The organism is Nocardioides sp. (genome assembly GCF_047606145.1).
GTDB lineage: Bacteria > Actinomycetota > Actinomycetes > Propionibacteriales > Nocardioidaceae > Nocardioides.
In genome coordinates, this window is record NZ_JASGET010000137.1 from 1 (window position 1) to 55,328 (window position 55,328).

Consider the following 55,328-nt stretch of genomic DNA (forward strand, 5'->3'; position numbering starts at 1 on the left):
CACCGGCCGGGCCGGCGAGTTCGGCCAGGGTCCCGGTGAGGCCGCCGGCCCGACCGCACCGCCGCCTGCCGGTGGCTGGGGAGCTCCGGCCGCCCCCGGAGGTCCGGGCGCGCCCTTCGCAGCCCCGGCCTGGCAGAACGGTCCGGCGCCGAAGCAGGGCGGATTCAAGCCGTGGATGGCCATCGTCGGTGGCGTGGTGGTGCTCGCCATCATCGCCGTGGTGGTCGTGGTGCTGGTGACCGGAGGAGGCGGCGACAACCCGCACAACGCGTCGTCCGCGCCCTCCGACGCCTCGGTCTCCGACTTCTGCGACTCGGTGGACTGGATCGAGTCGATGTCGGGCACGCCGTCCGACAGCGACCTGAAGGGCTGGCAGGACGACATGCGGAAGGTGGGCACCCCGTCGGACATGTCGTCGGATGCGCGCAAGGGCTGGGAGGAGTTCGTGAACCTGGACAGTGTCGACGCGGCGAACGATCTGGACAGCAGCGACAGCGCCCTGACCGCGTTCACCGACTACGTCGCCAAGAACTGCTATGGACTCGGCTGAGCGGCACGGCAGGAGTGGGGGGACGAGATGAGCCAGACACCCGCGGGGTGGTACGAGGACCCGAACGGCGTGACCCGCTGGTGGGACGGGGTGCAGTGGACCGAGCACACCCAGCCGCCGGTCGCCCCGCCCCAGCAACCGCAGCAACCACCACAACCAGAGCAGCAACCGCTGGCCGGTTCGCCCTGGGGAGAGTCCCAGCAACCCGGCCAGTGGGTCCAGGGCGACCCGAACCAGTGGGGTCAGCAGGGTCAACAAGGTCAACAGGGCCAGGGTCAACAGGGCCAGTGGCAGCAGGGCCAGTGGGGTCCGCAGGGGCAGTGGGGCCAGGCCGGACAGCAGTGGCAGCAGGGCGCGCCGTACGGCGGCCCGCCGCCGCGGAAGACCAACCCGCTGCTGATCTTCGGGATCGGCGGCGCCGTGCTCGCGGTGATCGCCGCCGCGGTGGTGATCGTGCTGTTGACCCAGGGCGACGACAAGGACGACTCCGCGGCGGACTCGCACACCACCTCGAGCACCAGCGAGCCGACCGACTCCGACCCGAGTGCCCTGGCCAGCGATCTCCCCTCCGACACCGCCAGTGATCTGCCCAGCGATCTACCCAGCGACCTGACCAGCGCGGTGCCCACCGGCTCGACCGACCTGCCGACCGACGTACCCACCGATACCTACCCGGGCAAGCAGGAGGCGCTCGATGCGCCCAAGGATGCCTCGGTCAAGGACTTCTGCGACACCGCGAGCCAGATCCTGAGCCTGCCGACCAACGACGACACCGCCTATGTCCGCTGGCTGTGGAAGCGGGTCCGGCTGGGCACTCCCGCGAACATGTCGGCCGCCGCCCGGCGTGGCTGGGAGGAGGATCTCTCCTATGAGATCCCGTACAAGAAGAAGGACGGGACGGCGTACTTCAACTACCGGGTGAACAACTGCTACTGAGCCCTCCGGGCCGGGCTCCGTCCCCGCACGTACCTACAGTACGTACGCCGGCTCGCCGGTCTCGCTCACCATCGGCCGGCCGTCGGCCGCCCAGTCCAGCATCCCGCCGGCCAGGTTGATCACGTCGTAGCCCTGCTGCGCCAGATAGAGCACCGCCTGCGCGCTGCGGCCGCCGGCCTTGCACACCACCAGGGTCTGCTCGGCCGGGACCTCGCCCAGCCGGGCGGGCAACTGCTGGAGCGGGATGTGGAGGGCGCCCTCGATGTGCCCGGCCGACCACTCCTCGTCCTCCCGGACGTCGATCACCGGGATCGGCGGCGGCTGCGGGACGGTGCCCAGGTCGATGGTCGGAATGCTCATGCCGTCATCCTCGCACCCACCGGGTAGCACCCGGATCCATCGAGCCGGGGCGGAGGCCGTCGGGCGGACCGGCCGCGACGGGAGGTGAGGAGGTCGTGCGGCTCCTCGGGCTACTTGAGCAGCCGGGACATCCGCCGATCGGCGAGCGGCTTGCCCTCGGTCTGGCAGGTGGGGCAGTACTGCAGGCTCGAGTCGGCGAAGCTCACCTCGCGAATGGTGTCGCCGCAGACCGGGCAGGGCTTGCCGGCGCGGCCGTGCACGGCGAGGTTCGACTTCTTCTCGCTCTTGAGGTCGGCGGCGGCCAGCCCGCGCGAGCGTTCCACTGCGGCGCCGAGGGTCCGGCGCAGCGCGTCGTAGAGTCGGGCCGACTCCTCGGCTGTCATCTCGGCGGGCTTGAACGGCGACATCCTCGCCGCGTGCAGGATCTCGTCGGAGTAGGCGTTGCCGATGCCCGCGATGGTGCCCTGGTGGCGCAGCACCCCCTTGATCTGCTTGCGGCCCTGCTCGGCCAGGATCGCCCGGAGGGCGTCCACGGTGAAGTCGTCGGTGAGCGGGTCGGGGCCCAGCGAGGCGATGCCCGGCACGTCGTACGGGTCGCCGACCAGGTAGAGCGCGAGGCTCTTCTTGGTGCCGGCCTCGGTGATGTCCAGGCCGGTGCCGTCGTCGAGCACGATCCGGGCCGCCAGGGTGGACTTGGGGCTGGGCCGCGGCGGGACCGTCGGCACCTCCTCGCGCCAGCGCACCCAGCCGGCTCGGGCCAGGTGGAGCACCAGGTGCAGTCCGCTGGCCTCGATGTCGAGGAACTTGCCGTGCCGGCTCACCGCATCGACCAGGGTGCCGGCGACGGCCTCGAGCGGTGGTGCGTAGGTCTTCAGCGCACTGAACTGCGCCAGCTGCACGGTGGTGAGGGCCCGGCCGTCCAGGCGGCCGCGCAGGTCCTGCGCGAGCGCCTCGACCTCGGGAAGCTCCGGCATGGAGCGAGTCTAGTGCCGGCGCGACACCCGGCCGCCGTTCCTCGGAGTGGGCCAAAAATTGTCCAAGAGATTGCTGTGCAGATTGTTGACGAAACTGTAACGTGCATCACACCGCATCGGGCGGTGGCGCCGGGTGCGGATACCCCACCGCAGAGGAGATCCCATGGCATGGCTCTCGGCGCGGCGCTCGCGCCCACGCTCGACCACAGCAATCACGCATCGCTCCCGCGGGGCCGGCCTCGCCGGCGCCCTGATCGCACTCGTCATGCTCGCCCTGGCGCCCGCCGTGCTCGGCTCGACCGCCGAGGCCAGCTCCGGCGGCACGGGTCGTGCGCCGGTGTCGTACACCGCCGACGGTCTGGCCAACCTGCCGGCGTTGACGCCGGTGATGAGCTGTGCCGACGTCACCTCGATGGACCTCGACGGCGTCACCGACGCCGCGGTCACGATCACGTCGGCCACCGTCGACACCACCACCGCCGCGAGCCCGTTCTGCTCGGTCACCGGGACCATCGCGCCGGCGAACACCATCGTGATGCGACTGCCGCTGGAGGGCTGGACCCAGCGCTACCTGCAGACCGGATGTGGCGGTGAGTGCGGCAGCTCGAACATCAACTACGCGGCCGCGGACGGCTGCGTCCCGGTCACCGACGGCACCATCGCCAGCGCCACCACCGACATGGGACACCAGGGCGGCAACGACGGATCGTGGGCGGCGAACAACCCGCAGGCGCAGATCGACTTCGCCTACCGCGGCGTGCACGTCACCTCCCAGGTCGCCAAGGCGGTGATCGCGAAGTTCTACGGCCACCCGGCGAGGTACTCCTACTTCGACGGCTGCTCCGACGGCGGCCGGGAGGGGCTGATGGAGGCGCAGCGCTATCCGAACGACTTCGACGGCATCCTGGCAGGCGCGCCGGCGAACAACATGGACGTGCAGAACACCTACCACCACGCCTGGAACGTGCTGACCAACCTGGACAGCGACGGCAACTACATCCTGCTGGCCGACAAGCTCCCGCTGATCCACAGTGCCGTGCTGGCGAAGTGCGACGGCCTGGACGGCGTCACCGACGGCATTCTCGACGACCCACGGGCATGCGATTTCAACCCGTACTCGATCGTCTGCAAGGCGGGCCAGGACAGCTCGACGTGCCTGACCAAGGCCGAGGCCGGCGTCGTACGGCGGCTGCACGACGGTGCCACCGACGGCCACGGCCACCGGCTCGAGGTGCCGATCTCGCACGAGTGGGGCTCGGAGCTGGACTGGACGCTCTTCATCCCGACCGCGCAGGGGCAGACGGTCGGCTCGCAGAACTTCGTGGAGTCCTTCGCCCGGTATCTGGGCTACACCAACAAGGTCATGCCCGACTGGACCCTGAGCGACCTCAAGTTCGACGTGAGGTCGTTCTGGAAGACGGTCGAGTCGTCCAGCTACCTGGCCGCGATGGACCCCGACCTGAGCCGGTTCCAGCGCAGCGGCGGCAAGCTGATCCTGTGGCACGGCTGGGGTGACCAGCACATCTCGCCGCAGTCGACGCTCGCCTACTACTCGGCCGTGCAGAAGACGATGGGCAAGCGGGCCACCGCGGAATTCTCCCGGCTCTACCTGTTCCCCGGGGTGGCGCACTGCGGTGGCGGTGAGGGCCCGAACTCGTTCGACGCCCTGACCCCGACCATGGCCTGGGTGGAGAGCGGCCGTAGGCCGACCTCGATCGTGGCCAGGAAGCTGGACAGCGCCGGCAACGTGACTCGCACCCGGCCGGTCTATCCCTACCCGGCGGTGGCGCGCTACAACGGGCACGGCAGCACCGACGACGCGTCGAACTTCCACTCCTACACGCCCGCCAGGGAGCGGGGCACCGACTACCACTGGGTCGGCGAACGGCTCTACTCCAGCGACTACCAGACCTGGTGTCGTGCGGTCGGCACCCAGCTGGCCTGTACGCCGGCCCGCACCTGGTTGACGGCCAAGGCAAAGGGAGCGCACCGGGCCTGACCCCGAGCCCTTTGTCGGTGTACCCGCCGTTCACCCAGATCGGTGAACGGCGGGTACGGCGCCTTGCCAGGACTCGCTAGCGAGATCTAAGGATCCAGCTAGATCTCCCGATACGGTCCGATCATGGACCCGATCCGCAATCCCTATGCCCCCGGCGCCGGGCAGCGGCCGCCCGAGCTGGCCGGCCGCGACGACCAGCTGCGTGCGTTCGACGTGGTGGTCGAGCGGGTGGCCCGGGGACGACCGGAGCGGTCGCTGGTGCTCACCGGACTGCGCGGGGTCGGCAAGACGGTCCTGCTCAACGCGCTGCGCTCGACGGCGGTGCGCAAGGGCTGGGGGACCGGCAAGCTCGAGGCGCGCCCGGAGCAGTCGCTGCGCCGGCCGCTGTCCTCGGCGCTGCACCAGGCGGTCCGCGAGCTCGGGCACCCGGAGTCCGACCAGGTCGGCCATGTGCTGGGTGTCGTCCGCAGCTTCGCCCAGCGGGAGGCCGGGTCCTCCGCGAAGCTGCGCGACCAGTGGTCCCCGGGCATCGACGTGCCCGCCGTACGCGGCCGGGCCGACTCCGGCGACGTCGAGATCGACCTGGTGGAACTGCTCACCGAGGTCGGCGGGCTCGCCGCCGACGTGGGCAAGGGGGTGGGCGTCTTCATCGACGAGATGCAGGATCTCGGGCCGGACGACGTCTCGGCGCTGTGCGCGGCGTGCCACGAGATCAGCCAGTCGGGACTGCCGCTGATCGTGGTCGGCGCGGGGCTGCCGCACCTGCCGGCGGTGCTCTCGGCGAGCAAGTCCTACTCCGAGCGGCTCTTCTCCTATCAGCGCATCGACCGGCTCGGCCGGGAGGCCGCCGATCGGGCGCTGGTGGCGCCGGCGGCCGAGGAGGAGGCCGGGTTCGCGGAGGAGGCACTGGCGGCGCTGTATGCCGCGACCGGCGGCTATCCCTACTTCATCCAGGCCTACGGCAAGACGGCCTGGGACCTGGCGCCGCGTACGCCGATCACCGCGGCCGACGTCGAGGTGGCCGCCCCCGAGGCCGAGCGGGAGCTGGCGGTCGGCTTCTTCGGCTCTCGCTACGAGCGCGCCACGCCGGCCGAGCGGGACTACCTGCGCGCCATGGCCGACGCCGCCGGTGAGGCCGATGGCGCCGCGGATCCGGTCGCCTCGGTGGCCACCGCCGACGTCGCCGCCGTACTCGGCAAGAGGCCGCAGTCCCTCTCGCCGGCGCGCGACGCGCTGCTGAAGAAGGGCCTCATCTACTCCGGCGAGCGAGGCCGGATCGCGTTCACCGTGCCGCACTTCGGGCGGTATCTGCGCCAGCAGGGCTGAGCGCTTCGCTGTCAGGGGCCCGCGAGATGCTCCCCTTCGCCCTCGGCGGACATGAGCGCGTGGTCGGCGACGAGAACGCCCCGAGCGTCGTCAGGCGGCCAGGACCGCGCCGCCCTTGACCTTGATCGCGACCTCGGCCAGGGCGCTCGGTGCGGGGCCCTGCTCGACGTCGCCGGTCTCGGCGCTGTACTCCGAGCCGTGGTGGTCGCAGGTGATCACGTCGTCGCTGACCGAGGTGACCAGGAAGCCCTGGTGGGTGCAGACCGCGCTGAAGGCCTTGAAGGTGCCCTCGGTCGGTTGGGTGACCACGATCTTCTCGTCGGTCAGGATCACGCCGCCGCCCACCGGCACGTCGCTGGTCTTGACCAGCTCGGTGGCCGACGACGAGCCCGATGAGCCCGATGAGCTTGACGAGCCCGACGAGGAGGAGGCCGACGACCCGCTGCTGGAGCCGTCGGACCCGCTGGTCGCGGTGGTGCCGGAGGAGTCCGAGGAGCTGCTCCCGCACCCCGCCAGCGCGACCGCGGCGCCGAGCGCCCCCAGGCCGGTGAAGACGATGCGCCGCGAGGCCCGGACGGTCGAGAGATCTGGCTGGTCACGATCGGTGGTCATCGGGCACTCCTGCCGCAGGCGGTGGGTTGAAGGCTCAACTATCGTACGGCGGCCATCCCATGACACCGCTGAGAAGCCGCTGTGATTGCGCGGCCCGCCGGGCCGGTTCGGGCGATTCGTCGTTGGTCGAGTGGCCAGCGGCGAGTCGGCGCTTCCTGAACGGTTCGCCGACCTGAGCCCGAGGCTCAGCCCCGAATCCAGCCGAGCTCAACTGCCGACGCCGTCCCAGACCGCCTTGGCGCCGGCGTCGCCGGTCCGGTAGGCGAGGTAGAGGGTCGCCAGCGCGGTCAGCACCAGCAGCACCCGCAGCGTGACGTCGACCGCGACGCCGTGGCCGGTCCGGGTGACTCCCGCTCGCAGCCGGCTGGCGAACGGCAGTGCCCACCAGGAGACCACCCAGACCGCCGACATCACCCAGCAGGCGATCTCGAGCCGGTCGGCCCAGGTCTCGTGAACGGCGATCGCTGCGTTGTCCACGTTGAGTGCGTGCTTCAGGTCGGTACCGCTGCGGGCCGCCAGCCAGACCAGTGGCCCGGCCAGGATGCCGAGCAGCAGCGGGATCCGCAGCACGTCGCGCCACTTCTCCCGCCACGCATAGACGAGCCCGACCAGTGCGGAGGCGGGCACCAGCACCACCACCGCGTGGACGATGAGTGGATGCAGCGGCAGCCCGTTGATGGTCACGGGGTCGATGATTCCCGGGTGCTCGTTCGGATTTCAAGGGACCGGGCCGGGATCCCGACGAGCAGCGCTCCGGCTCACCCTTGCCATGATCGAACAATTGTTCGATCATGGCAAGGGTGAGCGCCACTCTCCTGCACGCCGACCTGGACTCCTTCTTCGCCTCCGTGGAGCAGCGGGACGCCCCGGCGCTGCTGGGCCGACCGGTGCTGGTGGGTGGCGGGGTGGTGCTGGCCGCCAGCTACGAGGCGAAGGCCCATGGCGTGAGGGCCGGGATGGGCGGCCGCATCGCGCGGCGACTGTGTCCGGACGCGGTGGTCGTGCCGCCGCGTTTCGAGGCGTACGCCGAGGCGAGCCACGGCGTGTTCGAGATCTTCCGGGACACCACCCCGCTGGTCGAGCCGGTGTCGATCGACGAGGCGTTCCTCGATGTCGGTGGCCTGCGCCGGCTGGTCGGTGAGCCGCGACTCATCGCCGTCCGGCTGCGGGACCGGGTCCGGGCCGAGGTGGGTCTGCCGATCTCGGTGGGCATCGCCCGCACCAAGTACCTGGCCAAGGTCGCCTCCGCGGTCTCCAAGCCCGACGGCCTGCTGGTGGTCGAGCCGGACCGCGAGCGTGAGTTCCTCAATCCGCTGCCGGTCGAGCGGCTCTGGGGCGTCGGGGAGAAGACGGCCGTCCGGCTGCACGCCGACGGCATCCGCACGATCGGCCAGCTGGCGGCGCGGGAGCGCGAGGAGCTGACCGGGACCCTCGGCCGGGCCAACGGACAGCAGCTGTGGGCGCTGGCCAACCTGCTCGACCCGCGTCCGGTGGTGGTCGGCCGCCGACGCAGCTCGATCGGCAGCCAGCGTGCGCTCGGCACTCGCCGGCGCAGTTTCACCGAGCTGGAGGAGATGCTGGCGGGCCTGGTCGACCGGGTCGCCCGGCGGCTGCGCGCCGGGGAGCGGATCGGCCGGACGTTCACCCTGCGGCTGCGGTTCGCCGACTTCGATCGGGCCACCCGGTCGGCGACGATCCCGCACGCGACCTCGGCGACCGCGACCTGGCTGGAGACCGGTCGTCGGCTGCTGCGGCAGGCACGGCCGCTGATCGAGGAGCGCGGCTGCACGCTGCTCGGCGTGACGATCGCCGGCCTGGTCAGCCCGGACAGCGAGCAGCTCGAGCTGCCGCTCTTCGAGCCGGCCACCGTGGTCGGCGAGCTCCGCGGGTCCGCCCTGGACCAGGCGCTCGACGGCGTACGAGGAAAGTACGGCGCCGCGGCGCTCACCCGCGCCGCCCTGGTCGGGAGGGGCAGCGGGATCGAGATGCCCACCCTGCCGGACCTGCGGTGACCGGGCCGGTCAGGTCCGCGGATCGACCAGGATCTTGGCGTGCCGCTCGGGCCGGGCCAGGTCGTCGAAGGCCTGCGCCACGCCGTCGAGTCCCACCGTGCCGGTGTGCAGCGGCCGGGGGTCGACCCGGCCGCCGGCGATCATCGCCAGGGTGGTGGCGAACTCGGCCGGGTCGTAGCCGAAGCAGAATCGCAGATCGAGCTCTTTGTGGATCGCGGTGGCCGGCCGGAAGGTGTCGGGCTGCATGCAGACGCCGACGACCACCACGGTGCTGTGCAGCGGCGCCGCGGCACAGATCTCCTCGATCATGCCGGGGATGCCGACGCACTCGAAGACGGCTGGCCCCTGCGGGGTGGCGCCGAGCCGGTCGGCGAGGTCCATCAGCTGGCGCCACGGCAGCAGCGGGACCCGCCGTACCCTGGCCATCGCGTCGAGGCCGAAGCCGAGGTAGGCGGGCAGGCTGCGCACCGCGGTGGCGATCTGGTACGCCGACCAGGGCGAGGCCTGTGCCGGGTCGACGACGGTGTCGGCGCCACAGCGCCGTGCCAGGTCACGGCGGGCCGGCGAGAGGTCGGAGGCGACCACCGTGCGCACCCCGGCCGCCTTGAGCATGGCGATCACCGCCAGCCCGATCGGACCGCAGCCGACCACCACCGCGGGCCGGCCACGGCTGGCGCGGCCGTACCCCGCGCGACGTACCGCGTGCCAGGCCACCGCGAGCGGCTCGGTGAAGGCGGCGAGCTCCGCGTCCACCCCGTCGGGCACGGCGAACGTGAACGCCTCCTGGATCACCGTCCGCTCGGCGAAGCCGCCGGGCGCGGCGGTGTCGAAGCCGACCAGATGGACACCGTCGGGGTGCCTGACCACCGGCAGCGCCACCACCAGCTGGCCGAGCTCCCACTCGCGCCGGGTGTCGGCTCCGTAGCCCGCCACCCGGCCGACGATCTCGTGACCGAGCACGATCCGCTGCTCGGGGCGCATGGCGCCGTTGTACCCGAGCGCGGCCACCACGTCGGAGAGCTCGTCGGCGTGCCGGCGCACGTGCAGGTCGGAGCCGCAGATCCCGGAGCGGACCACCTCGACCAGGAGCTGGCCGGGGCCCGGGGCCGGCTCGTCCACCTCGCTGACCCGCAGGTCGCCGTCGTGGCAGACGACCGCTCTCATCGGCCGGCTCCGACCGGCAGCGCCTCGATGAAGTCCCGGATCAGGTCGGCGATCACCTCGGGCCGGTCGGCGATCACCCAGTGGCCGCCGCGGACCTCGTCGATCCGCAGGTCGTCGGTGTACGGCGCCGGCGCCTGGGTGGCCAGCGGCACCGAGACGTAGGGATCGCGGCTGGGCGCGATCACCTGGACAGGGACGCTCACCCGGCTCGGCTCGGGCCGGCGGAGCCGGCCGATGAGATTGGCCCGGTAGAGCTCCAGTCCGTTGATCTTGTCCCGCTCCTGCCGGTTCGGCTCGGCGCGCGAGCCGAGTGCGATCAGCCGGTCCAGTACGCCGCTGCGCCAGGCGAGCTCGGGCAGCCTCGGTGCCTGGAAGGCGACGACGTAGGCGGACTCGGCGAGCTGGCGGAGCCGGGTGGCCGCGCCGCCGATCCCGTGGCCGCGCAGGCCGCGCAGCCAGACGCCGGCGTGGTCGAGGCTGGGCCCGGAGATCGAGGTGAACGAGGCGATCCTGCGTGGCTCGATGTTGCCGCTGACCGCTCCCCAGGCCTGCACCGACCCCCAGTCGTGGCCGACCAGGTGTACCGGTCGATCCGGGCTGACGGCGTCCATCACCGCCGCGAGGTCGCGGTTGAGCTGGTCGATCCGGTAGCCCTCGCGGCCGGCCGGGGCGCCGGAGTCGCCGCAGCCGCGCACGTCGTAGCGGACCACCCGGAAGTCGTCGACCAGTCGCTCGACGACGCCGTCCCAGACCCGGCGGTTGTCCGGATAGCCGTGCACCAGGACCACCACCGGCGCCTCGGGCGGGCCGTCGCTCTCCACCGCGATCTCGACACCGTCGCTGACAAGCCTGCTGACCTGGCCCATGGCTCCTCCTCGTGCGATCGCCGGACCCCGCCGACTCTACTGAGAAGTAACCTACGCCCGGTCCGGTCGCCCGCCGCCGGCGCTGGGAGGATGGCCCGGTGGCTCTGACTCTGATCACCGGCGGGACCCGCGGCATCGGCGCGGCGATCGCGATCCGGCTCGCCGCCGAGGGGCACGACCTCGTCCTCGGCTACGCCCGCGACGAGGAGGCCGCCGCACACACCGCCGACCGGGTACGGCGCACGGGGGTCGAGGTGCGCACGGTGCGCGCCGATCTGGGCGAGCCGGGCGGCGTCGAGGAGCTCTTCGCCGCGGCCGCCGAGGTCGGCCGGCTGACCGGCGTGGTCAACAACGCCGGCGCCACCTACGAGTACGCGCCGCTGGTCGAGACGCCGGCCGCGTCGGTGCGGCGCACCATCGACGTCAATCTGACCGCGCCGATCCTCACCGCCCGGGCAGCGGTCGAGGTGATGAGCACGGCTCGCGGCGGTGACGGCGGGGTGATCGTCAACATCTCCTCCGGGGCCGCCACCCTCGGCTCGCCGGGGGAGTACGTGCACTACGCGGCGGCGAAGGCCGGCATCGACGCCGTCACCAAGGGCCTGGGCCTGGAGGTGGCGAGCGAGGGCATCCGGGTCGTCGCGGTCGCGCCCGGACTCATCGAGACGACCATGCACGCGAGCACCGGGGATCCGGGCCGGGTCGCCCGGATGGCGCCGCAGATCCCGCTCGGCCGGGCCGGCTCCGCGGACGAGATCGCCGAGGCGGTCGCCTGGCTGATGAGCCCGCGGGCGTCGTACGTCACCGCGACGACGCTGCGGGTGACCGGCGGCCGTTGAGTGCGCCGCCCGGGTCAGGGGCGCGGAGAAGGTCGGTAGCCCGGAGCACGGGGTACGCCGGAGGCCGATTGGGCCAACAGCGGCAGCACCCGCGGCGCCACGACGGTGGAGAGCACCACGACGCTGGTCGAGCGCACCACCAGCGGCGTCTGGTCGAGCTGCAGCAGCGCCTGCTGCAGGCCGCGGTGTGAGGGTGCGGCGACCCGGCACAGCACGTCGCCGTCGCCGGTGGTCGCGTACGCCTCGACGACGTATGGGATCGCCTCCAGGGCGGGCCGCAGCTCCTCGAGCGCGCCCTGGGCGATCTGCAGGCTGACGAACGCGGAGACCGACTGACCGGCCGCGTCCAGATCGACGTCCGGGCCGTAGCCGGTGATGACGCCGGCCTCCTCGAGCCGGCGGATCCGGGCCTGCACCGTCGCCCGCGCCACCTCGAGCCGGCGGGCGAGCTCGAGCTGACCGGCTCGGGGCGAGTCGGTGAGCGCGGACAACAGCGCCACGTCGAGAGAGTCGAGCATCATCATGTTCCTAGTCAATCAGACTAGGGGAAGCGCGAAGACGGTAGCCGAACGAGCCAGAATGACCACCATCGGATGCGCAGCTTGCCTAGCGAGCCCGAACCGGCTTCGATCGCCTCACCGTCCACCACCTGCGGAGGCCGATCATGACCACTCACACCGGAATCGTCGAAGAGCAGCTGACCGACACCGAACGCCTCGCCGAGCTGGGCTTCGAGGAGCTCCGCCAGCTCGTCGGCCTGGTCTCCTACGATGCCGAGGCCGACCCGTTCCCGGTGACCGGCTGGGACGCGGTCGTCTGGGCGGTCGGCAACGCCACCCAGGCGGCGCTCTTCTACCAGCACGTCTTCGGCATGCGGCTGGTCGCCTACGCCGGTCCGGAGACCGGCGAGCGCGACCACCACTCCTACGTCCTGGAGTCCGGCGCCGTCCGGTTCGTGCTCAACGGCGGCGTGGCCGCGGACAGCCCGGTCGCCGTGCACCACGCCCGGCACGGCGACGGCATCACCGACATCGCGCTGGAGGTCCCCGACGTGGACCGCTGCATCGAGCACGCCCGCGCCCAGGGTGCTACCGTCGTCGTCGAGCCGCACGACCTGGCCGACGAGCACGGCACCGTCCGGGTCGCCTCGATCGCGGCGTACGGCGAGACCGTGCACTCGCTCGTCGACCGGAGCCGGTACGACGGCCCGTACCTGCCCGGCTACGTGGCTCGCGAGTCGTCGTACGTGCGACCCGCCGGGGCGCCGAAGCGGCTCTTCCAGGCGCTCGACCACGTGGTCGGCAACGTCGAGCTGGGCGCGATGGACGAGTGGGTGGAGTTCTATCACCGGGTGATGGGCTTCACCAACATGGCCGAGTTCATCGGCGACGACATCGCCACCGATTACTCGGCGCTGATGAGCAAGGTGGTGGCCAGCGGCAACCATCGGGTGAAGTTCCCGCTCAACGAGCCGGCGATCGGCAAGAGGAAGAGCCAGATTGACGAGTACCTGGAGTTCTACGGCGGCCCCGGCGCACAACACCTCGCGCTGGCGACCGGTGACATCCTGGCGTGCGTGGACGCGCTGGTCGCCAACGGCGTGGAGTTCCTGGCGACCCCCGACTCCTACTACGAGGACCCGCAGCTGCGTGCCCGGATCGGCACCGTGCGGGTGCCGATCGAGGAGCTGCAGCGGCGCGGGATCCTGGTCGACCGCGACGAGGACGGCTACCTCCTGCAGATCTTCACCAAGCCGATCGGCGACCGGCCGACGGTCTTCTTCGAGCTGATCGAACGGCACGGCTCGCTCGGCTTCGGCAAGGGCAACTTCAAGGCGCTCTTCGAGGCCATCGAGCGGGAGCAGGAGCGGCGCGGCAACTTCTGAGCCGGACCGGCATTGGCGATGATGCCCGGGTGGAGGAGAAGCCGGACGGCCCGGACGTGGTCTGGATGCCGGCGTTCGCGATGGCGGTCGTGCTGGCGCTGTTCACCTACTTCGTGCCGCTTGCCGGGGCGGTGATCGGTGCGCTGGCGCTGGTCGGGGTGATCGTGCGCGCGCCGCGCCGAGGCTGGACGCCGCTGACCTGGGTCTGCCTCGGCACCGCCATCGGGGCCGCGGTGATCTGGGCGCTGATCGCGCTGCACTCCCGGTGAGACCTGTCCCGGGGCCGCGGATCCTCCTGGACTCTCCCGGACTCTGCTGGTGTCGCTGTGTCGCCGATGGTCCGCGCGCACAGGTCGCGCACAATGGCAACCATGAGGCCCCAGGTCGTCGCGCACCGCGGCGCCAGCTACGACAATGCCGAGCACACCCTGGGGGCCTACGTGGCGGCCCTCGACGCGGGCGCGGAGGCGCTGGAATGCGACGTCCGGCTCACCGCCGACGGGCACCTGGTGTGCGTGCACGATCGTGACCTGCGCCGGATCGGGGCGAAGGGTCTGATCTCGGCGATGGAGCTCGCCGACCTGGCCGAGCTCGACTTCGCGTCCTGGAAGACCGGCTGGTGGGACGGCGAGGAGGCGCCGGACAAGGACGACCGCGATCCGCGGATGGACCGGGTGCTGACCCTGCAGACGCTGCTGGAGACCGCCCGCGACTACGACCGCCGGGTGGAGCTGGCGATCGAGACCAAGCATCCGACCAGGTACGGCGCGCTGGTGGAGAAGCGGCTGGTGGAGATGCTGCACCGCTTCGGCTGGGAGCGGGCCGGTGCGCCGGTGCGGGTGATGAGCTTCTCCTTCACCGCCATCCAGCGGCTGGAGCGGCTGGCGCCGGAGGTCCAGCAGGTCCAGATCTTCGACAAGGCGATGAACTGGCCCATCATCAGGCGCGCCATCGGGCCGGACTGGATCGTGGCCGCGGGGATCGAGATGCTGCGCGAGCACCCGAGGCTGGGTCCTCGCATCCGGAAGGCCGGCCACGAGCTGCACGTGTGGACCATCAACGAGGCGGACGACCTCGACCTCTGCCTCTCGCTCGGAGTGGCGGCCGTGATCACCGATCGCCCCGGCTACATCAAGGGGCTGCTCGACGACCGGACGGCCGGCTGAGGGGCCGAGCGGCCGGCTGCGGAGCCGGCCGTGGCGTGACATAGGCTCGGCCGGTGGCCAAGAAGTCCCGTAGACCCCGCACCACCGCCGTCGCCGCGGACGGCATCAACCCCCGCCAGCCGTGTCCGTGTGGCTCCGGCAAGCGTTACAAGGCCTGCCACGGTGCCGCCGGCGGCGTGTTCGTCGCCCGCCCCTTCGAGGGTCTGCCGAGCGAGTGCGACCTGGTCGCCCTGCGTGAGCTGGTGCCCTCGGCGACCGCGCCGCTGCGGATCAAGGGACACGAGGACGTGCCGGTCCAGCTGGGCAGCCTGCTGCCCGTCGCCGCTCCGGCGATGGCGCGCGACTCCGGCCAGGTGTGGGTCGGGATGCAGGTGCAGCACCACTACGGCGACATCTCCCGCGAGATGGCCGCCGTGCTGGTGGAGGCCTTGGCGAAGGCTGAGGCGGGGGAGTCCGGGATCGTCGGGCTCACCTCGGCGCCGGCACCCGGGCCCCGGCTGCAGGACCTGATCACCGACGACCGCCTCGACATCACCGTGCACGACGGCTTCGACTGGTGGGTCGCCGACGTCGAGGATCGAGGGGACCTCGGCCATGCGCTCGAGCACGCCAACGAGGCCGCGTTGCCGACCGCCCGGCTGACCGGCGTCGAGGCGGCGTACTGGACCTCGACCGGGCCCAAGGAGCACCTGCGCTGGGTGATGCCGCAGGCCGAGGACGAGCTGCTGCTGGCGCTGGCGCGGCTGCACGTCTCCGGTGCCGACGTGATCGTGCCCGACGCCCGGTTCGTCGGGATGTTCCGTGCGCACGGGCTGCTCGCCCCGGTCTGGGACGTCCCGGTCGGTACCGGCGTGGAGGCGCTCGAGGAGCCGGCGGCGGCGTTCAAGGACGCCCTGGACGAGGCGCTGGCCGACGACGGCGAGCCGTCCGCCGAGGTCCGCTCCGCCCGGGCCGGACTGGCGAACCGTCAGGTCACCATCCGCTGATCGCCCGCCGCCGAGCCGGGAGCGGGCATCGTCGGGCTCAGCCGACCGGTCGCACCCGGTACGGCTGCAGCCGGGAGTAGCCCTTCACCGACGTACGCCGAAGACGGTCGATGCGCAGGTCCTCGCTCTCGGCGAGGGCGTCGGCCGCACCCTGGTCGATCAGGACGGTGCCCGGCTTGGCCAGCGAGGTCAGCCGGGAGGCGATGTTGACGCTTGCGCCGAAGACGTCGCCGAGTCGCGAGACCACCTCGCCGTACCCGACCCCGGCCCGGACCTCGGGGAAGTCGGGCTCGCCGTCGGCGTCCTCGCCACGTCCGACCAGGTCCAGCGCGATGTCGACGGCGGCCCGGACGTCGTCGACCGCGTAGAGCACCGCGTCACCGAGGTTCTTGATCACCCGGCCACCGTGGTCGACGACCACGCCGGCACACACGCTCTCGAAAGCCTCCACCCAACCGACCAGCTCCGTCTCGGTCAGCGACTTGCTCCGCGAGGTGTAGCCGACGATGTCGACGAAGCCGATGCCGAGCGGCACCGCGGTGGCGCCGCCGACCGCGAGCACGCGGCCGGCCGCGCTGGCCAGGTGCCGGCGCCACACGTAGGACTGCAGCGACTCCACCCGCGGCAGCACCTGGTCGGCCAGCGAGACCAGTGCCATCACGTCGTCGTCCCCGTGCTCGCGGGCGACGTCGGCCAACAGCGAGGTCTGCCACTCGGCGAGCCGGGCGAACGAACGGCCCCAGGTGCGCACCAGCGCCGCCTGCCGGTCCGGACTGAGGACGCCGAGCCGCTGGAGCTCACCCGCCAGGCGCAGCGCCTCGACGTCGGAGGTGGTGAAGGCGACCTCGTCGGGCTCGGCGTGCGGGAAGCCGAGCAGCCGCCACAGCTCGACGGCCACCGCGGCCGGCACCGCCGCCGCCTCCGCCACCTGCTCGCGGGTCAGGGTCGCCGGCTCCCCGAGCAGGAAGGCCTCGATGGCGTCGAGCGCCTCGGCGACCTCGAGGTCCGGATGCTCGCTCAGGACGACGCTCCGAAGCGTGCCTCGGCGACCTGCTCCAGCGCGGCGCCGAACGAGGGCATCTCGGTCGCCAGTCGCTGCATCGCCTCGGAGCTGAGATGGATCAGCTCCAACGGGGTGAGCGCGACGATCGACGCGGTGCGCAGCGACCGGTTCATGATCGCCGCCTCGCCGACGATGTCGCCGGAGCCGAGCTGGGCGATCTCCTCGCCGTGCTGCCGGACCGAGACGGTGCCGTCCAGGATGATGTACGCCTTGTCGGCCGGGGTGTCCTCCCAGATCGGCGACCATCCCGCGGGCAGGCGCAGCCGGGTGCCCGCGGCGCTGATCTTGGCGATCTCCTTGGGGGTGAACTTGGCGAAGAACGAGTCGGTCACGAGGTCTCCTCACGGGGGCTACCGGTAGAACGAGCGAGTGGGTGGGTGGGTACGGTGGCACTCGTCACGGTGACGGTGGCCCGGCCGTGTCGCCTCGAGCGGCGAGGCGGGGTCGTCACAACGGCGTACGGGCGATCGGGCAGCTCATGCAGCGCGGGCCGCCGCGCCCGGAGCCCAGCTCGGCGCCGGCGATCGTCACCACCTCGATGCCGGCGGCCGCCAGCGCGGCGTTGGTCTGCTGGTTGCGCTCGTAGGCGACCACGACGCCCGGCGACAGGGCCAGGGTGTTGTTGCCGTCGTCCCACTGCTCCCGCTCGGCGCTGACCGGGTCCAGGCCGGTGTCGACGTGATGCAGCTCCTCGATCCCCATCGCCTCCGCGGCGGCCTCCAGGAACGGCCGCGCGTCGGCGATCGCCAGCTCGCCGTCCCCGGCGTCGGTGACGGCGTGGGCGACCAGCGACTGCGCCACGTTCGGGTAGATGACCATCTTGTCGACGTCGACGAGGGTGGCGATCGTGTCCAGGTGCATGGTGGCGCGCTCCTGCGCGATCGGTACGGCGAGCACGGTGTGCGCCAGCCGGTGACCGAAGACCTGCCGGGCGAGCCGCTCCGCGCCGGCCGGTGTGGTGCGCTCGCCGACTCCGACGGCGATCACCCCGGGGGCGAGCAACAGGACGTCACCGCCCTCGACGTGCTCCAGGTGCGGTCCGTGGATGCGTGGGGTGCCGGTGAAGCGCGGGTGGTGGGCGTAGATGAGCTCGGTCAGCTCGGTCTCCCGCCGGCGCGCCGGCATCGCCAGCGAGGTGATCGCCGCGCGGTCGCGGATCCAGACCGAGGAGTCCCGGGTGAAGAGCAGGTTCGGCAGCGGATCGAGCAGGAAGTCGTCGTGGGCGAGCAGCGATGTCACCAGGCCGAAGCCGCCGCGCACCTCGTCGTTGCGGATGCCGGCGGTGAGATGATCGGTCAGCTCCGCCGGGCTCGCCTCGGACAGGAAGCCGGCCAGATAGGTCCGCATGGTGTCGCCGAGCGTGAGCGCACCCCGCTCCGAGCCGCCGAGCGCGGTGGCGATCGCCTGCGCGCGGGCGCCGTCGTCGGCCAGGGTCTCGGTGAGCAGCTCGGTCAGGTAGAGCACCTCGACGCCGCGCTCGCGCAGCGCCGCGGCGAACCCGTCGTGCTCCTCCTGCGCCCGGGCCACCCACGGGATCCCGTCGAAGAGCAGCTTGTCGTTGTTGCGCGGGGTCAACCGGGTCAGCTCCCGGCCGGGGCGGTGCAGCAGCACCGTGCCGAGCCGCCCGACCTCGCTGTCCGCTCCAAGCGTCATGGCCGGAACTCTAGACGCCATCCTGCGTGACGCCGAGGACACGGCACGGGGCGCCACCGGGGAACATCGACACGTTCGCGAAGGTCGGATCGACTTACCAGTTGTCGGCGGAGAAGAGCGAACTGCATTTCTTGAAACTGTATCCGGACGGGCAATTGATCACGCTGACCGGCGCACGGATCGTGTATTCGTCCGTGCCAATATGATAGTCGATGTCCACCGACTGTCTCACTTGATATCCACCCTTGACGATCTTCAAGCCGAGCAGCAGTTCGACCCCGACATCACCTGCGGGAATGACGGCGCCGACCGCGTCCGTGATCGGTCCGAACCCAGCTTGGGTGGGCGGATAGCCATGCACCATCTCGTTGACTCCCCACTTCCGCCTGGGGCCGGCGACCATCGCGCCGATGAGTTCGAATCCGTCCGTGGTGTTGGCGTCGCGTACCTCGTCGATCACGGGATTTCGAGTGCCGTGATAGATCAGCTGGACGGCTCCGTCGGTGATGGTGCTGCCGACCTTGAGCCTCGGGAAGTAGGCGAATCGTCCGGGGGTGGCGATCGGACCGGGCGTGCGGCCGCCGCCGCACGCGACCAACAGCGAGACCGCCGCGGCACCTGCCACCGCCGCCGTCCCGACGATGCGGAGAATGTCCGCCCTCCAACGTGTTCGCGCAGACAATGTGCCCCCCGAGTCGGCCTGGCGCCGTGGCGCGTATGGAGTATCCGGCCCGAACGTTTCGAGGCGCAAGGAGCCCAGGGAGATGTCGCATCGGGGCCGGCCCCGAGCCGGGTCAGCGCTGCCGGGCGGCGGCCGCCGCCTCGGCCAGTACCTCGTACGCCGGCCGGCCGATGGCGGCGGCGACCCGGGCGACGTCGTCCCACTCGGGTTGGGCGTTGACGAGGCGGCCGTCGAGGTAGGCGAGCTTGACCCCGATCTCGTGCTCGGTGCCGTCCGGAGCGGTGATCGTGACGGTGGTGGTCGTCCGGGGCAGCGCGTGCTTGGTCACCCGATGCTCACGCAGGCCGATGGTCGAGGTCTGGGTGAAGAAGACCCGGCGGCAGGCCTCGGCGGCGGTGGAGCTGACCAGCGCGTGCAGGGTGTGCGCCGGCCGGCCCTTCTTCATCACCAGCGGGGTCAGCCAGGCGTCGGCCGCGCCGGCGGCCAGCAGCGCATCGATGACACCGGGCAGCAGCCGGGGATCGAGGTCGTCGAGGTTGGCCTCCAGGACCAGCTCGTCGGTGGTGTCCGTCGCCGCGGTCGTCGACGTCGTCGGCGGCGTGGCCACCTCGGCGGTCGTGCCCGCGATCAGCCGCAGCACGTTCGCGTGCCCGTCCGGGTCCCGGCTGCCGGCGCCGACCCCGATGCCGGTCGCGGTCATCGCCGGCTGCGGTCCGGTACCGGTCGCCAGGGTGGTCAGCAGTGCGGCACCGGTGGGCGTGCACAGCTCCATCGAAGGTGCACCGGCCGGGCCGGCGTACGACGCGAAGCCGAGGAGCAGCCGGGCCACCGCCGGTGGCGGGACCGGCATCACCCCGTGGGCGCCCGCGACCGAGCCGGAGCCGACCGCCACCGGGGAGACCACCACCCGTGCGGGAGCCAGCCAGGCGAAGCCGGCGCAGACGCCGACCACGTCGGCGATCGCGTCCAGCGCGCCGACCTCGTGGAAGCCGATCTCGTCGGCGTCGACGCCGTGTACCGCGGCCTCGGCCTCGGCGAGTCGGGTGAAGCACGCGATCGCGAGCCGTCGGACGGGCTCGCTCAGCTCCGCGGCACCGAGCAGCCCACGGATCTCGCGCCAGCTGCGATGGTGCCGGGAGTCGGCGATCCGCACCCGGCATCCGGTGGCGGCGAAGCCGGCTCGGCGGACCCGTTCCGGCCTCAGCGTGACCGGTTCGGGTGCGACCGCGTCGACGGCGGCCGCGATCACCTCGAGCGGGACGCCGAGGTCGAGGAGTGCACCGAGCAGCATGTCGCCGGAGGCCCCGCCGGCGGCATCGACCCATACGGTGCCGCCGGCGTGCGGGCCGGTGGTCGGGCCGGTGGTCGGGCTCGTCATCGCGCCGTCCGGCGAGCGATCCGGGCCGCGGCCACCCCGGCGCCGTACCCGTTGTCGATGTTGACCACGCTGATCCCCGGCGCGCAGGAGTTCAACATGCCCAGCAGCGCCGACAGGCCACCGAGACTGGCGCCGTAGCCCACCGAGGTCGGCACCGCGATCAGGGGTACGCCGACCAGTCCGCCGACCACCGAGGGAAGCGCTCCCTCCATCCCGGCGACGACGATCAGGCAGTCGGCCTCGTCCAGCCGGTCGCGCACCGCCAGCACCCGGTGCAGCCCGGCCACGCCGACGTCGCCGATCCGCTCGACCGCGGCGCCGTGCACCCGCACCGAGACCGCAGCCTCGGCGGCGACCGGCGCGTCCGAGGTGCCCGCGGAGACCACCAGCACCCGCCCTCGGGGGGCCGGCGGCTCGCCCAGGGTCGCGGTGCCGGCGACCGGGTCGAGGACGGCGTCCGGGAGATCCGCGCGCACCCGCTCCTGGGCGGCCGGGTCCAGCCGGGTGGCGAGCACGGCGCGGCCGGGGTGGGCGGCGTGCAGGCGGGTCAGCAGCGTGACGACCTGCTCGGGGGTCTTGCCGGCGCCGTAGACGACCTCCGGATCGCCGGTACGGCGCTCGCGGTCGAGGTCGACTCGGGCGAACCCGAGGTCGTCGGTGCTCTGGGAGTCGGACACTGGGTGAACCTAACCCCTTCTCGGCGCCGGCACGACCTCGCGCCGGCGTGACCCGGCCGGTCTCAGAAGCGTGCCTGGTCGGCCGGATAGACCCCGAGCAGCTTGACCTCGGTGGTGAAGAAGGCGAGCTCCTCCAGGGCCCGCTTGACGCCGGGGTGGTCGGGGTGGCCATCGACCTCGGCGAGGAACTGGGTCGCGGTGAACTCCCCGCCGACCATGTAGGACTCCAGCTTGGTCATGTTGACGCCGTTGGTGGCGAAGCCGCCGAGCGCCTTGTACAGCGCGGCCGGCAGGTTGCGGACGTTGAAGATGAACGAGGTGACGACCGGGCCGTCGTCGGCCGGCGGCCGCAGCGGCTCCGGGGAGAGGACGACGAACCGGGTGGTGTTGTGGTCCTCGTCCTCGATGTCCGCGGCCAGCGTGTCCAGGCCGTAGATCGGCCCGGCCAGCGGCGGGCTGATCGAGGCCTGGGTCGGGTCGCCGGCCTCGGCGATCTCCCGGGCCGCGCCGGCGGTGTCTCCGGCGATGATCGGCGTCAGCCCGTGCTCCCGGATGAACCGCCGGCACTGGCCGAGCGCGTGCACGTGGCTGTGCACCGTCCGCACCTGGTCGAGCCGGGTGCCGGGGATGGCGAGCAGGGAGAACCGGATCCGCAGGAAGTGCTCGGCGATGATGTGCAGCTTCGAGCTCGGCAGGAAGTGATGGATGTCGGAGACGCGGCCGGCGATGGAGTTGTCGATCGGGATCATGGCGAGGTCGGCCTCACCCGCCTCGACACATGCGAAGACGTCCTCGAACGACGCACACGGCACGGCCTCCAGGTCCGGGTAGTGCTGCTGGCACACCATGTGGGAGTTGGCTCCCGGCTCGCCCTGGTAGGCGATGCGTCGCGGATTGCTCACCGCCGCAGTCTAGATTCTCACCTGTGGTCGTCCTCGCCCTGCTCAGTCTGGTGGTCGCCCTGCTCGCCCTCGGCCTGGCGGCGGTCGCCTGGCGTGACCTGCGCAGCCAGCGACGACGCCTCGCCGACCAGTCGGTCCCCGAGGACGTGCTCGGCCTGCGTCAGGAGGTGGCGGCCCTGCGCGCCGAGGGCCGTGACGCGCTGCGCCACTTCGCCGTCGTCAGGTACGACGCGTTCGACGACCTCGGTGGGCAGCTGAGCTGGTCGGTCGCGTTGCTCGACGAGGCCGGCAACGGCGCCGTGCTCACCTCCATCCACGGGCGCTCCGACGCCCGCTCGTATGCCAAGAGCGTGACCGGATGGCGTTCGGCGCAGCAGCTCTCGCCGCAGGAGGAGTCGGCGATCGAACAGGCCCGTCCACGAGGAGACCGATGAGCCACGACTACTCACCCCCGCCCCCGCCGCCCGACTGGCCCCCGGAGCCGCCGCGGCGCAGCACCGGCCGCACCGTCGGCGGCTGGGCGATGATCGTGCTCGGCGTACTGATCGTGCTCGGTGCGCTCGCCTCGCTCGCGAACGGCGACAGCGGCGGATCCTCGGGTCACGACGCCGCCTACCAGGCCGGTGCGATCCTCGGCAGGGTGATCGTCTTCGCCGTTGCCGCCGGACTGGTCATCGGCGGCACCAGGTTGCTCCGGCGCCGGTAGCGCAGGTCCACGGCCGCTGGTTCGGCTGCCGGCTCGGCAGGTGGTGATGGGTCCGCATCCATTGGTGGCGTCGGCACGCCTCCGTAACGATCGATTCGACGGGTCCAACGGCCGACTCGACGGGTCTAAGGACCGATTCGGCCGGGTGGATCAGCGCGGCACCCGCACCAGCACCCGTCCGTGCAGGCAGCTCATCCGCAGCTCCCGGCCGGCCGTGATGGTGTCGCCGTCGAACTCGCGGGGCACCTCCTGGCTGGCCCGGATCACCACGCTGCGCCCGGTCATCCGGTTGACCAGGTCGTCGGTGCGCGAGCGCTTGCCGAGCACCCGGAAGGCGAGCGGCAGCCAGGAGACCAGCCGGCGCGGGTGGAGGAGCACGACGTCGAGCAGGCCGTCGTCGATCCGGGCGTCCGGCAGCAGCGGCATCCCGGCCTGGAGGTAGCCGACGTTGCCGACCACGACGGTGCGGGCGCGGTGGGTGGTCGGCTCGTCGTCGTCGATGGTGATCTCGAGCTTCATCTCGGGGAACATCAGGCTCTTGAGCGCGGAGATGACGTAGGCGAGCCAGCCGATCTTCCGCTTGATCTCCGGGTTGACCCCGTCCATGATCGCGGCGTCGAACCCCATCCCGGCCATCACCATGAAATGCGTCCGGTCGAGGTGGTCGCCCTCGACCTCGACCAGGTCGATGGCCCGGTCCTGGCCGGTGAGCGCGACGTCGATGGCGGCACGGATGTAGAGCGGGATGGACAGGTTGCGGGCCAGCAGGTTGCCGGTCCCGGCGGGCACCACGCCGACCGCGATGCCGGTGCCCGCCAGCGCCGCGCACACCTCCCGGACGGTGCCGTCGCCGCCGCAGACCAGGACCAGGTCGGCGCCCTCGTCCCTGGCCGCCCGGGCCATCCCGGTGCCGGGATCCTCGACGGTGGTCAGATGCCAGCTCGGCGGGTCCCAGCCGGCCTCGGCCGCCATCGAGGCCACGATGGATTGGAACTGTCCGACCGACTCCACCTTGACCGGGTTGAGCACCACGGCCAGTCGGCTGCCCCGCGGCGTGAGCTCCACCAGCGGCTCGGCGTTGAGCGCGTGCGAGACCGGCAGCGGACTGAACACGGCGAGCCCGAGCAGCACCATCCCGGCGCCGAGCAGGAAGCCGCCGATGACGTCGGTCGGGTAGTGCCGGCCGAGGAAGACGCGGTCCAGGGCCACGACCACCACCACCGCCGTACACGCGGTGTAGCCGAGCCGGCGCGCGCCCCGGCGGCGTACCAGCATCAGCACCAGGACGGCGACCACCCCGGCCAGCGAGGTGATCGTGGTGACATGGCCGGACGGGTAGGAGGCCGAGTCGTGCAGCGCGTGCGGCAGCTGCCACTCCGGCCGGGGCCGGTCGATGAGCTCGACCAGCACTCGGCGTACCACCGCGGTCACCACCACCACGCCGGCCGCGTAGATCGCCGCCCGCCGGTGCTTGCGACCGATGAGGACGACCAGGACCAGCGTCGCGACGCCCACCCCGATCAGGCCGGCCACGATCTCGATGCCGCGCAGCAGGTGTCGCAGCGCGGTGTGGTCGCGGGTGACGGCCGCCGCGCGCCGGCCGAGGTCGTCGAGGTCGGAGAGCTGTCCGTGGGTGACCAGTACCGCCAGCAGCGCGAACAGCGCGAACAGTCCGACTGCTCCGCCGAGCAGGCGACGTCGGGGGCTGTCGAGCACGGTGTCCTCTCGGGCGGGATGACGGCGCTGACGCGCACTCTGGCCGGGCGCCAGTATGCCCTGCTGCGGCGCGTCGGGTTGAGTCGAGGCTGTGGGCGGGCAGTGCGGACGCGGTGGACGACGGCAGGCGGTGGATATCGGTGCGGGCGTGCTGTGGTCCACCGATAGGCTCGCGGCATGATCGACCCGCGCCTGCTCCGTGACGAACCCGACCGCGTCCGCGCCTCCCAGCGCAAGCGCGGGGAGTCCGAGGAGGCGGTCGACCGGGCGCTGGCCGCGGACAGCGGGCGACGGGGGGCGATCGCGGCGTACGAGGCGAAGCGGGCCGAGCAGAAGCAGTTCGGCAAGAAGGTCGCCCAGGCCCGGGGTGAGGAGAAGCAGCGGCTGCTCGCCCAGGTCAAGGAGCTGGCCGCCGAGGTCAAGGAGCTCGAGGCCGCCCAGGCCGCCGCGGAGCAGGAGTGGACGTCGGCGCTGAAGGCGATCCCGAACGTCACCGCGACCGAGACCCCGGCCGGCGGCGAGGACGACTTCGTCGTCCTGGAGACGGTCGGTACGCCGCGGGAGTTCGCGGGCTTCGCCCCGCGCGACCACGCCGAGCTCGGCAGGATCCTCGGTGCGATCGATCTGGAGCGTGGCGCGAAGGTGTCGGGCTCGAGGTTCTACTTCCTCCGCGGCGTCGGCGCCGAGCTGGAGCTCGCCCTGGTCAACCTGGCGATGGAGCAGGCCCGCGAGGCGGGCTTCACCCAGATGATCGCACCCTCGCTGGTCCGTCCCGAGGCGATGGCCGGCACCGGCTTCCTCGACCAGGCGGCCGACGACGTCTATCGGATCGAGGGTGAGGAGCTCTATCTGGTCGGCACCTCGGAGGTGCCGATGGCGGCCTATCACTCCGACGAGATCCTGGACGGCGACTCGCTCCCGCGGCGCTACGCCGCCTTCAGCCCGTGCTTCCGCAAGGAGGCCGGCTCGCACGGCAAGGACACCAGGGGCATCATCCGGGTGCACTGGTTCGACAAGGTCGAGATGTTCGTCTACACCACGCTGGAGGAGTCCTACGCCGAGCACGAGCGACTGCTCGCCTGGGAGCGTGCCTTCCTGGACAAGCTCGAGCTCGCCTACCGGGTGGTCGACATCGCGGCCGGCGACCTGGGCCCGTCGGCGATCCGGAAGTTCGACTGCGAGGCGTGGATCCCGACCCAGGGCAGGTACCGCGAGCTCACCTCGGCCTCGAACTGCACCGACTTCCAGACCCGCCGGCTCGACATCCGCGGCCGGTTCGACGACGGCATCGGACCGCTCGCCACCCTGAACGGCACCCTGACCGCCATCCCCCGTGCGATCGTCGCCGTACTCGAGACCCACCAGCAGGCCGACGGCTCGGTCCGGGTGCCGCAGGCGCTGCGCAAGTGGCTCGGGCGCGACGTGCTCGAGCCGGTCGGGGGCCTCGGTGGTTGAGCCGGTGCCGGGGTGGCGGCCGCGCCTGGTCGCCCTCGACATCGACGGGACCCTGCTGCGGTGGGAGGACGGCGGAGCGGCCACCGAGGAGGTCTCGCCCGCCGTGCGGGAGTCGGTACGGCGTGCCTACGACGCCGGCGCCCACGTCGTACTCGCCTCCGGGCGGTCGCCACACGGCATGACCAAGGTGGCCGACCTGATCGGGATCCCCACCGAGGGCGCCGACCGGCTGTGGGTGGTCGCCTCCAACGGCGCGGTGCTGCTGCGCTATCCACCCGTCGAGGTGGTGCACGAGGAGACCTTCGACGCCCGCGAGGCGGTGGCCAAGATCCTGGCGCAGCGCCCCTCGGTGCTGGTGGCGGTCGAGGAGCGGGGGGTGGGCTACCGGATCAACGACCACTTCCCGCCCGGTGAGCTCTCCGGCGACATGGTGGTCACCCCGGTGGCGGAGCTGGTCGCCCGGCCGGTCTCGCGGGTCATCATCCGCGACCCCAACTCGACCGCCGAGGAGTTCGTGGAACTGGGCCGCTCGCTCGGCCTGCACGGCATCTCCTACGTGGTCGGCTGGACCGCCTGGCTGGACCTGGCCCCGATCGGAGTCTCCAAGGCCTCCGGACTGGCCCATGTCGCCGAGCGCGTCGGGGTGGACGCGGCGGACGTGCTCGCCATCGGGGACGGCCGCAACGACCTGGAGATGTTCGCCTGGGCGGGCCGGTCGGTGGCGATGGGGCAGGCGATCGACGAGGTCCGAGACGCGGCCGACGCGGTCGCGCCGAGCGTGGACGAGGACGGGGCGGCCGTCGAGATCGACCGGTGGTTCGGTTGAGCCTGCCCGAGACGGTGCTCACCGAGCGGCTCCGGCTCCCGCTCTGGACGCGCGCCGACGTGGACGCCATCCGCGACCAGGGCTCTCGGCCGGCCGGCTGGCACCCGGACTTCCCGCGGATCGACGACCGCGACGCCGCCACGCTGTGGGTCGAGGGCAACCCGTGGGGGCCGCGCTCGATCGTGCGCGGGGTGACGGTCCTCGGTTCCATCGGCTTCTTCGGTGAGCCCGTGGCCGCCGCCGACGGCGTGCCCGAGACCGAGGTCGGCTACGGCCTGGTCGCCGAGGCCCGGGGGTGGGGCTTCGCCACCGAGGCGCTGCGTGCGCTGTTGCGGCTCACCGACGCCGACGGGGTGCGGATCCGCGCATCGGTGCACCCGGAGAACGCCGCCAGCCTGCGGGTGCTGGCCAAGGCCGGCTTCACCGTGCTGCGCGGTGCCGACGAGGACGGCAACCTGGTGATGGCGCGGCCGCTGCCGGACTGAGCCTCGAGTCGGCGGGCCGAGGCCGAGCCGGACTCTCACCGCGCCGGATTCGGACCACATTCCGAGCCGGTACGTCGCGGGCTCGGCGGGGTGGTCTCGAGCAGCCCTCGCTCGTCCCTCGCGAGGGCTGCTCGACCGACGACGGGCCTGCTTTCCTGTCGGTCGAGTAGCGAGTGCCGGGCCCGTTGGTCGAGTAGCGAGCGCAGCGAGCGTATCGAGACCGGTGGGTATGAGACGGGCACCCCCTCCGCCGTAGAGAATGGGGGAGTGAGCGCGACGAGGCCGACCACTGGTGCACCCCTGCCGCGGCTGGTGGCAACCGACCTCGACGGAACCCTGGTGCGCAGCGACGGCGCCGTGTCCGAGTACACCGCCACGGTGCTGCGCCGGCTCGACGAGCTCGACGTGCCGGTCATCTTCGTCACCGGCCGCCCGCTGCGCTGGACCGAGGTGGTCTTCGAGCACGTCGGCAGCCACGGCCTGGCGATCGTCTCCAACGGGGCGCTGGTGTGGGACGTCGCGGCCGGCCTGGCCCGGGCCGAGCGGGCGATGGCGCCGGCGGAGACCCTGGCGGTGGCCGACCGGCTGCGGGCGGCCTGCCCCGGGACGGCGTACGCCACCGAGACGGTGGCCGGCTTCGGCATGGAGCCCGGCTTCATGCGGCACGTCGACGACGACGAGATCCCGCGCGCCCCGCTGGCCGAGCTGGCCACCCAGCCGTTGCTCAAGCTGCTCGCGCTGCACCCCGAGCTGGACCCCGACGAGTTCCTGGCGCGTGCCGACAGGGCCGTCGGCGACACCGTGACGGTGACCCGGTCCTCCACCACCGCGTTGCTGGAGATCAGCGCCGCCGGCGTCACCAAGGCCTCCACCCTGGCCCAGGTGGCGGCCGACCTCGGCGTGGCGGCCGAGGAGGTGATCGCGTTCGGAGACATGCCCAACGACCTTCCGATGCTCACCTGGGCCGGCACCTCGTACGCGATGGCGGACGCCCACCCGCAGGTGACCGCCTGCGCCGGCAACGTGGCGCCCGGACACGACGAGGACGGGGTCGCCCGCGTGCTGGCTGGAGTCTTCGGGCTGTGACTGGTTCGATGGACCGCATGCCTCGCATCGAGCGCCCGCGCCGCCGCGTCGTCGGCCTGCTCGCTCTGGCGCTGCTGCTGACCTGGGCAGGGATCGCCGTCGGAGCGTCCGGCCCGTCCGCCGCGGCACAGACCTGCCCGGCCTTCACCGTGCGCAAGGCGGTCAAGGACGCCCAGGTCGTCTTCCACGGCACCGTCACCAGCAAGCCCACCACGGGGCGGTCCGGAGCCCGCACCTACCACGTCCAGCGACTGCGCGAGATGAAGGGCACGGTCTCCGCGAACGTGCGGGTGCGGTTCAAGAAGGGGGCCTGCCAGCCGAAGAGTCTGCAGGTCGGCGACGACTACGTCTTCTTCGTCGACCGCAACGGCTCGTTGCTGATCGGCCCCGGCAGCCGGGTCAGCGTGCGGCACTACACCGAGGGACTCAACACCACCCTGAACCGGTTGCTGGGCCTGAGCGGCTCGGGCACCCAGGTGCCGACGAAGGTCACCTTCGGCTCGACGCTGCTCTCCTCGCCGACCTCGTTCGCCTCCGCTGCGGTGCCGGGTGCCGCGCTGGTCGTGGTGGGGCTGCTCGGCCTGGTGCTCGTGCGTTTCCTCGGGCGCAGGTCGACGTAGCCGCCCGCGGCGGGCGCGCTCAGCCGGTGGTGGACGCCCGGGCGACGAGCGCGGGGGTGAAGGAGACCTGCCGATGGGTGTGGTCGGGGTTGCCGGCCTCGTCCAGGACCAACTCGGCGGCGGTGCGACCGAGCTGCTGGCGGGGCTGGCGGACCGAGGTGAGCGGTACCGCGGCCGCGGCCGCGAACTCGATGTCGTCGTACCCCATGATGGCCAGGTCTCCGGGCACCGCCAGGCCCTGGCTGATCGAGTGCTGCAACAGCCCGAGCGCGATCAGGTCGTTGGCGCAGAACGCGGCGGTGGGGCGCCGCCTGGCCGGGATGCCGGCGATCTGCTCGCCGGCCGCGCGTCCGTCGGCGGCGGTCAGCGCCGCGCCCTGTATCAGGGTCAGATCCCCGGGCGGCAGACCCGCCTCCGCCCAGACCTGCTGGGCGCCGGCGTACCGGTCGGCCACCTGGCCGATCGACAGCGGCCCGCCGACCACCGCCACCCGGCGATGGCCCTGGTCGATCAGATGCTCCAGGGCGAGCCGTCCGCCCAGTACGTCGTCGACCGCGACGCTGCAGAAGTCCGGGGTGTCGCGGGTGCGGTCGACGATGACCAACGGCGTCCCGCGGGCGGCAAGCTCGGTCAGGGTGGCGCTCTGGGGATCCACCGGGGTGATGAGCACGCCCAGGATCTGCCGCTCCTCCAGGTGGGAGAGCAGCGCGGCCTCGCGGTCGGCGCGGTTGTCGCTGTTGCACAGGAACAGGGTGTTGCCGAACGACTCGGTGGCCAGCTCGATGCCATGAGCGACGTCGGTGAAGAACGGGTTGCCGGTGTCGAGCATGACGTAGGCGAGCGTGTTGCTCCGGCCGGTGCGCAGGGAGCGGGCGGACTCGTTGCGCACGAAGCCGAGCTCGGCCATCGCGCGCGCCACCCGCTCGCGGGTCGCGGCGCTGACCCGCTCGGGCCGGTTGAGCACGTTGGAGACCGTGCCCAACGACACCTCGGCAGCTGCGGCGACGTCCTTGACCGACGGTGCTCTGCCGCGTTGACCAGCCATCGCCGCCCCTTTCGACTTTGCCACATCGTACGGCCTGGATTGAAACGCTCAAAGGATCGACAGGCGATGAACCGATGGTGTTTCTTCGCGGATGCGGCCCCTGGCGGGGTAACACGTTGTTGGGCTTCGTAGCAGCCTGCTGCAACAGGCTGCTACCGAGGTGGACAGCGTGTTACCCCGCCGCGAGCGGACGCCGACCGGGTCGCCCGACGTAACGATTCGGTGAGCAGGGGTTGACGGCTGTGACTGCGGTCACCTACTGTTCTCAGCGTCGAATTTGAAACCTTTCAAAGGAGCAGCCACATGCCGGACTCCGGCGAGGCAGTCCTCGAGCTGAGCGAGGTGACCAAGTCGTTCGGTCCCGTTGCCGCGCTGCGCTCGGGCAGCCTGCGGGTCGAGCGCGGGTCGATCCATGCGCTGGTCGGTGAGAACGGTGCGGGCAAGTCGACGTTGGTCAAGATCGTGGCCGGGGTCTACCGCCGCGACGGGGGAGTCTTCCGCTTCGCCGGCGAGGACGTCGACTTCGGTTCGACGGCGGAGTCGAAGTCGGCCGGGATCGCGGTGATCTATCAGGAGCCGACGCTGTTCCCGGACCTGTCGGTGATGGAGAACATCTTCATGGGCCGGCAGATCCTGGGCCGCGGGCGCCGGATCGACCGCGCCGCCATGTACGCCGAGGCGGCCCGGATCTTCGAGCGTCTCGGGGTGGTCCTCGATCCGCACCGTCAGGCCCGCGGCCTCTCCATCGCCGACCAGCAGATCATCGAGATCGCCAAGGCCATCTCGCTGGACGCCTCGTTGCTGATCATGGACGAGCCGACCGCGGCCCTGTCGGGTGTCGAGGTCGAGCGGCTCTTCGCGGTGGCTCGCAGCCTGCGTGACGAGGGCCGGGGCCTGGTGTTCATCTCGCACCGCTTCGACGAGGTCTTCGACCTGTGCGACACGGTCACCGTGATGCGGGACGGGGAGTACATCTCCACCGACGAGGTCGCCGAGACCAGCGTGGATCAGATCGTCGCCCGGATGGTCGGCCGCGAGGTCGCCGACCTCTTCCCCAAGACACCCGCCGAGCTCGGCGAGGTGGTGCTCGAGGTCGAGGGGCTCACCTCGGCCGGGGTGTTCCACGACATCGGCTTCCAGGTCCGCGCCGGCGAGATCCTCGGACTGGCCGGTCTCGTCGGTGCCGGCCGCAGCGAGATCGTCCGGGCGGTCTTCGGCGTGGACGGCTACGACTCCGGCAGCGTGACCCTGTCGGGTGCCACGGTCCCCCAGCGGGACGTCCGGGCCGCGATCAGGGCCGGGATGGCGTTCGTCCCCGAGGATCGCCGCAAGCAGGGCCTGGTCACCGATGCCTCGGTGGCTCGCAACGTCGCCGCCGTCATCCGTCGGGGACTGGCCAGGGCCGGCGTACTCACCTCCGCCGCGGAGAACCGCGCGGCTCGGCCGTGGGCCGGCACGTTGGAGGTCAAGACCTCCGCGCTGGACATGGCCGCGGCCACGATGAGCGGCGGCAACCAGCAGAAGGTGGTCATCGCCAAGTGGCTGGCCACCGAGCCGAAGCTGCTGATCATCGACGAACCCACCCGCGGCATCGACGTGGGCACCAAGTCCGAGGTGCACCGGCTGCTCTCCGACCTGGCCGGCCAGGGCCTGGCGATCGTGATGATCTCCTCCGAGCTGCCCGAGGTGCTCGGCATGGCCGACCGGGTGCTCGTGGTCTGCGAAGGCGAGATCACCGCCGACCTCGACCGCGCCGAGGCCACCCCGGAGAAGGTCATGCACGCCGCCACCCGTGCGGCGCGCCCGAACGACGTACCCCCGCCCGGTGACGCCGGGGCCGAGGCCGTCGAGCTGCAGCAGAACCCGGAGGTCTCCGCGTGACCACCCTGACCATCGATCCCACCGGTCCCCGCACCGGTGGCACCTCCACGGCCCGCCGGCTGCTCGGCGGTGCGCTGCGCTCCCGCGAGATCGCGGTCGCCGTCGTGCTGATCCTGGTGATCGCGGCCACGACGCTGAAGAACCCGCACTTCCTCGTCGGCGACAACGGCTGGCGCGACCTGCTGCTGACCCCGTCGATCATGTTGTTGCTGGCGGTCGGCCAGACCGCGGTGATCATCACCCGCAGCGTCGACCTCTCGGTCGGCTCGGTGGTCGGCCTGACCGCCTACCTGGTGGGCCGGGTCTTCATCGACCATCCCGGTACGCCGATCATCGTGATCTTCGCGATCGGCCTGGTCTTCGGCGGCCTGCTCGGCCTGATCAACGGAGTCCTGGTCTCGTGGGGCAAGGTCCCCGCGCTGGTGATCACGCTGGGCACGATGTACATCTACCGCGGCGCGTTCCTGTCCTGGGCGGGGTCGAAGCGGATCAACGCCTCGGACATGCCCGACTCCTTCCTGAGCCTGGGCACCAAGCAGATCGGTTCCATCCCGGTGCTGACGATCATCGCCGTCGTGGTGCTCGCGATCGTGGGCTACTACCTCTACACCGCCCGCAGCGGTCGTGAGTTCTACGCCATCGGCTCGGACCCGGACGCCGCCCAGCTCTACGGCCTGCGGGTCACCCGCCGGGTGCTGTCGGCGTTCATCCTGTCCGGCGCGATGGCCGGCCTGGCCGGGGTGGCGTACGCCGCCCGCTACGGCACCGTCAGCTCGAACGCCGGCCTCAACCTGGAGCTGCAGGCGGTCGGCGCCGCGGTCATCGGCGGGGTGGCCATCTTCGGTGGCTCCGGCACGGTGTGGGGTGCCGCCATCGGCGCCTTCTTGCTGGTGACCATCAATCGCGCGCTGCCGGTGCTGGGGGTCCAGGACTTCTGGCAGCAGTTCGTCGTCGGCGTGCTGATCATCGGCGCCATCGTCTTGGACCGAGTCCTCTCACTGCGGCGAGACCGCAAACTCACCGAAGCGAGGGACGCCGTATGAGCGCCGCCGAGAGCACCACGGCGATGGACGCCGCGAAGACCACCCGCAGCTATTCCTCCTACGGTCACCCGTGGTGGCGCCGGACGCTGCTGACCCGCGAGTTCGCGATCATCGCGTTGCTGGTCATCGTCTTCGTCTACGCCACCTCGAACGTGGCCCACTTCGACAACCCGCTGACCATCCACTTCCTGGTGCTCAACAACGCCGAGATCATGATGATCGCCCTGCCGATGGCGCTGGTCATCATCACCGGCGAGATCGACCTGTCGGTGGCGAGCGTGGTCGGGCTCTCCAGCGTGATGGTCGGCATCCTGGTCCAGGACGCCGGACTCGGCGTGCCGTTGGCCGGACTGATCGCGATCCTGGTCGGCGTGGCCGCCGGAGCCTTCAACGGCTTCCTGGTCGCCTACGTCGGACTGCCCTCACTCGCCGTCACCATCGGCACCATGGCCCTCTTCCGCGGCCTCGCGGTCGGGCTGCTGGGCACCACCGCCAAGACCGAGTTCCCGGAGAAGTGGAAGACCCTCGCCTCGGACGACATCGGCAGCTCCCGCTATCCGGTGATCATCATCCCGATCCTGGTCCTGATCGCCGTCTTCGTGTGGCTGCTGCACTTCTCCACCTTCGGCCGCGGCGTCGTCGAGATCGGGCTCAACGACGAGGCCGCCCACTTCAGCGGCGTCAACGTCGAGCGCACCAAGTTCATCCTCTTCGTCCTCACCGCCGTGGTCTCCGCCTTCGCCGGCATCTACATCACCCTGCACAACGGCACCGCCCGCGGTGACAACGCCACCGGCGACGAGCTCAAGGTCATCGCCGCGGTCCTGCTCGGTGGGGTCTCCATCTTCGGTGGTCGCGGCGCCCTGCACGGCGTCATCGCCGGAGTCCTGCTGATCGCGGTCATCCAGTACGCCATGCAGCTGCAGAACGAGACGGTCAACGTCATCAACATCGTCATCGGCGTGCTGCTGGTGCTCTCGGTGATGACCACCGCCCTCCTCGCCTGGCTCGACAGGCTCCGCAGCGGGCAGCTCAGATTCCTCGGGTCGCTCAAGCGCTGACTCGGCGCATCACCCACCTGCACCACACAGAGAGGCAACGACAGAAATGAAGTTCCGAACAGGACGGCTCACCGCCCTCGCCGCCGTCGCGCTGAGCGCCACCCTGGGGCTGGCGGCCTGCGGCAGCAGCGACGACAGCTCAAGCGGCTCAAGCGGCTCGGGCGGGTCCAGCGACGCCACCGTCACCTTCATCCCGAAGAACCTGGGCAACCCGTACTTCGACGCCAGTGACGGTGGCGGCAAGAAGGCGGTCGCCGCCTTCGGCGGCACCTACGACGAGGTCGGTCCCGACACCGCCACTCCGGACGGCCAGGTGCAGTACATCAACACCGCCACCCAGCAGGGCGTGAGCGCGATCGTCATCTCGGCCGACGACCCGAGCGCTCCCTGCGACGCGCTCAAGCAGGCGATGTCGGCGGGCATCAAGGTGGTCACCTTCGACTCCGACACCTCCGCCGACTGCCGCGACCTCTTCGTCAACCAGGCCTCCGCCGAGGGCATCGCGAAGACCCAGGTCGACCTGATCGCCAAGCAGATCGGTGGCTCCGGCGAGGTGGCGATCCTCTCGGCCGCGGCGAACGCGACCAACCAGAACGCCTGGATCAAGCAGATGAAGTCGTACGCCGCCGAGAAGTACCCGAATCTCGACATCGTCGACACCGTCTACGGCAACGACGACGACCAGACCTCCTTCGACAAGACCGCGGCTCTGCTCTCCGATCACCCCAACCTGAAGGGCATCATCTCGCCGACCACCGTCGGCATCGCCGCCGCGGCCCGCTACCTGTCCACCTCCTCGGCCAAGGGCAAGGTCGCGCTGACCGGTCTGGGCACCCCGAACCAGATGCGCAAGTACGTCAAGAACGGCACCGTGACCTCGTTCGCCCTGTGGAACCCCGAGGACCTCGGCTACCTGGCCGCCTACACCGCGGACGCGCTGGTCAGCGGTGAGATCAAGGGCGACCAGGGTGACACCTTCACCGCCGGCGACCTCGGCAAGTACACCGTCGGCGCGGACGGCGAGGTCCTGCTCGGCGACCCGTACGTGTTCACCAAGTCGAACATCGACAAGTTCAACTTCTGATCCCGATGCCGGACCCGTCGGGCCGGCGTACCGAACGATAACCGCGCAGGATGCCCGGCCGGTGACGGCCGGCCGGGCACTGCGGCCCTGCCTCAGCGACACGAAAGGAGGAGCGCCATGCGCGCCTGTTTCCAGCTCCACGTCAAGCCGGAGCGGCTCGAGGAGTACAAGGCTCGGCACTCGGCGGTCTGGCCCCAGATGCGGGCCGCGCTGGTCTCCGCCGGTTGGCGCAACTACTCGCTGTTCCTGCGCGCGGACGGCCTGTTGATCGGGTACGTCGAGACCGACTCTCTCGAGGAGGCGGTCGCGGCGATGGACCGCACCGAGGTCAACGCCCGATGGCAGGCCGAGATGGCGGAGTTCTTCTGCGAGCTCGACGGGCAGACCCCCGACCACGGATTCACCCTCCTCGACGAGGTCTTCCACCTCGAGGAGAGCGCGACCAGCAACCACATCGAGTGTGAGAAGTGAAGTGAGATGACGTCGGCAACATCACGGTTCGAGCAGGTGGCTCCGGTGCTCGAGACCCTTGCGATCGAGGTCCCCTCGTGGGCCTACGGCAACTCCGGGACCCGGTTCAAGGTGTTCGGCACCCCGGGGACGCCCCGGACGGTGGAGGAGAAGATCGCCGACGCGGCGACCGTGCACCGCTTCACCGGCCTGGCGCCGACGGTGGCACTGCACATCCCGTGGGACCTGCACGACGACTACGCCGGGCTGCGCCGCTACGCCGAGGATCTGGGTGTCCAGCTCGGCACCGTCAACTCCAACACCTTCCAGGACGACGACTACCGGCTCGGCGCGCTGACCCACACCGACCCGCGGATCCGGCAGAAGGCGATCGACCACCACTTCGAGTGCCTCGAGGTCATGGAGGCCACCGGCTCGCGCGACCTGAAGATCTGGCTCGCCGACGGCACCAACTACCCGGGCCAGGGCGACATCCGCGCCCGTCAGGACCGACTCGCCGAGTCACTGGCCACCGTCTACGACCGACTCGTCTCGCTGGGCGAGGAGCGACGACTGGTGCTGGAGTACAAGTTCTTCGAGCCGGCCTTCTACCACACCGACGTCCCGGACTGGGGCACCTCCTATGTCCAGGTCGCCGCTCTGGGCGAGCGGGCGATGGTCTGTCTCGACACCGGCCACCACGCCCCCGGCACGAACATCGAGTTCATCGTGGCGCAGCTGCTGCGATTGGGGAGGCTGGGCTCGTTCGACTTCAACTCCCGCTTCTACGCCGACGACGACCTGATCGTCGGGGCGGCCGACCCCTTCCAGCTCTTCCGGATCCTGGTCGAGGTCGTCCGTGGCGGCGGGCTGAGGCCGGTCCCCGACGGCGGGGTCGCGCTGATGCTCGACCAGTGCCACAACATCGAGGCCAAGATCCCCGGTCAGATCCGATCGGTGCTCAACGTCCAGGAGATGACCGCCCGGGCGCTGCTGCTCGACCGTGCCGCGCTCGCCGCGGCGCAGGAGGCGGGAGACGTGTTGGCCGCCAACGCCACGTTCATGGATGCCTTCTACACCGACGTCCGGCCGCAGCTGGCCGCGTGGCGCGAGGAACGCGGCCTCCCGGCCGACCCGATGCGGGCCTACCTGGCCAGCGGATACCAGGAGAAGATCGAGGCGGACCGCGTGGGCGGGACGCAGGCAGGATGGAACTGAGCCTCATGGCAACCCACCAGCAGAACCCAGCGGTCACCGACCTGATCGCGCGATCCAACCGACTCGGCTCGGATGCGAAGAACACCAACTACGCCGGCGGCAACACCTCCGCCAAGGGCACCGAGACCGACCCGGTCACCGGTCAGGACGTCGAGCTCGTCTGGGTCAAGGGGTCCGGTGGAGACCTCGGCACGCTGACGGAGTCCGGGCTCGCCGTACTCCGGCTGGATCGGATGCGCGCCCTGGTCGGCGTCTATCCCGGCGTCGAGCGTGAGGACGAGATGGTCGCCGCCTTCGACTACTGCCTGCACGGCAAGGGGGGCGCCGCGCCGTCGATCGACACCGCCATGCACGGGCTGGTCGACGCCGCCCACGTCGATCATCTGCACCCCGACTCCGGGATCGCGATCGCGACCGCCGCCGACGGCGAGCAGCTGACCGCCACCATCTTCGGCGACAAGGTGGTCTGGGTGCCGTGGCGCCGGCCCGGCTTCCAGCTCGGTCTGGACATCGCCGAGATCAAGACGAGGAATCCGCAGGCCGTCGGCTGCATCCTGGGTGGGCACGGCATCACCGCGTGGGGCGAGACCTCGAAGGAGGCCGAGCAGAACTCGCTGTGGATCATCGACACCGCGGCGGCCTACATCGCCGAGCACAGCAAGGCCGAGCCGTTCGGCCCCGCCCTGGACGGGTACGGCGCCCTCCCGGAGCCGGAGCGTCGCGCCAGGGCGGCCGCGCTGGCCCCCACCATCCGCGGCATCGCCTCGGCGGATCGTGCGATGGTCGGCCACTTCACCGACACGGAGGTGGTGCTGGACTTCCTGGCGGCCGCGGAGCACCCGCGGCTGGCGGCGCTGGGCACCTCCTGCCCGGACCACTTCCTGCGCACCAAGGTCAAGCCGCTCGTGCTGGACCTGCCGGCCTCGGCGTCCGTCGAGGAGCAGCTCGCCCGGCTGGAGGAGCTCGCGGTCGCCTATCGGGACGACTACCAGGCCTACTACGACCGGCACGCCACCCCGGACTCCCCGGCGATCCGCGGCAAGGACCCGCTGATCGTGCTGGTGCCCGGCGTCGGCATGTTCAGCTACGGCAAGGACAAGCAGACCGCCCGGGTCGCCGGTGAGTTCTACGTCAACGCGATCAACGTGATGCGCGGCGCCGAGGGGCTCTCCACCTACGCCCCGATCGACGAGTCGGAGAAGTTCCGCATCGAGTACTGGGCGCTGGAGGAGGCCAAGCTCCAGCGGATGCCGAGGCCGAAGCCGCTGGCGACCCGGATCGCGCTGGTCACCGGTGCCGCCTCGGGCATCGGCAAGGCGACCGCGGCGAAGCTGGCCGCCGAGGGCGCCTGCGTGGTGATCGCGGACCTGAGCCTGGAGAAGGCGCAGACGGCCGCCGCCGAGATCGCCGGTGACAAGGGTGCCGACGTCGCAGTCGGCGTCCAGGTCGACGTCAGCGACGCCGCGGCCGTGCAGGCGATGGTGGACACGTGCGTGCTCGCCTTCGGCGGCCTCGACCTGGTGGTCAACAACGCCGGGCTGTCGCTGTCGAAGTCGCTGCTGGAGACCACCGAGGCGGACTGGGACCTGCAGCACAACGTGATGGCCAAGGGCTCCTTCCTGGTCTCCCGGGCCGCCGCGCCGGTGCTGATCGCGCAGCGGCTCGGCGGCGACATCATCTACATCTCCTCGAAGAACTCCGTCTTCGCCGGCCCCAACAACATCGCCTACTCCGCCACCAAGGCCGACCAGGCCCATCAGGTGAGGCTGCTCGCCGCCGAGCTCGGCGAACACGGCGTCAAGGTCAACGGCGTCAACCCCGACGGGGTGGTCGCCGGCTCCGGCATCTTCGCCGGCGGCTGGGGCGCACAGCGGGCCGCGGTCTACGGCGTCGAGGAGAAGGACCTGGGCAAGTTCTACGCCCAGCGCACCATCCTCAAGCGGGAGGTCCTGCCCGAGCACATCGCCAACGCGGTCTTCGTGCTCTGTGGCCCGGAGATGACCCACACCACCGGCCTGCACGTCCCCGTCGATGCCGGGGTGGCCGCGGCGTTCCTGCGATGACGACGCCGGCCCCGGTGCGCGTCGCCGCCGTCGACCTGGGCGCCACCAGCGGCCGGGTGATGGCGGGCGTGGTGGGGCCGGATCGGCTCGACCTGGCCGAGGCCAGCCGGTTCCCCAACGGCGGGGTCAGCGTGCGTGGGTCGGTGTACTGGGACGTCCTCGGGCTGTTCCGGGGCGCCCTCGCCGGGATCCGGGAGGTGGCTGCCACCGGCGACCTGCACGGCATCGGCGTCGACTCCTGGGCGGTCGACTACGGGCTGCTCGACCGGGACGGCGTGCTGCTCGGCAACCCGTACAGCCACCGCGATCGTCGTACCGACGGTGTGGCCGCCGCGGTGCTCGCCGAGGTCGACGCCGCGGAGCTGTACGGCGTGACCGGACTGCAGCAGCTGCCGTTCTCCACCCTCTACCAGCTGGTCGCGGCCCGCGGGACCGCGGCGTTGGAGTCGGCGCAGACCCTGCTGCTCGTCCCGGACCTGCTCGACTATTGGCTGACCGGAGAGATCGGCGCCGAGCGGACCAACGCCTCGACCACCCAGATCTACGACGTCGTACGCCGCGAGTGGTCGCACCGGATCGCCGGCCGACTCGGGCTGCCCTGGTCGATCCTGCCCGCGCTGCGCGACCCGGGCACGGTGGTCGGAGGGCTGCTCCCCGAGGTCGCCGCCGAGCTCGGCGTGACCACCGAGGTGCCGGTGATCGCGGTCGGCTCGCACGACACCGCCTCCGCGGTGGTGGGGGTGCCGTTCGAGAGTCCGCGGGCGGCGTACATCTCCTCGGGGACCTGGTCGCTGGTCGGCCTGGAGCTGGACGCCCCGGTGCTGACCGAGGAGGCGCGGCTCGCCGACTTCACCAACGAGGGCGGCGTGGACGGCACCATCCGGTTCCTGCGGAACGTGATGGGTCTGTGGGTGCTCTCGGAGTCGGTGCGGTGGTGGGCCGCCACCGGTGCGCCGGCGGACCTGCCGGCGCTGCTGGCCGGCGCGGCCCGGGTGGCGGGCGGCATCGTGGTCGACATCGACGACCCGCGACTGCTGCCGGTCGGTACGGCGAGCGACCCGATGCCGGCGCGCGTTGTCGCCCTGGCCGCCGAGAGCGGCCAGGAGCTCGACGCGGACCCGGTGGCGATCGCGCGCTGCATCCTCGATTCGCTCGCGCTCGCCTATCGACGCCACCTGCGGACCGCCGCCCAGCTCGCCGGCCATCCGGTGGAGGTGGTGCACGTCGTCGGTGGTGGCTCGCACAACGAGCTGCTCTGTCAGCTGACCGCCGACGCCTGTGGGCTGCCGGTGCTGGCCGGCCCGGGCGAGGCGGCGGCGTTGGGCAACGTGCTGGTGCAGGCCCGGACCCTCGGCGCGGACCTGCCCGACCTGGCCGCGATGCGGGCGCTCATCCGCGCGACGCACGAGCTGCGTCGCTATCGGCCCGGCGAGGGGCCGGCGCCCCTCGACTGGGACCGGGCAGAGGCGAGGCTGCGGGGGTGATGGCGACGGCGCTCGAGCACGAGCACGTCCGGCCGTCGGCGGACGACCTGGACATCCTGCGGCGTCTCGCCGCCGGGGAGACGGTCGAGGCGGTCTCCCGCCACGTGGGGCTCTCCGAGCGCACCGTGCGGCGGCGGCTGCGCAACCTCGCCGACGGGATCGGCGTGGACACCACCATCGAGGCGGTCGTCTACGCCGTCCGTCGGGGGCTCATCTGACCGGTTGTTGGCGTGCTCGCTGGCGGGACCGTTCGTCAAGGTATGCAGCCCGGTGGGCACTCCCCAACCGGAGTTCCACGTGGGATGTGCCCGTCTGGCTACATACCTTGACGAACGCGCCGGGGGCGGCCGGGGAGAATGGGCGCCATGGCATCACACCGAGGCGGCCGCCGGGTCGATCGATCGCGTGGCCTCTTCGGGAAGGCGTGGGGCGATTCCGGACAGGACTCCGGACAGGACTCCGGACAGGATCAGGGTCACGGCCAGGGTCACGGGCACGGCCACGGGCCGGTGCCGGACCTCCAGGTCGGTCGTGGCGCCCGGCGGGCCGTGATCGGGCTGCTGGTCGTCGTACTCCTCGGCGTCGGCGTGGGCCTGGTGACACTGTGGCCCGACGGCGGCAAGGTCGACAAGCTGGCGCACAGTCTGAGCTTCGCCGCGAAGGGCACGACCTTCCCGCACGCCACGATCATCAAGGTCAACAGGTGCCCGGCGGGGAAGACCTCGGCCCAGGACGGCTGCGGGTCCCTGACCGTCAAGCCGGACGACGGGCCTCGTACGAAGGTCTCGGTCAGTCCGGACGTGCTCGACTCCGGTCTGGGCGCGGGCGACCGGGTCCAGCTCCAACGCAACCCCGGCGAGCCCGCGACGTACTCCTTCTTCCGGGTCGATCGCGGCGGCGCGATGTGGGGGATCGTGGCGCTCTTCGCCGTGGTGGTGATCGCGGTGGCGCGGGCGCGTGGGCTGCTCGCGCTCGTCGGACTGGCCGTCGGTGGGGTGGTGATCGGCGGCTGGATCCTGCCCGGGCTGCTCAGTGGGTACGACCCGGTGCTGGTCGCGGTGGTCGGCTCCGCCGCCATCCTCTACGCGGTCCTCTACCTCGCGCACGGCTTCTCGCTGCGGACCAGTGCCGCCCTGCTCGGCACGCTGGGAGGCCTGGGGATCACCGCGCTACTCGGTCTTGCCTCGGTGCGGCTCACGCACCTCTCCGGCGTGGCCGACGAGGGCGGCACCATCCTCACCTCGCTGGCCGGCAACCTGAGCTTCCAGGGCCTGATGACCGCGACCATCGTCGTGGCCGGCCTCGGCGTCCTCAACGACGTGACCATCACCCAGGCGAGCGCGGTCTGGGAGCTGCGCGCGGCGGCGCCGGAGCAGTCCCGGATGCGACTGTGGGCCGGCGCGATGCGGATCGGTCGCGATCACATCGCCTCCACGATCTACACCATCGTGTTCGCCTACACCGGCACCGCGCTGATGACCCTGTTGGTCATCCAGCTCTACGACCGCCCGATCCTCGACCTGCTGGGCACCGAGCAGCTGGCCGAGGAGATCGTCCGCTCGCTGGTCAGCGGCATCGGCCTCGTCCTCGCCGTACCGCTGACCACCGCCATCGCCACCCTCACCGTCCCCGCGCCGAGTCGGCGCTAGTGACACGGGTTGTCCACAGTCGACTGTGGACAACCCGTGCGAGATGCGCCGACTCGGCGATCCTGGCCGTACCAGATACGCCGACTCGGGGTCAGCGAGGGGACCGGGTCAGGAGCGCGACCCGGCCCGTCCGGGGGCGAAGAGCGCGACGATCGTGGCGATCGCCACCGCCGCCGCGCCGGTCAACAGGGCCGGGCCGATGGCACCGTCGTACCCGGTCGGCGAGATCGTCCCGCCGGCCGCCTCGAAGACGGCCACCAGCACCGCGACCCCGAGTGCGGTGCCGAACTCGCGCAGGGTGGAGTTCGCCGAGCTGGCGGTGGCGAAGTCGGCCTCGCCGAGACCCTGCAGCACGGCGGTCGAGCTGGGCGCGAAGGTGAGCCCCATCCCGATGCCGGCCAGCAGCAGCGCCGGCACGAAGGCCGGGTAGCCGGCCGAGGTCTCGGTCAGCACCGCGAACCACACCAGCGACGCGGTCTGCGCGGCGAGGCCGACCACCAGCGGGATGCGTACGCCGACCCGGCCGGCGAGGATGCCGGCCAGCGGCGCGACGACCATCGGCGCCGCCGTCCAGGGCAGTGTCCGCAGGCCGGCCCCGAGCGGGCTGTAGCCCTGCACCACCTGCAGGTACTGCGAGAGCAGGAAGACGGTGCCGAACATGCCGATGGTGAACAGCAGGCTGATCAGGTTGGCCACGGTGAAGCCCCGCGAGGAGAAGAGCCGCAGCGGCAGCACCGCGTCGTGACCGCCGCGCTGGCGGCGCAGCGCATGCCCGACGTACGCCGGCAGGAGCAGTGCGGCGGCGACGAGCGGGACCACCACGGACGCCGAGCCCCAGCCGTCGTCGTTGCCGTGCACGATCCCCCAGACGCCGAGGAAGACCGCGCCGCCCAGCAGCACGGTGCCCAGAGCGTCGAGCCGCCGCCAGACCCCGCGCGACTCCCTGACCGCCACCCAGATGAGCGGGATCGCGATCACCGCCACCGGGACGTTGATCCAGAAGATGGCCTGCCAGTTGATCCCGTCCACGACCGCCCCGCCGACGACCGGTCCGAGGGCGACGCCGAGCCCGGAGACCCCGCCCCAGATCCCGATGGCGGCGGCCCGTTGCCTCTCCGGCACGGCGGAGGCCAGCAGGCTGAGCGAGAGCGGCATGATCGCGGCCGCGCCGAGCCCCTGGATCGACCGCGCCGCGATCAGCGCCGCGGAGGTGGTGCTCAGCGCCGAGGCGATCGAGGCGAGGGTGAAGACCGTGATCCCGGCGAGCATCATCCGTCGGCGACCGATCCGGTCCCCGAGCGCGGCGGCCGGGAGCATGAAGGTGGCGAAGCTGAGCGTGTAGGCGTTCACGAACCAGGACAGCTCGCCGACGCTGGCGCCGAGATCGGCGCGGATGACCGGGAGCGCGGTGGTCATCACCAGGTTGTCGAGAGTCGCCATGAACATCGGCAGCGATACCGCGACGATCGCCAGCCAGGCCGGGATGCGTCGACCGGGGGAGACCGCCGTGGACCGGCCGTCGGCCCGGTCGGGGGTGAGGGTGGTTGACATCGGTTCTCCAAGAAGGCATTGAATGATTACTTATCCACCAAGGTAGGCATTGACTGATAACCTGTCAACCATGAATGTCCGGATGGCTGCCGAGGATCGACGTGAGCTGGTGCGGGAGGCGGCCACTCGAGCCTTCGCGAAGGGCGGCTACGCCGGCACCAGCACGGATCAGGTCGCCAAGGAGGCCGGCGTCTCCCAGCCGTACGTCGTCCGGATCTTCGGCACCAAGCTCGAACTCTTCCTCGCCGTCTTCGAGCACGCCTGTCGCCGGATCGAGGGGGCCTTCGCGGGGGTCATCGACGAGCGCCCGTTCGACCCGGCCTCCGAGGAGGACCGCGACCGCCTCGGCGGGGCCTACCTCGAGCTCCTCGGCGACAGCGACTTCCTGCACGTGATGATGCATGGCTTCTCGGCCGGCTCGGTGTCCGAGATCGGCGCGGTTGCCCGCGAGGGGATGGGCCGGATCTTCCAGACCCTGCGCCGCACCGGCTGGAGCGACGAGCAGGTGCGCGACTTCATCGCGCACGGCATGCTGCTCAACGTCCTGCTCTCGATGGACGCGTACGGCGACCAGGGTGGCCCGCTCGGCGAACTGGTGGCGGCCTGCCTCCCGCCGCCCCCGAGTTGAGCCCGAGTCGAGCCCGAGTCGAGCCCGACTCCACCGATCCCCGCGAGGCTGAGCGCCCGGGGCCCGGTCAGTCTCCGGCCGGGCCGGCCTCGGGCGGACGTGCGCGTTCCCAGTCGGCCGGCGGCCCGCTGACCAGTCGCATCATCGGATGCGGAGTGGGCTCGGTGAGCCGGGCGCTCCGCCAGAGCTCGGGGGAGCGCCCGGCGAGCTTGTTCAGCAGGTGCGTCCACTCGAGACCCAGTTGGCCGTCGGTCACCTCGATCGGGTCGGGGTCGCGCCGCTCGATCAGGCCGGCGTTGAAGCGATATCCGCGCCTGCCCGCCTCGGCTGCCACGTGGGAGAGGTACTCGCCGACCGACGCCGCCGGATCCGGCCGGCCGCGGAAGCGCTCCAGCTGTGGATGCCGGGTGTAGCCGCGGGTGCGCCCGAGCAGGACCGCCTGGGCCAGCAGCGCCTCTCGCCAACAGGCGGTCAACCCGGCGCGGTCCAGGTGTCGGGGGTGCAGACTCCACAGCCGCATCCGTCGACCATAGCCGGCTCGGCACAAGGTTCTTTATCTCAATATGGCGTGCTTATAATTCTAAGCATGCTGACCGATCGCGAGCAGGAGATCGTGGCACTGCTCCGTCGTGATCCGCTGATCGGCTCCGCGCAGATCGCCGAGCGACTGGGCACGACCAGGGCCGCCGTCAACGTCCACCTGTCCAACCTGGGCAAGAAGGGCGTCATCCGCGGCCGCGGCTACCTCCTCAACGAGACCCCGGGCGTGGTCGTGATCGGTGGCGCCAACATGGACGTCAAGGCCCGCAGCGGCGCCCGCGCCGTACCGGGCACCAGCAACCCGGGCGAGGGCTCGATGTCGCCCGGCGGCGTCGGCCGCAACATCGCCGAGAATCTTGCCCGGCTCGGTTCCCGGGTGGAGCTGATCGCCGCCGTCGGCGCCGACCCCATCGGCGACCAGCTGCTCGCCGCCACCTCGGCTGCGGGCGTGCGCGTGGACGGCGTACGGCGCAGCGCGCATCCGACCGGGACCTATACCGCGGTCCTCGACCATGACGGTGAGCTGCTGGTCGCGGTCGCCGACATGGCCGCCACCGACGCACTCGCTCCCGCCGACCTCGGCGCCGAGCCGTTCGCCGGCGCCGCCTTCGTCGTCCTCGACGGCAACCTCGCCACGCCGACGGCGGCCTTCGCGCTCGAGGTGGCCGCGACCGCCGGCGCCAAGGTCATCCTGGAGCCGGTCAGCGTGCCGAAGGCGGCCCGGTTGGCGGCCCTGCTCACCGACCAACGGCCGGTCCACGCCATCACCCCGAACCGGGCCGAGTTGGCCGCGCTCAGCGGTCTGCCGGTCGACACCGACGCCCGGCTGCGCGCCGCCATCGACCGGATGCACGAGCGTGGCGTGGAGACGGTGTGGGTGCGGCTGGGCGCCGACGGCTCGCTGCTCAGCGCGCCGACCGGCCTGACCGCGCTCGCCTCCCCGGCCACCGACGTGGTCGACGTGACCGGCGCCGGCGACGCGATGCTGGCCGCCTTCTGTCACCGTCTGCTGGCCGGCGCCGACGCCGCCGAGGCGGCGGCCTACGGCCACGCCGCCGCGGCGGCGACCTGCGCCAGTGCGCAGACCGTTCGACCCGATCTCACCGACCGACTCGTCAGGAGCTATCTGTCATGACCCCGCACCCGTCCCTGAGGCTGACCGACGAGGTCGCCGGCGCACTCGCCGATCACCGCCCGGTGGTGGCGTTGGAGTCGACGATCATCAGCCACGGCATGCCGTATCCACAGAACGTGGCGATGGCCACCGAGGTCGAGCAGATCGTCCGTGACCACGGTGCCGTGCCGGCGACCATCGCCGTGCTCGACGGTGTCCCGCGGATCGGCCTGGACGCCGCCGACCTCGAGCTGCTCGCCTCCGACGAGGAGGTCACCAAGGTGAGCGTCCGCGACCTGCCGTACGTCGTCGCGCGCAAGCTCCACGGCGCGACCACCGTCGCCGCCACCATGCGGCTGGCCGCGATGGCGGGCATCCGGGTCTTCGTCACCGGCGGGCTCGGCGGCGTGCACCGCGGCGCCGAGACCAGCTTCGACATCTCCGCCGACCTGACCGAGCTCGGCCGGACGCCGGTCGCGGTGGTCAGCGCCGGGGTGAAGTCGATCCTCGACATCGGCCTGACCCTGGAGACGCTGGAGACGCTCGGGGTGCCGGTGCTGGTCAACGGCGCCGACGAGTTCCCGTCCTTCTACTCCCGCTCCTCCGGCTTCGCTGCCCCGCTGCGGGTCGACGGGGCGGCCGAGGCGGCCGCGGTGGCCAGGGCGACCTGGGAGCTGGGGCTGAGCAACGGCCTGGCGATCGCCAACCCGATCCCGGCCGCCGACGAGATCCCGGCCGCGGAGATCGGCGTCGTCATCGAGCGCGCGCTCGCTGACGCCACCGCCGCCGGCATCACCGGCAAGGAGACCACGCCGTACCTGCTGGCCCGGATCGTCGAGCTCACCGAGGGTGCCTCGCTGCGCGCGAACATCGCGCTGGTGCGCAACAACGCCGTCTTCGGCGCTCAGCTGGCGGCCGCGTACGCCGGCTGATCCGAGGTTCGGGGTGTGAGGCTCCGGCGACGGGGTAGACCGCTGAGGGTCATCCACGATGCCCACGACAGGAGCTCTCCCATGACGCAGCCCTCGGACCCGAACCAGCCCGGCCAGCCGGACTACGACCCACCGCCGACGCCGCCCGCGGGCCAGCCCTACGAGCAGTCGTACAGCCAGTCGTACGGCCAGCAGCAGTACGGGCAGCCCGGATATGGTCAGCCCGGATATGGTCAGCAGCCGTACGCGCAGCAGGGCTACGCCGGCTACCAGGCCGGCGGCTATGGTCCCGGGCCGGTCGGCAAGGTGCGCGGGTCCGGCCTGTGCATCCTGCTGTTCATCGTGACGCTCGGCATCTACGGCCTGTACTGGTACTACGCGACCAGCGAGGAGATGAAGCGACACAGCGGCGTCGGCATCGGCGGCCCGATCTCGCTGCTGATCGCCTTCTTCATCGGCATCGTCTCGCCGTTCATCACCTCCAACGAGGTGGGCGGGCTCTACGAGCGCGCCGGCATGCAGCCGCGCGTCTCCGCGCTCACCGCCCTGTGGTACTTCCCGGGGATGTTCATCCTGGTCGGCCCGATCATCTGGTTCGTCAAGACCAACGGCGCGCTCAACGACTACTGGATCTCCCGCGGAGCCGTCGCCGGCTGAGGCGGCGCGATCCCGGTTCGGCGACGGCGGGCTCGGGACCACGACGTAGGTTGGCGGCATGCGCATCGCCATCGTCGGCGGCCACGGCAAGGTCGCTCGCCAGCTCCATCCGTTGCTCGTCGCGGCCGGTCACACACCGCTCGCGCTGGTCCGCAGCGAGGCCTATCGCGCCGAGCTCGAGGGCCTCGGCGCGGAGGTGGGCCTGCTCGACGTCGAGCACGACGAGGCGGAGGCGTTCGGGGAGGCGTTCGCCGACTGTGAGGCGGTCGTCTTCGCCGCCGGGGGAGGGCCGGACGGCAACGCCGAGCGGAAGCGCACGGTCGACCTGGGTGGCTCGTTGAAGTCCATCGATGGCGCGCACCAGGCGGAGATCTCCCGGTTCGTGCAGGTCTCCGCCATCGGGGTGGACGTGCCGGTGCCGGCCGAGACCGAACCGGTGTGGCGGGCCTACGTCGAGGCGAAGCGCGACGCCGACCTCGCGCTGCGGTCCAGCGACCTGGCCTGGACCATCCTGCGGCCCGGCCGGCTCACCGACGATCCGGCCACCGGCCTGGTCGCGCTGGGCCCGGACACCGGGCGGGGCGAGATCGCCCGCGCCGACGTCGCGGCCACGGTGGTGGCGGTGCTCGAGGACGAGACGAGCATCGGTCGTCAGTGGGATCTGATCACCGGCGAGGTGCCGATCGCCGAGGCGGTACGCCGAGCCGGCGCGTAGTCTCGCTGACATGACTCCCGCGGACCTGCTCCAGGACGGATTCGGCCGGATCGTCGAGGGCGGCGCGGCCGTCGTGGCGGACCTGAGCGAGGACCAGTTGGCGCACCGGATCTCTCCGGACGCCAACTCGATCGGCTGGCTGGTCTGGCACCTGATCCGGGTCCAGGACGCGCAGGTGGCCGAGGTGGCGGGCACCGAGCAGGTCTGGACCGCGCAGGGGTACGCCGCCAGGTTCGCCCTCGGTCTCGACGACAGCGCCACCGGCTACGGCCAGACCTCCGCCGAGGTCGGCCGGGTCCGGGTCGGCGCCGCCGAGCTGACCGACTACCTGCACGCCACCCACGCGGCCACGCTCGCCTACCTCGACACCGTCACCGAGGCCGATCTCGACCGGATCGTCGACACCCGCTGGGATCCCCCGGTCACCCTCGGCGTCCGGCTGGTCAGCATCCTCGACGACGACGCCAAGCATCTCGGTCAGGCGGAGTACCTGCGGGGCCTCGGCCCGACAGGGTAGACCGAATCCGGTTGCCGGGAGCTCGGGTCGGTGACCACCATCGAGGCATGACCGACTACCGGATCCGGCCGATCCACGCCGCCGAAGTCGACCGGGTGCGCGAGCTCCGGCTCGCCGCCCTGTGCGACGAGTCGGCCCCGATCGCGTTCCTCGACACCTATGCCGACGCCGTCGCGCAGCCGCGGGACTACTGGGAGGAGCGGGCCGCCGGGTCGGCGGTCGAGGCCGGGGCGGCCGGACGCAGGCGACAGTTCGTGGCGGTGGCTCCCGACGGCGAGTGGGTCGGCACGGTCGTGGTCCTGCTCGAGGAGGCCGGGGAGAAGGACTTCGCCGGGGACGAGATCACCGTCACCGGTGGTCAGATCGTCGGGGTCTACCTCAAGCCCGAGCATCGTGGCCGTGGTCTGCTCGGCCGGCTGTTCGCCGCCGCCGAGGACTGGCTCCGCGAACGCGGGCGCCGGCACGCCCGGCTCTACGTGCACGCCGACAACGCCCGCGCCCGGGCCGCCTATCGGCGCGCCGGATTCGCACTCTCCGGGGCCAGCTCCGAGATCGAGGCCGGGCTCGAGCTCGAGATGACCCACCACCTGTCTGAGCCGTGACGCGTGGTGCGCCCGGGGTCAGACGGCCGAGCTCGGCCGGCCGACCCGGTAGCGGACGAACGAGGGGACCAGCAGCGCGCAGAGCGCGATCCCGACCAGTACCAGCCCGCCGCCACCGGTGGTGGCGGCCGCCGTCCCGACCACCGCCGCCGCCCCGCCGTGCACGACGTCCGCGATCCGTGGGCCACCGGCGACCACGACGGTGAAGACGCCCTGGAGCCGTCCGCGGACGTTGTCGTCGGCGGCGGACTGGAGCATCGCCGAGCGGATCGCCGCCGAGGCGACGTCGCCGGCACCGGCGACGACCATGAAGAGCAGGCCGAGGCCGAGCATGACACCGGTGAACCCGACCCGATCGGCCACCGCGACCGACAGGCCGAAGCCGACGATGCCCAGTCCCCAGACCGCGATGCACCACAGCACCACCCGGCCCTGCCGCTCGACGCGCGAGATCCAGCCGCTGAACACACCGCCGACCACGGCGCCGGCGGGGATCGCGGCGTACAGCAGCGCGAAGGCGATGCCGCCGTCCTTGGGGCCGTGGAAGGACAGGTGGGCGATCTCCGGGAACAGCGCCCGGGGCATGCCGAAGATCATCGCGATCAGGTCGACCACGAACGACATCAGCAGCACCGGCTTGTCCCGCAGATAGGCGATCCCCTCCCAGACCGAGCGCAGCCCCGGCGCGCCCTGCTGCGCGCCCTCGACCGGCATGCCAGGCAGCAGCACCACCGCATAGAGGGTGGCGAACAGGGTGCAGGTGTCGATCAGGTACATCCAGGTGTAGCCGGTGATCGGGATCAGGATGCCGGCCACCAGCGGACCGGCGATGGCGCCGAACTGGACGACCGTCATCGACAGCGAGTTCGCCGCCGGCAGCAGGTGTGCCGGGAACAGCTTGGGCAGGACCGCGGAGCGGGTCGGCTGGTTGACCGCGAAGAACGCCTGTTGGACGGCGAACAGGCACAGCAACAGCCACACGTTCGTCGAACCGACGGCGGACTGCAGCCAGAACAGCGCGCTGGTCGCGATCAGGCCGCAGGTGCTGACCATCAGCAACGTACGGCGGTCCAGGTGATCGGCGAGCGCGCCGCCGTACAGCCCGAAGATCACCAGCGGCACGAGCCCGAAGACGCCGGTCAGGCCGACGTACGCCGAGGAACCGGTGTCGGCATAGATCTGCGCGGGCACCGCCACGACGGTCAGCTGGGCACCGATCACGGTGATGATCTGGGCGGTCCACAGCCGCCGGAAATGCGGCTCGGCCAGTGGCCGGGTGTCCGCGAGCACGCCGCTCAGCCGGCTTCCAAGGCTCATTCGACGCTCTCTGCAGTTGGGACGCGTGGCACGTTGCCCAACCTTGCCACGTCCGGTCTTCTTCCCGACGCGGCCTTGAAATGGGTTCGGCCCGAGGTGTCGTATCGAGGCGAGCGCGTTCGTGGAACAGGTGAACGGCAGTCACCCGGGCTGTCGGTGAGCAGAGGAGACCCACCATGCCCAAGTATCTGATGTCCGTCTACGGACCCGCCGAGCGCAACGAGTTCGGCGACTACGGCTCCAAGGAGGCCATGCTGCAGGCGTTCGCCGACACCGGCGCGTTCAACGAGAGGCTCGAGCGGGAGGGGTACTTCGTCTTCGCGGACGGCCTGGAGCAGGCGACGACCGCCACCGTCGTCGACGGTCGGGGTGAGGGGCCGGTGCTCACCGACGGTCCCTATCTGGAGTCCAAGGAGTACCTCGGGGGCTTCTGGATCATCGAGGCACCCGACCTCGATGTCGCGCTCCGCCTCGCCGCGGAGGGGTCCAAGGCCTGCCGCGGCAAGGTCGAGGTGCGGCCCTTCCAGACCGAGGAGTCGTTCCAGGCGCTGCTCGATCGGTGAGCGATCCCGCCGTCGAGGAGGCGTTGGCCCGTGCCCACCACGAGGAGTGGGCACGGGTCGTCGCCGCCCTGGCCCGCCGCTTCGCCGATCTCGACGTCGCCGAGGACGCGGCGGCCGAGGCGTTCGTGACGGCGGTCGAGCGCTGGCCCGTCGACGGCGTGCCGCCCCACCCGGGAGGCTGGCTGAGCACCACGGCCACCCGGAAGGCGATCGACCGAGTCCGCCGGGAGGCCAAGCGTGAGGAGAAGCACCGGATCGCACTCATGACCACCGACGACACCGCACCCGAGCCGACCGGCCCGGTCGCCGACGACCGGCTCCGCCTGGTCTTCACCTGCTGCCACCCGGCTCTCGCACAGGAGGCCCGGGTGGCCCTCACCCTCCGGCTGGTCGGTGGGCTGACGGTGCCCGAGATCGCGCGGGCGTTCCTGGTCTCGGAGACGACGATGAGGCAGCGGATCACTCGGGCGAAGTCGAAGATCAGGGCCGCTCGCATCCCCTACCGGGTGCCCTCCGCCGAGGACCTGACCGAGCGGCTCGCCGGCGTGCTCGCGGTGGTCTTCCTCGTCTTCAACGAGGGCTACCTGGCGGGCGAGGGGGACGAGCCGATCCGGGCCGAGCTGACCGACGAGGCCATCCAGCTCGGCCGGCTGCTCCGCGCCCTGCTTCCCGCCGACGGCGAGGTCGCCGGCCTGCTCGCCCTGATGCTGCTCACCGAGGCCCGCCGCACTGCTCGGGTCTCCGGCAGCGGCGAGCTGGTGACCCTGGACGAGCAGGACCGGGGCGCCTGGGACCGGGCGCTCATCGATGAGGGTCATCGGCTGGTGCGGGAGCGACTCGCCGCGGTGGCGGCCGGTGACGGCCCGGTGGGTCGCTACCAGCTCCTCGCCGCCATCAACGCCGTACACACCGATGCGCCCTCGGCGCGCGAGGTCGACTGGTCCCAGATCCTCACCCTCTACGACCGTCTGGTGAGGGTCGATCCGTCGCCCGTGGTGCGTCTCAATCGCGCCGTCGCGCTCGCCGAGATCGATGGCCCGGACCTCGGCCTGGCCGAAGTCGACCGCCTCGCCGACGCGCTCGCGGACTACCACGCCTTCCACGCCACCCGCGCCGACCTGCTGCGGCGGCTCGGGCGGAGCGGGGAGTCGAGGTCGGCGTACGACGCCGCGATCGGTCTGGCCGGCAACTCCGCCGAGATCGCCTACCTCACCCGCCGACGCGACCAGCTCGGACCGGGGCCGGAGAATCCACTCCGGGCCTGAGCCCGCGCCGTGGCACCCTTGCCGCATGACGCAGATCGAGCCCCTGACCCTGCCCGCCGCCGAGGCCGCCGAGGAGTGGGTGACCGAACGCACCGAGGGCGCGCTGGCCACCGCGCGGGAGCTGGCCGACCGGCTCCGGACCGAGCCGCCCGCCGACCCGCTGGCGGTGGTGCGGCTGTGGGACGACGTCGGGCTCGCGCTCGGCAGCGCCGGCGGCCTGGTCGGGCTGCTCGCCAACGTGCACCCGACCGAGGCGGTCCGGACCGCCTGCGAGGACGCCGAGGTCGCCCTGCAGCGGCTGCGTACCGAGCTCGGCCAGGACCAGCGGCTGTACGCCGTCCTGGCGGCGCTGTCGGTCGAGGAGGTGACCGCGGCCGACCCGGACGCCGGCCGGGTGCTGTCGAAGTCGCTGCAGGACTTCCGGCGGGCCGGCGTCGACCGGGACGAGGCGACCCGAGATCGGCTGAAGGCGATCAACGAGCGTCTCACCGAGCTGGACCTGACGTTCTCTCGGCTGGCCCGTGACGACGTGCGCAGCGTCCAGGTGCCGGTCGAGCGGCTGGACGGCATGCCCGCGGACTGGCTGGAGGCGCACCCGGCGGACGAGAGCGGACTGGTCACCGTCACCAGCGACTACCCGGACGCGCTGCCGGCCCGGATGTTCGTGCACGATGCCACGGTCCGCCGCGACGTCACGATCGCCTGTCTGGAGCGCGGCTGGCCGCAGGCCGACCCGGTGCTGCGCGAGATGTTCGAGCTGCGGCACGAGCTCGCCACGCTGGTGGGCTACTCCGACTGGCCGAGCTACGACGCCGAGGTCAAGATGATCGGCTCGGGCGACGCGATCCCCGAGTTCATCGACAAGATCGCCCAGGCGGCCACCGGTCCGATGGAGCGTGACCTCGCCGTGCTGCTGGAGCGCTACCGGCGCGACGTGCCCGGCGCCACCGAGCTGACCACCGCCGACTCGGTCTACTACGAGGAGCTGGTGCGCAAGGAGCAGTTGGAGGTCGACTCCCAGCGGGTGCGCACCTACTTCGACTTCGCCAAGGTGCGCGCGGGTCTGTTGGAGGTGACCGGTCGGCTGTTCGGCCTGCGCTACCAGCCGGTCGATGCGCCGACCTGGCACGAGGACGTCAGCGTCTTCGACGTCCACCGGGCCGGGACCGAGGAACGCCTGGGTCGTATCTTCCTGGATCTGCATCCGCGCGAGGGCAAGTACAAGCACGCCGCGCAGTTCGACCTCTCGCCCGGGGTGCGCGGGCGCCAGCTCGCTCAGGGGGTCCTGGTCTGCAACTTCTCCCGCGGGCTGATGGAGCACGACCACGTGGTCACGCTGTTCCACGAGTTCGGGCACCTGGTGCACCACGTCCTCGGTGGTCAGGGCGAGTGGGCGCGGTGCTCCGGGGTCGCCACCGAATGGGACTTCGTCGAGGCACCCTCGCAGATGCTCGAGGAGTGGGCGTGGGACCCCAGCGTGCTGCGCACCTTCGCCACCGACGCCGCCGGTGAGCCGATCCCCGTCGAGCTGGTCGAACGGATGCGCGCCGCCGACGACTTCGGCAAGGGCTATCAGGCCCGCACCCAGATGTTCTACGCCGCGATCTCCTACTACTTCCACGCCCAGCGACCGGCCGATCTGACCGCCGCGATGCTCGAGCTGCAGGAGCGCTACAGTCCCTGGCCCTACCTGCCCGGCACGCACTTCTTCGCCAGCTTCGGCCATCTCGGCGGGTACTCCTCGGCCTACTACACCTACATGTGGTCGCTGGTGATCGCCAAGGACATGTTCAGCGCCTTCGACCCTCAGGACCTGTTCGCGCCCGACGTCGCCGGCCGCTACCGGGACCGTATCCTGGCTCCCGGCGGATCCAGGGACGCCGCCGACCTGGTCGCGGACTTCCTCGGCCGCCCCTTCAGCTTCGACGCCTACGCGGCCTGGCTCGCCCGCTGACCGCTGCCGAGCAGAAGCAACCGCGCAGAGGCAACCGCGAACAGAGGCAGATGGTGCTTTAGAACCCGCCGAGCAGAGGCAAGTGGTCCCCCGAAGCTCGCCGAGCAGAGGCAGATGGTCCCCAAGGACCCGCCGAGCAGAGGCAGATGGTCGGCAGGTCCTCGCCGACTTGTGTCGCTCCAACTATCGGCGTACGATCGCGATATATCGCGAAACCGAGAGAAGGAGCACGCAATGCGTAGCGAACGATTCGACAACGACAACCGCCGCAACCGACGCGGTACCAACAAGCTCCGCCACCACCCCGGTGGCGGTCCCCGAGGCGAGTGGGACTTCCGTGGCATGGGTCCGCTCGGGCGCCGTGGCCCCGGCGGAGCCGGTCCGCGTGGCTTCGGCCCCGATGGCCCTCCGCCCTGGCTGGCCGGTCTGTTCGGCTTCGAGGGCGACGAACGCCGGCGCGGCCCGCGGGTACGCCGCGGTGACGTCCGCTCGGCCATCCTCGGTGTCCTCTCCGAGGCCAAGAAGGCCGACCAGCCGATCAACGGCTACCAGGTGATCCAGCAGATCGCCGAGCGCAGCCATGGCGTGTGGCGGCCCAGCCCGGGTTCGGTCTACCCGACGATCCAGCAGTTGCAGGACGAGGGGCTGGTCGCCGCCGACGAGGGGCACGGCCGGCGTGCGATCACGCTGACCGAGACCGGTGTGGAGTACGCGGCGACGCATGCCGCCGACCTCGAGGCGGTCTGGCGCCCCTTCGAGGCGGTGACGGCGCAGAGCCGGCGCGAGGCCGCCAGTGGCCTGCGCGGCGAGGTCACCCAGGTGCTTCCCGCCGTCTGGCAGATCGCCACCACCGGGACCGAGGCGCAGCGCAAGGCGGCCGGCGACATCCTCGCCGAGACCCGCCGCAAGCTCTACGGCATCCTCGCCGAGGGGCCGGACGGCAGCGCCGAGTCCGGAGACACCTCCGAGGCCACCGACGAGTGACCCTGGGCCGGTGGGCCATGAGTCGCGCACCTCAGCCACGTCGAGCCGGCGCTACCCCGGGTAGCGCCGGCGCGAAGCATCTCCTCG

Annotated in this window: 57 protein-coding genes; 38 read left to right on the forward strand and 19 right to left on the reverse strand. The window is 71.5% G+C overall.

Annotated features, from left to right (window positions below; all coding sequences use genetic code 11):
• Both QM638_RS18135 and QM638_RS18140 read left to right on the forward strand, forming a co-directional pair.
• On the forward strand, positions 1–550 hold a 550-nt coding region (locus tag QM638_RS18135), incomplete at its 5' end, for a hypothetical protein (protein ID WP_415144208.1).
• A 27-nt stretch (positions 551–577) separates the two neighbouring features.
• Positions 578–1,486: a DUF2510 domain-containing protein gene (locus tag QM638_RS18140; RefSeq protein ID WP_415144210.1), complete on the forward strand. Its 909-nt coding sequence runs from the start codon at positions 578–580 to the stop codon at positions 1,484–1,486.
• Between the two features lie 33 nt (positions 1,487–1,519).
• Here the strand turns inward: QM638_RS18140 and QM638_RS18145 are convergent, their stop codons facing one another.
• Both QM638_RS18145 and QM638_RS18150 read right to left on the reverse strand, forming a co-directional pair.
• Complete coding sequence (locus QM638_RS18145; RefSeq protein WP_415144213.1) at positions 1,520–1,846, reverse strand: rhodanese-like domain-containing protein; 327 nt, start codon at positions 1,844–1,846, stop codon at positions 1,520–1,522.
• A 110-nt stretch (positions 1,847–1,956) separates the two neighbouring features.
• Positions 1,957–2,820 (reverse strand): Fpg/Nei family DNA glycosylase, encoded by an 864-nt coding sequence (locus tag QM638_RS18150; RefSeq protein ID WP_415144214.1) that lies wholly within the window; start codon positions 2,818–2,820, stop codon positions 1,957–1,959.
• A gap of 163 nt (positions 2,821–2,983) precedes the next feature.
• Between QM638_RS18150 and QM638_RS18155 the strand changes: the two genes are divergently transcribed.
• Together QM638_RS18155 and QM638_RS18160 are read left to right on the forward strand one after the other, a co-directional pair.
• Complete coding sequence (locus QM638_RS18155) at positions 2,984–4,819, forward strand: tannase/feruloyl esterase family alpha/beta hydrolase (protein ID WP_415144215.1); 1,836 nt, start codon at positions 2,984–2,986, stop codon at positions 4,817–4,819.
• Between the two features lie 123 nt (positions 4,820–4,942).
• Complete coding sequence (locus tag QM638_RS18160; RefSeq protein ID WP_415144217.1) at positions 4,943–6,145, forward strand: ATP-binding protein; 1,203 nt, start codon at positions 4,943–4,945, stop codon at positions 6,143–6,145.
• A gap of 90 nt (positions 6,146–6,235) precedes the next feature.
• Here the strand turns inward: QM638_RS18160 and QM638_RS18165 are convergent, their stop codons facing one another.
• Both QM638_RS18165 and QM638_RS18170 read right to left on the reverse strand, forming a co-directional pair.
• Positions 6,236–6,757, reverse strand: coding sequence for a Rieske (2Fe-2S) protein (locus QM638_RS18165; RefSeq protein ID WP_415144219.1), 522 nt, complete (start codon positions 6,755–6,757; stop codon positions 6,236–6,238).
• Positions 6,758–6,964: 207 nt separating this feature from the next.
• A complete protein-coding gene (locus QM638_RS18170; RefSeq protein ID WP_415144221.1) occupies positions 6,965–7,441 on the reverse strand; it encodes a DUF2231 domain-containing protein in 477 nt (158 codons plus the stop codon).
• Between the two features lie 107 nt (positions 7,442–7,548).
• On the opposite strand from QM638_RS18170, the gene dinB reads away from it, so the two are divergent.
• Positions 7,549–8,769 (forward strand): DNA polymerase IV, encoded by a 1,221-nt coding sequence (dinB, locus tag QM638_RS18175; protein ID WP_415144223.1) that lies wholly within the window; start codon positions 7,549–7,551, stop codon positions 8,767–8,769.
• A gap of 9 nt (positions 8,770–8,778) precedes the next feature.
• On the opposite strand, the gene QM638_RS18180 is transcribed toward dinB, so the two are convergent.
• Positions 8,779–9,933, reverse strand: coding sequence for a zinc-binding dehydrogenase (locus tag QM638_RS18180; RefSeq protein ID WP_415144225.1), 1,155 nt, complete (start codon positions 9,931–9,933; stop codon positions 8,779–8,781).
• On the reverse strand, positions 9,930–10,799 hold the full coding sequence (locus QM638_RS18185) for an alpha/beta fold hydrolase (protein WP_415144227.1): 870 nt from the start codon (positions 10,797–10,799) through the stop codon (positions 9,930–9,932). The genes QM638_RS18180 and QM638_RS18185 overlap by 4 nt, the downstream gene beginning before the upstream one ends.
• 98 nt (positions 10,800–10,897) lie before the next feature.
• On the opposite strand from QM638_RS18185, the gene QM638_RS18190 reads away from it, so the two are divergent.
• On the forward strand, positions 10,898–11,638 hold the full coding sequence (locus tag QM638_RS18190; RefSeq protein WP_415144229.1) for an SDR family NAD(P)-dependent oxidoreductase: 741 nt from the start codon (positions 10,898–10,900) through the stop codon (positions 11,636–11,638).
• 14 nt (positions 11,639–11,652) lie between these two features.
• Here QM638_RS18190 and QM638_RS18195 read toward each other — a convergent pair whose 3' ends face one another.
• Positions 11,653–12,162, reverse strand: coding sequence for an Lrp/AsnC family transcriptional regulator (locus tag QM638_RS18195; RefSeq protein WP_415144231.1), 510 nt, complete (start codon positions 12,160–12,162; stop codon positions 11,653–11,655).
• 140 nt (positions 12,163–12,302) lie between these two features.
• On the opposite strand from QM638_RS18195, the gene hppD reads away from it, so the two are divergent.
• The 4 genes from hppD (at position 12,303) to QM638_RS18215 (ending at position 15,675) form a co-directional block, all read left to right on the forward strand.
• A complete protein-coding gene (gene hppD / locus QM638_RS18200; RefSeq protein WP_415144233.1) occupies positions 12,303–13,523 on the forward strand; it encodes a 4-hydroxyphenylpyruvate dioxygenase in 1,221 nt (406 codons plus the stop codon).
• Positions 13,524–13,552: 29 nt separating this feature from the next.
• Positions 13,553–13,792 carry a hypothetical protein gene (locus QM638_RS18205; RefSeq protein WP_415144235.1) on the forward strand — a complete coding sequence of 80 codons (240 nt, stop codon included), beginning with the start codon at positions 13,553–13,555 and terminating at the stop codon, positions 13,790–13,792.
• A gap of 102 nt (positions 13,793–13,894) precedes the next feature.
• The gene (locus QM638_RS18210; protein ID WP_415144237.1) at positions 13,895–14,689 is read left to right on the forward strand and encodes a glycerophosphodiester phosphodiesterase family protein; all 795 of its coding nucleotides are present in this window, start codon (positions 13,895–13,897) and stop codon (positions 14,687–14,689) included.
• A gap of 53 nt (positions 14,690–14,742) precedes the next feature.
• Positions 14,743–15,675 (forward strand): DUF5926 family protein, encoded by a 933-nt coding sequence (locus tag QM638_RS18215; protein WP_415144239.1) that lies wholly within the window; start codon positions 14,743–14,745, stop codon positions 15,673–15,675.
• A gap of 37 nt (positions 15,676–15,712) precedes the next feature.
• Here QM638_RS18215 and QM638_RS18220 read toward each other — a convergent pair whose 3' ends face one another.
• The 7 genes from QM638_RS18220 to QM638_RS18250 form a co-directional block, all read right to left on the reverse strand.
• Positions 15,713–16,603, reverse strand: a complete 891-nt coding sequence (locus tag QM638_RS18220; protein ID WP_415144240.1) for an adenylate/guanylate cyclase domain-containing protein — start codon at positions 16,601–16,603, stop codon at positions 15,713–15,715.
• Positions 16,604–16,692: 89 nt separating this feature from the next.
• Positions 16,693–17,070, reverse strand: coding sequence for a cyclic nucleotide-binding domain-containing protein (locus QM638_RS18225; protein WP_415144242.1), 378 nt, complete (start codon positions 17,068–17,070; stop codon positions 16,693–16,695).
• Between the two features lie 115 nt (positions 17,071–17,185).
• Positions 17,186–18,391: an arginine deiminase gene (locus QM638_RS18230; RefSeq protein WP_415144244.1), complete on the reverse strand. Its 1,206-nt coding sequence runs from the start codon at positions 18,389–18,391 to the stop codon at positions 17,186–17,188.
• 94 nt (positions 18,392–18,485) lie between these two features.
• Positions 18,486–19,016, reverse strand: a complete 531-nt coding sequence (locus tag QM638_RS18235) for a hypothetical protein (RefSeq protein ID WP_415144246.1) — start codon at positions 19,014–19,016, stop codon at positions 18,486–18,488.
• A gap of 169 nt (positions 19,017–19,185) precedes the next feature.
• Positions 19,186–20,451 carry a nickel pincer cofactor biosynthesis protein LarC gene (larC, locus tag QM638_RS18240; RefSeq protein ID WP_415144248.1) on the reverse strand — a complete coding sequence of 422 codons (1,266 nt, stop codon included), beginning with the start codon at positions 20,449–20,451 and terminating at the stop codon, positions 19,186–19,188.
• The gene (gene larB, locus QM638_RS18245) at positions 20,448–21,128 is read right to left on the reverse strand and encodes a nickel pincer cofactor biosynthesis protein LarB (protein WP_415144250.1); all 681 of its coding nucleotides are present in this window, start codon (positions 21,126–21,128) and stop codon (positions 20,448–20,450) included. The genes larC and larB overlap by 4 nt, the downstream gene beginning before the upstream one ends.
• A gap of 62 nt (positions 21,129–21,190) precedes the next feature.
• Positions 21,191–22,030 (reverse strand): prephenate dehydratase, encoded by an 840-nt coding sequence (locus QM638_RS18250; RefSeq protein ID WP_415144252.1) that lies wholly within the window; start codon positions 22,028–22,030, stop codon positions 21,191–21,193.
• 23 nt (positions 22,031–22,053) lie between these two features.
• Between QM638_RS18250 and QM638_RS18255 the strand changes: the two genes are divergently transcribed.
• Together QM638_RS18255 and QM638_RS18260 are read left to right on the forward strand one after the other, a co-directional pair.
• Positions 22,054–22,464 carry a DUF4446 family protein gene (locus QM638_RS18255; RefSeq protein WP_415144254.1) on the forward strand — a complete coding sequence of 137 codons (411 nt, stop codon included), beginning with the start codon at positions 22,054–22,056 and terminating at the stop codon, positions 22,462–22,464.
• Complete coding sequence (locus QM638_RS18260; RefSeq protein ID WP_415144256.1) at positions 22,461–22,736, forward strand: hypothetical protein; 276 nt, start codon at positions 22,461–22,463, stop codon at positions 22,734–22,736. Before QM638_RS18255 ends, QM638_RS18260 begins: the two co-directional genes overlap by 4 nt.
• A 150-nt stretch (positions 22,737–22,886) precedes the next feature.
• On the opposite strand, the gene QM638_RS18265 is transcribed toward QM638_RS18260, so the two are convergent.
• Complete coding sequence (locus QM638_RS18265) at positions 22,887–24,452, reverse strand: YegS/Rv2252/BmrU family lipid kinase (protein ID WP_415144258.1); 1,566 nt, start codon at positions 24,450–24,452, stop codon at positions 22,887–22,889.
• A gap of 177 nt (positions 24,453–24,629) precedes the next feature.
• Here QM638_RS18265 and serS point away from each other — a divergent pair, with 177 nt between their 5' ends.
• The 5 genes from serS (at position 24,630) to QM638_RS18290 (ending at position 28,924) form a co-directional block, all read left to right on the forward strand.
• A complete protein-coding gene (gene serS, locus QM638_RS18270; RefSeq protein ID WP_415144260.1) occupies positions 24,630–25,907 on the forward strand; it encodes a serine--tRNA ligase in 1,278 nt (425 codons plus the stop codon).
• Positions 25,900–26,733: an HAD family hydrolase gene (locus QM638_RS18275; protein WP_415144262.1), complete on the forward strand. Its 834-nt coding sequence runs from the start codon at positions 25,900–25,902 to the stop codon at positions 26,731–26,733. Before serS ends, QM638_RS18275 begins: the two co-directional genes overlap by 8 nt.
• The gene (locus QM638_RS18280) at positions 26,730–27,218 is read left to right on the forward strand and encodes a GNAT family N-acetyltransferase (RefSeq protein ID WP_415144264.1); all 489 of its coding nucleotides are present in this window, start codon (positions 26,730–26,732) and stop codon (positions 27,216–27,218) included. Before QM638_RS18275 ends, QM638_RS18280 begins: the two co-directional genes overlap by 4 nt.
• 267 nt (positions 27,219–27,485) lie before the next feature.
• Positions 27,486–28,304, forward strand: coding sequence for an HAD family hydrolase (locus QM638_RS18285; protein WP_415144266.1), 819 nt, complete (start codon positions 27,486–27,488; stop codon positions 28,302–28,304).
• 17 nt (positions 28,305–28,321) lie between these two features.
• Positions 28,322–28,924, forward strand: coding sequence for a hypothetical protein (locus QM638_RS18290; RefSeq protein ID WP_415144268.1), 603 nt, complete (start codon positions 28,322–28,324; stop codon positions 28,922–28,924).
• Between the two features lie 19 nt (positions 28,925–28,943).
• Here the strand turns inward: QM638_RS18290 and QM638_RS18295 are convergent, their stop codons facing one another.
• Complete coding sequence (locus tag QM638_RS18295) at positions 28,944–29,969, reverse strand: LacI family DNA-binding transcriptional regulator (protein ID WP_415144269.1); 1,026 nt, start codon at positions 29,967–29,969, stop codon at positions 28,944–28,946.
• A gap of 303 nt (positions 29,970–30,272) precedes the next feature.
• Here QM638_RS18295 and QM638_RS18300 point away from each other — a divergent pair, with 303 nt between their 5' ends.
• The 10 genes from QM638_RS18300 (at position 30,273) to QM638_RS18345 (ending at position 41,902) form a co-directional block, all read left to right on the forward strand.
• Positions 30,273–31,850, forward strand: a complete 1,578-nt coding sequence (locus QM638_RS18300; RefSeq protein WP_415144271.1) for a sugar ABC transporter ATP-binding protein — start codon at positions 30,273–30,275, stop codon at positions 31,848–31,850.
• The gene (locus QM638_RS18305) at positions 31,847–32,893 is read left to right on the forward strand and encodes an ABC transporter permease (RefSeq protein WP_415144273.1); all 1,047 of its coding nucleotides are present in this window, start codon (positions 31,847–31,849) and stop codon (positions 32,891–32,893) included. The genes QM638_RS18300 and QM638_RS18305 overlap by 4 nt, the downstream gene beginning before the upstream one ends.
• Positions 32,890–33,954, forward strand: a complete 1,065-nt coding sequence (locus QM638_RS18310; RefSeq protein ID WP_415144276.1) for an ABC transporter permease — start codon at positions 32,890–32,892, stop codon at positions 33,952–33,954. The genes QM638_RS18305 and QM638_RS18310 overlap by 4 nt, the downstream gene beginning before the upstream one ends.
• Positions 33,955–34,000: 46 nt before the next feature.
• On the forward strand, positions 34,001–35,038 hold the full coding sequence (gene rhaS, locus QM638_RS18315; RefSeq protein WP_415144278.1) for a rhamnose ABC transporter substrate-binding protein: 1,038 nt from the start codon (positions 34,001–34,003) through the stop codon (positions 35,036–35,038).
• A gap of 117 nt (positions 35,039–35,155) precedes the next feature.
• Positions 35,156–35,509, forward strand: coding sequence for an L-rhamnose mutarotase (locus QM638_RS18320; RefSeq protein WP_415144280.1), 354 nt, complete (start codon positions 35,156–35,158; stop codon positions 35,507–35,509).
• A 6-nt stretch (positions 35,510–35,515) separates the two neighbouring features.
• A complete protein-coding gene (rhaI, locus tag QM638_RS18325) occupies positions 35,516–36,706 on the forward strand; it encodes an L-rhamnose isomerase (protein WP_415144281.1) in 1,191 nt (396 codons plus the stop codon).
• Positions 36,707–36,711: 5 nt separating this feature from the next.
• A complete protein-coding gene (locus QM638_RS18330) occupies positions 36,712–38,769 on the forward strand; it encodes a bifunctional aldolase/short-chain dehydrogenase (RefSeq protein ID WP_415144283.1) in 2,058 nt (685 codons plus the stop codon).
• Positions 38,766–40,253, forward strand: a complete 1,488-nt coding sequence (locus QM638_RS18335; RefSeq protein WP_415144285.1) for a rhamnulokinase — start codon at positions 38,766–38,768, stop codon at positions 40,251–40,253. Before QM638_RS18330 ends, QM638_RS18335 begins: the two co-directional genes overlap by 4 nt.
• Positions 40,253–40,471, forward strand: a complete 219-nt coding sequence (locus tag QM638_RS18340; protein WP_415144287.1) for a helix-turn-helix domain-containing protein — start codon at positions 40,253–40,255, stop codon at positions 40,469–40,471. Before QM638_RS18335 ends, QM638_RS18340 begins: the two co-directional genes overlap by 1 nt.
• A 147-nt stretch (positions 40,472–40,618) precedes the next feature.
• Complete coding sequence (locus QM638_RS18345) at positions 40,619–41,902, forward strand: YibE/F family protein (protein ID WP_415144289.1); 1,284 nt, start codon at positions 40,619–40,621, stop codon at positions 41,900–41,902.
• Positions 41,903–42,010: 108 nt separating this feature from the next.
• Here the strand turns inward: QM638_RS18345 and QM638_RS18350 are convergent, their stop codons facing one another.
• On the reverse strand, positions 42,011–43,453 hold the full coding sequence (locus tag QM638_RS18350) for an MFS transporter (RefSeq protein WP_415144291.1): 1,443 nt from the start codon (positions 43,451–43,453) through the stop codon (positions 42,011–42,013).
• A 70-nt stretch (positions 43,454–43,523) separates the two neighbouring features.
• Here QM638_RS18350 and QM638_RS18355 point away from each other — a divergent pair, with 70 nt between their 5' ends.
• The gene (locus tag QM638_RS18355; protein ID WP_415144293.1) at positions 43,524–44,081 is read left to right on the forward strand and encodes a TetR/AcrR family transcriptional regulator; all 558 of its coding nucleotides are present in this window, start codon (positions 43,524–43,526) and stop codon (positions 44,079–44,081) included.
• 67 nt (positions 44,082–44,148) lie between these two features.
• Here the strand turns inward: QM638_RS18355 and QM638_RS18360 are convergent, their stop codons facing one another.
• Positions 44,149–44,601 (reverse strand): pyrimidine dimer DNA glycosylase/endonuclease V, encoded by a 453-nt coding sequence (locus tag QM638_RS18360; RefSeq protein WP_415144295.1) that lies wholly within the window; start codon positions 44,599–44,601, stop codon positions 44,149–44,151.
• 66 nt (positions 44,602–44,667) lie between these two features.
• Between QM638_RS18360 and QM638_RS18365 the strand changes: the two genes are divergently transcribed.
• The 6 genes from QM638_RS18365 to QM638_RS18390 all read left to right on the forward strand — a co-directional run bounded on the left by QM638_RS18365 (position 44,668) and on the right by QM638_RS18390 (position 49,158).
• Entirely contained in the window at positions 44,668–45,756 is a 1,089-nt protein-coding gene (locus tag QM638_RS18365) for a carbohydrate kinase (protein WP_415144297.1), read from the forward strand.
• The gene (locus QM638_RS18370; RefSeq protein WP_415144299.1) at positions 45,753–46,667 is read left to right on the forward strand and encodes a pseudouridine-5'-phosphate glycosidase; all 915 of its coding nucleotides are present in this window, start codon (positions 45,753–45,755) and stop codon (positions 46,665–46,667) included. Before QM638_RS18365 ends, QM638_RS18370 begins: the two co-directional genes overlap by 4 nt.
• Before the next feature lie 81 nt (positions 46,668–46,748).
• Positions 46,749–47,324 (forward strand): DUF4234 domain-containing protein, encoded by a 576-nt coding sequence (locus QM638_RS18375; protein WP_415144301.1) that lies wholly within the window; start codon positions 46,749–46,751, stop codon positions 47,322–47,324.
• Between the two features lie 58 nt (positions 47,325–47,382).
• Positions 47,383–48,039, forward strand: coding sequence for an NAD(P)H-binding protein (locus QM638_RS18380; protein WP_415144302.1), 657 nt, complete (start codon positions 47,383–47,385; stop codon positions 48,037–48,039).
• Positions 48,040–48,049: 10 nt separating this feature from the next.
• Positions 48,050–48,556 (forward strand): mycothiol transferase, encoded by a 507-nt coding sequence (locus tag QM638_RS18385; protein WP_415144304.1) that lies wholly within the window; start codon positions 48,050–48,052, stop codon positions 48,554–48,556.
• A gap of 47 nt (positions 48,557–48,603) precedes the next feature.
• Positions 48,604–49,158 (forward strand): GNAT family N-acetyltransferase, encoded by a 555-nt coding sequence (locus QM638_RS18390; protein ID WP_415144306.1) that lies wholly within the window; start codon positions 48,604–48,606, stop codon positions 49,156–49,158.
• An 18-nt stretch (positions 49,159–49,176) separates the two neighbouring features.
• On the opposite strand, the gene QM638_RS18395 is transcribed toward QM638_RS18390, so the two are convergent.
• The gene (locus QM638_RS18395) at positions 49,177–50,475 is read right to left on the reverse strand and encodes an MFS transporter (protein ID WP_415144308.1); all 1,299 of its coding nucleotides are present in this window, start codon (positions 50,473–50,475) and stop codon (positions 49,177–49,179) included.
• 176 nt (positions 50,476–50,651) lie between these two features.
• Between QM638_RS18395 and QM638_RS18400 the strand changes: the two genes are divergently transcribed.
• From QM638_RS18400 to QM638_RS18415, 4 genes are all read left to right on the forward strand, one after another.
• Positions 50,652–51,038 (forward strand): YciI family protein, encoded by a 387-nt coding sequence (locus QM638_RS18400; RefSeq protein WP_415144310.1) that lies wholly within the window; start codon positions 50,652–50,654, stop codon positions 51,036–51,038.
• Positions 51,035–52,303: an RNA polymerase sigma factor gene (locus tag QM638_RS18405; RefSeq protein WP_415144312.1), complete on the forward strand. Its 1,269-nt coding sequence runs from the start codon at positions 51,035–51,037 to the stop codon at positions 52,301–52,303. Before QM638_RS18400 ends, QM638_RS18405 begins: the two co-directional genes overlap by 4 nt.
• Positions 52,304–52,328: 25 nt before the next feature.
• Positions 52,329–54,257 (forward strand): M3 family metallopeptidase, encoded by a 1,929-nt coding sequence (locus tag QM638_RS18410; protein WP_415144314.1) that lies wholly within the window; start codon positions 52,329–52,331, stop codon positions 54,255–54,257.
• Between the two features lie 234 nt (positions 54,258–54,491).
• A complete protein-coding gene (locus QM638_RS18415) occupies positions 54,492–55,241 on the forward strand; it encodes a PadR family transcriptional regulator (RefSeq protein ID WP_415144316.1) in 750 nt (249 codons plus the stop codon).
• Positions 55,242–55,328: the final 87 nt, after the last annotated feature.

Bases quoted from the DNA above. Each gene is read 5' to 3' on its own strand.
- QM638_RS18375 (WP_415144301.1), top strand. From the start codon at position 46,749: ATGACGCAGCCCTCGGACCCGAACCAGCCCGGCCAGCCGGACTACGAC.
- QM638_RS18335 (WP_415144285.1), top strand. From the start codon at position 38,766: ATGACGACGCCGGCCCCGGTGCGCGTCGCCGCCGTCGACCTGGGCGCC.
- QM638_RS18180 (WP_415144225.1), bottom strand. From the start codon at position 9,933: ATGAGAGCGGTCGTCTGCCACGACGGCGACCTGCGGGTCAGCGAGGTG.
- QM638_RS18310 (WP_415144276.1), top strand. From the start codon at position 32,890: ATGAGCGCCGCCGAGAGCACCACGGCGATGGACGCCGCGAAGACCACC.
- QM638_RS18370 (WP_415144299.1), top strand. From the start codon at position 45,753: ATGACCCCGCACCCGTCCCTGAGGCTGACCGACGAGGTCGCCGGCGCA.
- QM638_RS18140 (WP_415144210.1), top strand. From the start codon at position 578: ATGAGCCAGACACCCGCGGGGTGGTACGAGGACCCGAACGGCGTGACC.
- QM638_RS18320 (WP_415144280.1), top strand. From the start codon at position 35,156: ATGCGCGCCTGTTTCCAGCTCCACGTCAAGCCGGAGCGGCTCGAGGAG.
- QM638_RS18230 (WP_415144244.1), bottom strand. From the start codon at position 18,391: ATGACGCTTGGAGCGGACAGCGAGGTCGGGCGGCTCGGCACGGTGCTG.
- QM638_RS18340 (WP_415144287.1), top strand. From the start codon at position 40,253: ATGGCGACGGCGCTCGAGCACGAGCACGTCCGGCCGTCGGCGGACGAC.
- QM638_RS18390 (WP_415144306.1), top strand. From the start codon at position 48,604: ATGACCGACTACCGGATCCGGCCGATCCACGCCGCCGAAGTCGACCGG.
- QM638_RS18195 (WP_415144231.1), bottom strand. From the start codon at position 12,162: ATGATGATGCTCGACTCTCTCGACGTGGCGCTGTTGTCCGCGCTCACC.
- QM638_RS18300 (WP_415144271.1), top strand. From the start codon at position 30,273: ATGCCGGACTCCGGCGAGGCAGTCCTCGAGCTGAGCGAGGTGACCAAG.
- QM638_RS18410 (WP_415144314.1), top strand. From the start codon at position 52,329: ATGACGCAGATCGAGCCCCTGACCCTGCCCGCCGCCGAGGCCGCCGAG.
- QM638_RS18160 (WP_415144217.1), top strand. From the start codon at position 4,943: ATGGACCCGATCCGCAATCCCTATGCCCCCGGCGCCGGGCAGCGGCCG.
- QM638_RS18360 (WP_415144295.1), bottom strand. From the start codon at position 44,601: ATGCGGCTGTGGAGTCTGCACCCCCGACACCTGGACCGCGCCGGGTTG.
- QM638_RS18260 (WP_415144256.1), top strand. From the start codon at position 22,461: ATGAGCCACGACTACTCACCCCCGCCCCCGCCGCCCGACTGGCCCCCG.
- rhaS (WP_415144278.1), top strand. From the start codon at position 34,001: ATGAAGTTCCGAACAGGACGGCTCACCGCCCTCGCCGCCGTCGCGCTG.
- serS (WP_415144260.1), top strand. From the start codon at position 24,630: ATGATCGACCCGCGCCTGCTCCGTGACGAACCCGACCGCGTCCGCGCC.
- QM638_RS18150 (WP_415144214.1), bottom strand. From the start codon at position 2,820: ATGCCGGAGCTTCCCGAGGTCGAGGCGCTCGCGCAGGACCTGCGCGGC.
- QM638_RS18145 (WP_415144213.1), bottom strand. From the start codon at position 1,846: ATGAGCATTCCGACCATCGACCTGGGCACCGTCCCGCAGCCGCCGCCG.
- QM638_RS18185 (WP_415144227.1), bottom strand. From the start codon at position 10,799: ATGGGCCAGGTCAGCAGGCTTGTCAGCGACGGTGTCGAGATCGCGGTG.
- QM638_RS18165 (WP_415144219.1), bottom strand. From the start codon at position 6,757: ATGACCACCGATCGTGACCAGCCAGATCTCTCGACCGTCCGGGCCTCG.
- dinB (WP_415144223.1), top strand. From the start codon at position 7,549: ATGGCAAGGGTGAGCGCCACTCTCCTGCACGCCGACCTGGACTCCTTC.
- QM638_RS18415 (WP_415144316.1), top strand. From the start codon at position 54,492: ATGCGTAGCGAACGATTCGACAACGACAACCGCCGCAACCGACGCGGT.
- QM638_RS18155 (WP_415144215.1), top strand. From the start codon at position 2,984: ATGGCATGGCTCTCGGCGCGGCGCTCGCGCCCACGCTCGACCACAGCA.
- QM638_RS18350 (WP_415144291.1), bottom strand. From the start codon at position 43,453: ATGTCAACCACCCTCACCCCCGACCGGGCCGACGGCCGGTCCACGGCG.
- larC (WP_415144248.1), bottom strand. From the start codon at position 20,451: ATGACGAGCCCGACCACCGGCCCGACCACCGGCCCGCACGCCGGCGGC.
- QM638_RS18290 (WP_415144268.1), top strand. From the start codon at position 28,322: ATGCCTCGCATCGAGCGCCCGCGCCGCCGCGTCGTCGGCCTGCTCGCT.
- QM638_RS18380 (WP_415144302.1), top strand. From the start codon at position 47,383: ATGCGCATCGCCATCGTCGGCGGCCACGGCAAGGTCGCTCGCCAGCTC.
- QM638_RS18400 (WP_415144310.1), top strand. From the start codon at position 50,652: ATGCCCAAGTATCTGATGTCCGTCTACGGACCCGCCGAGCGCAACGAG.
- QM638_RS18295 (WP_415144269.1), bottom strand. From the start codon at position 29,969: ATGGCTGGTCAACGCGGCAGAGCACCGTCGGTCAAGGACGTCGCCGCA.
- QM638_RS18385 (WP_415144304.1), top strand. From the start codon at position 48,050: ATGACTCCCGCGGACCTGCTCCAGGACGGATTCGGCCGGATCGTCGAG.
- hppD (WP_415144233.1), top strand. From the start codon at position 12,303: ATGACCACTCACACCGGAATCGTCGAAGAGCAGCTGACCGACACCGAA.
- QM638_RS18395 (WP_415144308.1), bottom strand. From the start codon at position 50,475: ATGAGCCTTGGAAGCCGGCTGAGCGGCGTGCTCGCGGACACCCGGCCA.
- QM638_RS18330 (WP_415144283.1), top strand. From the start codon at position 36,712: ATGGCAACCCACCAGCAGAACCCAGCGGTCACCGACCTGATCGCGCGA.
- rhaI (WP_415144281.1), top strand. From the start codon at position 35,516: ATGACGTCGGCAACATCACGGTTCGAGCAGGTGGCTCCGGTGCTCGAG.
- QM638_RS18345 (WP_415144289.1), top strand. From the start codon at position 40,619: ATGGCATCACACCGAGGCGGCCGCCGGGTCGATCGATCGCGTGGCCTC.
- QM638_RS18210 (WP_415144237.1), top strand. From the start codon at position 13,895: ATGAGGCCCCAGGTCGTCGCGCACCGCGGCGCCAGCTACGACAATGCC.
- QM638_RS18365 (WP_415144297.1), top strand. From the start codon at position 44,668: ATGCTGACCGATCGCGAGCAGGAGATCGTGGCACTGCTCCGTCGTGAT.
- QM638_RS18355 (WP_415144293.1), top strand. From the start codon at position 43,524: ATGAATGTCCGGATGGCTGCCGAGGATCGACGTGAGCTGGTGCGGGAG.